Origin of the sequence: Streptomyces flaveolus (assembly GCF_014648815.1) — a bacterium.
In the GTDB taxonomy this organism is placed as follows: Bacteria; Actinomycetota; Actinomycetes; order Streptomycetales; family Streptomycetaceae; genus Streptomyces; species Streptomyces flaveolus.
The window spans coordinates 729,523-786,375 of record NZ_BMRV01000002.1; the positions used below are offsets into that span (position 1 = coordinate 729,523).

Below are 56,853 nucleotides of genomic sequence, written 5' to 3' on the forward strand. Positions count from 1 at the left end.
GCATGCTGCTGGAACTGGCCACCGCCTGCCGCCGGGCCGAGCGCGCCCGGCTGTCGTACCGCGACTGGGAGGGGCGGGCCACGATCCGGGACGTCGACCCGTACCGCCTGGTCCACACCGGACGCCGCTGGTACTTCGTGGCCCGCGACGTGGAGCGGGACCGGTGGCGGACCTTCCGGGCCGACCGCGTCCAGCGGCTCCAGCCCACCGGACGCCCGGTGGAGATCACCGACCCGCCCGACCCGGCGCTGCTCGTCTCCCGCTCCACCGCCACCGGCCCCTACCCGCTGTGGGCGACGATCCGCCTCCCGATCCCACTCGACCAGGCACTGCGGCTCATCCCGTCCACCGTCGGCACCCACCGCGCCGAGGGCCCCGACACCACGATCGTCGAGGTCGGCGGCCCCACCCCCGAGGGCCTGGCCACATACCTGCTCGGCCTGGGCACACCTCTGCACGTCCTGGCCCCGGACTCCGTACGGGACGCACTGGTACGGCACGCGCGGCAGCTCGTCGAGGACAACACGGACGTGGAGTCCTGACCGCTGTTCCCGGTCTGCCGACGGGACAGCTCTCAACAATGGTCCGAACCAACCCCTTGCCCCCACCCCTCCCGCGTCGCAAGCTCCCCTCATGGAGCTGGAGTTGCGGCATCTCAGGACGGTCCGGGCCATCGCCGACGCCGGCAGCCTCACCAGGGCGGCGACGGCGCTCGGGCTCGCGCAGCCCGCGTTGAGCGCACAGCTCAAGCGGATCGAACGCGCCCTGGGCGGTGCCCTGTTCGAGCGTGGCCGGCACGGCGTGCGGGCCACCGCGCTGGGGGAACTGGTGCTGGAGCGCAGCCGGATCGTGCTGCCCGCGGTCACCGAACTCCAGCAGGAGGCGGCCAGGTTCGCCCGCGCGGCCCCGCGCACCGCCGAGCGGCTCCGGCTGGGCGGCACCCACGGCCCCCTGCTGGGCGCCCTGGTGGACCGGCTGGCGGGCGTGGCACCGGACGCCCGGATGACGACCTGTACGTCCTGGTCGGAACGGGAGCTGGCCGAGCAGCTCGTCGAAGGGCGGCTGGACTTCGCCCTCGCCGGGACCTGCGGGTCGGCGGCCCCGCCCGGCGCGGAGGGCCTGGTCTGGCGGGAGGTCGCCGTCGACCCGGTGTTCGTCATGGTGCCCGACGGTCACCCGCTCGCCCACCGCCCCGAGCTGGACCTGACCGAGCTGGCCGGCGAGGAGTGGGCCTGCGTGCCCGGTGACGGCTGCTTCGGGGACTGCTTCACCGCGTCCTGCGCCCGCGCCGGGTTCACTCCGCACCGCATGTACGAGACGGACACCGCCTCCCTGGTGCACCTCGTGCAGGTGGGCCGGGCGGTGGGGCTGTGCCGGGCGACGTTCCCGACCACGCCCGGCCTCGTTACCCGGCCCCTCACCGGCACGCCCCTGGCCTGGCGGCACCTGCTCGGCTGGCACGCCGGGACCCAGCGGCAGGACACCGCCGCCACCGTCCTCGCGCAGGCCCGCATCGCCCACGCGGGCGTCGCCGCGGGCAGCGACAGCTACACCGCGTGGCTCTCGGCGCACGGCGACGCGGCGGCCGTGGGCTGAGCCCCGGGGCGCCCCCCGGGGTTCCATAACGCCGGGGAGAGGGCCGGCCGGTGTCTTATGCCCACCGGCCGGCCCTCCCTACGGTTTCGGCACCTCCCCACCGAGACCGAGGAGTTCCCCATGTCCTCCCTGTCCTCCGTGTCCCCGCGACACACCAGGGCAAGAGCCGCGGGCGCCGCCCTCGCGGCGACGGCCGCCCTGCTCGTGGCCGGGCTCAGCGGCTCCGCGAGCGCCGGGGCGGCCGAGGCCGCGCAGCCGCCGGCGCCCTCCGCGGCACAGACCCTCCGCACCGACGCCGCCCCGCCCGCCCTGCTCCGCGCCATGCAGCGCGACCTCGGCCTGGACCGGCAGCAGGCCGAACGGCGCCTGGTGAACGAGGCCGAGGCGGGCGCCGTGGCGGGCCGCCTGCGGACAGCGCTCGGCGGCGACTTCGCGGGCGCCTGGGTGCGGGGCGCCGAGTCCGGCACACTGACCGTGGCGACGACCGACGCGGGCGACGTCGGCGCGATCGAGGCACAGGGTGCCGAGGCGAAGGTCGTACGCCACTCGCTGGCCGACCTGGACGCGGCCAAGGCCCGCCTGGACCGGACGGCGACCGGCCGGAACACCGCCGACGCGCCCGTCTGGTACGTCGACACGCGCACCAACACCCTCGTCGTGGAGGCCGTACGCCCGGCCGCGGCCCGTGCGCTGCTGGCCGCGGCCGGGGTCGACAAGTCCCTCGCCCGCGTCGAGAGGCGCACCGAGCGTCCCCGCACCTTCTACGACCTGCGGGGCGGCGAGGCGTACTACATCAACAACAGCGGACGCTGCTCGATCGGCTTCCCGGTCACCAAGGGCACCCAGCAGGGCTTCGCCACCGCCGGTCACTGTGGCCGGGCCGGCGCCGGCACGAGCGGCGCCAACCGGGTCGCCCAGGGCACCTTCCAGGGCTCGGTCTTCCCCGGCCGCGACATGGCGTGGGTGGCGACCAACTCCAGCTGGACGGCGACCCCGTACGTCAACGGCGCCGGCGGGCAGAGCGTCCAGGTCGCCGGATCCACGCAGGCGACGGTCGGCTCCTCCGTGTGCCGCTCCGGTTCGACGACCGGCTGGCACTGCGGCACCGTCCAGCAGCTGAACACCAGCGTCAGCTACCAGGAGGGCACCGTCTCCGGCGTCACCCGCACCACGGTGTGCGCCGAGCCCGGTGACTCCGGCGGCTCGTACATCTCCGGCAGCCAGGCCCAGGGCGTCACCTCGGGCGGCTCGGGCAACTGCAGCAGCGGCGGCGAGACCTTCTTCCAGCCGATCAACCCGCTCCTGACGAACTACGGGCTCACCCTGAAGACGTCCGGTGACGGCGGCGGCCCCGAGGAGCCCCCGCCCGGCGGCGGCACCTGGGCGGCCGGCACGGTCTACCAGCCGGGCGACACGGTGACGTACGGCGGTGCCACGTACCGCTGCCTCCAGGGCCACCAGGCCCAGCCGGGCTGGGAGCCGTCGAACGTCCCGGCCCTGTGGCAGCGCATGTGATCCACTGACCGCCCCACGGGGGACACGGGGGCAGGGCCCGGGTGCGCAGCGGGAGAGCGCCCGGGCCCGTCCGTGTTCAGGTGCGCATGACGGTGCCGCACTCCGTCTGCCCCTGGTCGATCGGCCGGCTGCGGTCGTACGGGTCGACGGTCGGGCCGCCGCCCTGCTCACCGGTGTAGACGTCGTCGGGGAAGGTGGGTTCCAGATAGCCTCCCTCGTCCTCGCACGAGTCGTTGGCCCGGTCGACGTTGTACTCGAAGAGCCTCAGTTTGCCCGCCGTGGCCTGCCACTGCCCCGGGTCCGACAGCAGCATCGTGACCTGGCGGCGCACGATGGTCCGGGTCACGGGGCTGAAGTCCTGCCCGGCACGTACGAGGGGATAGACGAAGGTGTAGTCCGCGTGCACCTCCACCTGGCCGGGATCACCGGCGGTGAAGCTCATGTGGCCCCTGACCTTGACCGTGTCGCCCAGCACACGCACCTCGGCCGGGTCGAAGCGGCTGAAGAACATGGTGGGGTCGTCGTCCCGCGTGGGACCGGTCAGCGCCCGCTCCATCCGCGACCGCATCTCCGAGTCCAACGGGTCCAGTACGTCGAACGCGGCGGTGGGCCGCGCCCCGCGCAGCACGGCGGGATCGATGTTGCTCGCCACCAGGAAGTCCTTCGTGCGGCGCAGCGCCAGCTCCACGTCGGCCTTGCTCATCCCGCCGGTCGCCTTCGCCCGCGGCAGCTCGATGGCGTCCGCACCCTCCGCCCACCGCTCCGCCGGCGAGCCGAGGAACGGCCGCTCGTGAGTGGGCTCCTCGGGCAGGGCCGCGCCGCCGGGTGCGGTGCTGGGCAGTGCTGTCTCCGCGGGCAGCGGCGACCCGGCGGCTCCCGACGGCTCCTCGGGTATTCCGTCGAAGACCAGTGAGGGCTTCACGACGAGCACGGCGACCGCGACGGCCACCAGCACCCCGACGGCCGACTTGATCCGACGCCGGCGGCTGCGCCCGCCGTTCGTCTCCTGCCACGCCGGACCCGTCCGCCACCCCGGCGGCTGCGCCGGTGGCGCGGCCTTCTCCCGCCTCCACCGCCGGCCGCCGGAGGCCGCCGCCGCCTCGTCCTGCGCCCGCAGCCGCTCCGTCACCATCCGCGCCCGCGCGGACGGCTCCTTGGGCGCCGCGGCGCCCCCCGCGGCGGCCTCCCGCAGGAACGCGTCCAACTGTTCGTCGGAGAGGGACGGCGACGGTTCCCGGTCGTCGGGACGCTCGGGGGGCGGGACAGTGCTCACGGGCTCGCTCTCGTGGTCCGGTGCGAAACTCTCGCCGGTCAGTGATCGAACCAGTGTTCCCGATCTTCACAGGGCGCCCACAGACGTCGGCGCGAGCCGTGATCCAACCGGTATCGACGGACCACGCGAAAGGACCCGCGCGACCGAAGTCGTGCGGGTCCTCTCAGGCATCAAGCCCAGGTCAGGTCATGCGACCCACCAAGCAAGCGGAGCTTACTTGTTGATCTTGGTGACCTGGCCGGCGCCCACGGTCCGGCCACCCTCACGGATGGCGAACTTCAGGCCCTCTTCCATGGCGACGGGCTGGATGAGCTCCACCTTCATCTCGGTGTTGTCACCCGGCATGACCATCTCGGTGCCCTCGGGGAGGGTCACGACGCCGGTCACGTCCGTCGTACGGAAGTAGAACTGCGGACGGTAGTTGTTGAAGAACGGCGTGTGGCGGCCACCCTCGTCCTTGGACAGGATGTAGGCCTGCGCCTCGAACTCGGTGTGCGGGGTGACCGAGCCCGGCTTGATGATGACCTGGCCGCGCTCGACGTCCTCGCGCTTGATACCGCGAAGCAGCAGACCGACGTTCTCACCGGCCTGGCCCTCGTCGAGGAGCTTCCGGAACATCTCGATGCCGGTGACCGTGGTGGTGGTCTTCTCGGTCTTGATGCCGATGATGTCGACGGTCTCGTTGACCTTGAGGACACCACGCTCGATGCGGCCGGTGACGACCGTACCGCGACCGGTGATGGTGAAGACGTCCTCGATCGGCATCAGGAACGGCTTGTCGACGTCGCGCTCGGGCTCCGGGATCGACTCGTCGACGGCCTTCATCAGGTCGAGGACGGACTGGCCCCACTCCTTGTCGCCCTCAAGGGCCTTCAGAGCGGACACCTTGACGACCGGCAGGTCGTCGCCCGGGAACTCGTACTCGGAGAGGAGCTCACGCACCTCGAGCTCGACGAGCTCCAGGATCTCCTCGTCGTCCACCATGTCGGCCTTGTTCAGCGCGACGACGATGTACGGGACGCCGACCTGGCGGGCCAGGAGCACGTGCTCCTTGGTCTGCGGCATCGGGCCGTCGGTGGCGGCGACCACGAGGATGGCGCCGTCCATCTGCGCCGCACCCGTGATCATGTTCTTGATGTAGTCCGCGTGACCGGGGCAGTCGACGTGGGCGTAGTGACGCGTCTCGGTCTGGTACTCGACGTGCGCGATGGAGATGGTGATACCGCGCTGGCGCTCCTCGGGAGCCTTGTCGATCTGGTCGAAGGCCGAGGCCTCGTTCAGGTCCGGGTACGCGTCGTGCAGCACCTTGGTAATGGCGGCCGTGAGGGTCGTCTTACCGTGGTCGATGTGACCGATGGTGCCGATGTTGACGTGCGGCTTAGTCCGCTCGAACTTCGCCTTCGCCACGGGGGTCCTCCTGAGAGTGGTTCTGGTACGCCTTACTCATCGGCGCCAGGTGATCTTTGCTGGGAAACCCGGACCCGGGTCATTCCGCCGGGTTGGCGACGGAATGACCCTTGCAGGCTCCGGGGTCAAGCCTAAAGCGTGTGAACGGGGTCCGTTAAACGGAGTAGACCGTTACTCGCCCTTGGCCTTCGCGATGATCTCCTCGGCGACGTTCCGGGGAACCTCGGCGTAGGAGTCGAACTGCATCGAGTAGCTTGCGCGACCCGACGTCTTGCTGCGGAGGTCGCCGACGTAGCCGAACATCTCCGACAGGGGCACGAGGCCCTTCACGACGCGGGCACCCGCCCGCTCCTCCATGGCCTGAATCTGGCCACGGCGGGAGTTGATGTCGCCGATGACCTCACCCATGTAGTCCTCGGGCGTGGTGACCTCGACGGCCATCATCGGCTCCAGGAGCACGGGCGAAGCCTTGCGCGCGGCCTCCTTGAAGGCCTGCGAACCGGCGATCTTGAACGCGAGCTCGGAGGAGTCGACCTCGTGGTAGCCACCGTCGATGAGCGTGACGCGGACGCCCGTCATCTCGTAGCCGGCCAGGATGCCGAACTGCATGGCCTCCTGCGCACCGGCGTCCACCGAAGGGATGTACTCCTTCGGGATGCGGCCACCGGTCACCTTGTTCACGAACTCGTACGAGGCGTCGCCGCCCTCGATCGGCTCGATCGCGATCTGCACCTTGGCGAACTGACCGGTACCACCGGTCTGCTTCTTGTGGGTGTAGTCCACGCGCTCGACGGCCTTGCGGATCGTCTCACGGTAGGCGACCTGCGGCTTGCCGACGTTGGCCTCGACCTTGAACTCACGGCGCATACGGTCGACCAGCACCTCGAGGTGCAGCTCGCCCATACCACCGATGATGGTCTGGCCCGTCTCCTCGTTCGTGTGAACCTGGAAGGACGGGTCCTCCTCGGCCAGACGCTGGATCGCGACGCCCAGCTTCTCCTGGTCGCCCTTCGACTTGGGCTCGATGGCGACCTGGATGACCGGCGCCGGGAAGTCCATGGACTCCAGGATCACCGGGCTCTTGTCGTCGGACAGCGTCTCACCGGTGGTGGTCTGCTTCAGGCCCATGACGGCGACGATGTCGCCGGCGCCCACCGAGTCGATCTCCTCACGCTTGTTGGCGTGCATGCGGTAGATCTTGCCGATGCGCTCCTTCTTGCCCTTGACCGAGTTCAGCACCGCGGTGCCGGACTCCAGGCGGCCCGAGTAGACCCGGACGAAGGTGAGCTTGCCGAGGTGCGGGTCGCTCATGATCTTGAAGGCGAGCGCGGCGAGCGGCTCGTCCTCAGACGGCTTGCGCTTGACGACGACCTCGGGGTCCTTGACGTCGTGACCCTCGATGGCCTCGACGTCGAGCGGGGTCGGCAGGTAGCGCACGACCGCGTCGAGCAGGGGCTGAACGCCCTTGTTCTTGAACGCGGTGCCGCAGAACACCGGGGTGACCGTGGTGTCGCTGGACTTGCCGGAGGCGATGGTGATGCGACGGATCGCGGCGTACAGCTGCTCCTCGGTGGGCTCCTGGCCCTCCAGGAACAGCTCCATGATCTCTTCGTCGTTCTCGGCGACGGCCTCGACCAGCTTCCCGCGCCACTCCTCGGCGGCCTCGGTGTGCGTGTCGGGGATGTCGACGACGTCGTACATCTCGCCCTTGGCGGCCTCGGCGGACCACACGAGCGCCTTCATGCGGACCAGGTCCACGACGCCCTTGAAGTCGGCCTCGGCGCCGATCGGGAGCTGCATGACGAGCGGCTGGGCGCCCAGGCGGTCCGAGATCATGTCCACGCAGCGGTGGAACTCGGCGCCGGTACGGTCCAGCTTGTTGACGAAGCAGATGCGGGGCACGCCGTAACGGTCGGCCTGACGCCACACCGTCTCGGACTGCGGCTCGACACCGGCGACACCGTCGAACACGGTCACGGCACCGTCGAGCACACGCAGGGAACGCTCCACCTCGACGGTGAAGTCGACGTGCCCCGGGGTGTCGATGATGTTGATCGTGTAGTCGTTGTCCTCGAGCGGCCAGTGACAGGTGGTCGCAGCAGACGTGATCGTGATGCCACGCTCCTGCTCCTGCTCCATCCAGTCCATGGTGGCAGCGCCGTCGTGGACCTCACCGATCTTGTACGACACACCGGTGTAGAACAGAATCCGCTCGGTGGTGGTCGTCTTGCCCGCGTCGATGTGGGCCATGATCCCGATGTTGCGGACCTTGGCCAGGTCAAGTGAAGTGGTAGCCATAAGGCTTCAGTCTTCTCTCGGTCTCGATGTGGGTAGCGACTACCAGCGGTAGTGCGCGAAGGCCTTGTTGGACTCGGCCATCTTGTGCGTGTCCTCGCGCTTCTTCACAGCGGCACCGAGGCCGTTGGAGGCGTCGAGGAGCTCGTTGAGCAGACGCTCGGTCATGGTCTTCTCGCGACGGGCGCGGGAGTAACCGACGAGCCAGCGCAGCGCGAGGGTGTTGGCGCGACCGGGCTTGACCTCGATCGGCACCTGGTAGGTGGCGCCACCGACACGGCGGGACTTGACCTCGAGGGTCGGCTTGATGTTCTCGAGCGCGCGCTTCAGCGTGATGATCGGGTCGTTGCCCGTCTTCTCACGCAGACCCTCCATGGCGCCGTAGACGATGCGCTCGGCGGTGGAGCGCTTGCCGTTCAGCAGCACCTTGTTGATCAGGGAGGTCACCAGAGGAGAACCGTAGACCGGGTCGATGATGACCGGGCGCTTCGGGGCGGGGCCCTTACGAGGCATTCTTACTTCTCCTTCTTGGCGCCGTAGCGGCTGCGGGCCTGCTTGCGGTTCTTGACACCCTGGGTGTCGAGCGAGCCGCGGATGATCTTGTAGCGAACACCCGGCAGGTCCTTCACACGGCCGCCGCGCACGAGCACGATGGAGTGCTCCTGCAGGTTGTGTCCCTCACCCGGAATGTAAGCAGTGACCTCGATCCCGCTGGTCAGACGCACACGCGCGACCTTACGCAGGGCCGAGTTCGGCTTCTTCGGGGTGGTCGTGAACACACGCGTGCAGACGCCACGACGCTGGGGCGAACCCTCGAGCGCGGGCGTCTTGTTCTTCTCGACCTTGTCCTGCCGGCCCTTGCGGACCAGCTGCTGGATCGTAGGCACTACTTCTCCGGTTTCTGTGTGCCGAATGGTGAAGCTAACCTGGTACGTCGCCGACCCACGCGGTCGGGTGTGTCGAACCCGCGGACTCTCGCCGCGAGGACGGAAAGAGGCGCGGATTGCGGTGGCCGCTCACGGCCCCCGGTGCGGTTGAAGGCACGCACGAAGGCCAGGGCACACCCCAGGCACAAGGTCTGAGCGTACCTATCGCATTCGCTGCGGTCAAAACAAATGGGCGAGACCGACGCCGGCGCCCGGCTCGCACCGCTTTCGCCCGGTCCGCGCCCGCCGCTCGGCCGGGCGCGCGGGGGCCGCGCACCGACTCAGGCCCGCGGCTCCGGAATCCGCGCCCCGCCCCGGCCGGCGGGGGTGCCGGAGTCCGGAGTGCCGACGCGCGCGGCCCCGGGCTCGGGCTCCGCGGCCGCCGTGTCGTACCGGACGAAATACGTGGGCCTGTTCTGCACCGCCGTGTAGATCCGGCCGACGTACTCGCCGAGCAGGCCCACGCAGACCAGCTGGACGGCCCCGATGAACACGATCCCCGTGAAGAGGGAGGTCCAGCCGGGCACCGTGTGGCCCAGGGCGAAGGCGGTCAGCGTGTAGACCAGCAGACCCAGGCAGACCAGGAAGGCACCGGCGCCCAGCCAGGTGGCGATGCGCAGCGGGGCCGCGGAGAAGCCCGTGACGCTGTCCACCGCGAGGCGGATCATCCGGCCGAGCGGGTACTTCGTCCGGCCCGCGGTGCGCGGCGCGCGCTGGTAGGTGACCTGGCCGCTCGGGAAACCCAGCCAGGGCACCAGGAGGCGGTAGACCCGCTGCTGGTCCGGCAGGGCCTTCAGCGCGTCCACCGCGGCCCGGCTGAGCAGCCGGAAGTCACCCGCCTGCGCGGGCACCGACGGGCCGGCCAGGCGGCGCATGAGCCGGTAGTAGACGCCCGCGGTCCGGCGCTTGAAGCCGGTGTCGCTGCTGCGGTCCGCCCGGACTCCGTAGACGATGTCCAGGCCCTCGGCGCGGGCCAGCGCCAGCATGTCGGGGATCTTCTCCGGCGGGTCCTGGAGGTCGGCGTCCAGACTCACCACGTAGGCCCCGGCCGCCCGGTCCAGGCCGGCGGTGAGGGCCGCCTGGTGGCCGGAGTTGCGCCGCAGCGCGATCACGCGGAGTTCCGGCCAGCCGAGCTGGAAGGCGGCGAGCAGCTCCGCGGTGCGGTCGGCGCTGCCGTCGTCCACCGCGACGACCTCGTGGGCGACGTCCAGCTCCGTCAGCACCGGCCGCAGCCTGCTGACCAGCGCGGGCAGGGCCTCTTCCTCGTTGTACATGGGTATGACGACCGACAGCACGATCGGCTCGTCCCGTTCCTCGGGCACCGGCCCTCCCCTCACCCCTGACACAGAGCACAGATGTGCGACTCTTGTGCGATCTTATGGCAGCAATTGCTCGTTGAGGGCGGACCGAGGGGGATGACAGACATGGACACGGCTGCCGACGACACGGCGACCGACGCGTCCCTCGGCGCACGGGACGGGCTGTCCGCCGCGCACGAGACGGCCGGGCAGCGGACGGGGACCGGCCCCCTGGACCGGGCCCGGGCAGCCTGGGACGGCCGACGGCCCGCCTGGACCCGGCGCCTCACCCTGCCGGCCGGCGCGCGCCCGTACCTGCCCGCGCTGGCCCTGTACGGCGTCACCAAGCTCGTGGGCCTCACCGTCTTCGCCTCCCTGCTGGAGTACGCCGGGGACTATCACGACAAGAAACCGCGCTTCGGCGGCGGCGCCCACTGGTGGGACGTCCTGGCCACCTGGGACGGCTGGTGGTACCTCCAGGTCGCCGAGCACGGCTACCACCCCTCACTGGTACGCCTCGACTCCGACGGACTGTTCACCGTCCAGCAGAACTCGGTGGCGTTCTTCCCGCTCTACCCGGCCCTGATCCGCATGGTCTCGGAAGCCACCGGAATCGGCCTGTACGGCTCCGGCATCCTGGTCTCCGTCCTGGCCTCGTTCGTCGCCGCCGCCGGTATCTACGCCGTCGTCCGCCTGATCGCCGGGGCACGGGCGGGCACCATCGCCGCGGGCCTGTGGGCCGTGGCGCCCGGCGCGGGCGTCGAGTGGGCCGTGTACTCCGAATCCGTGTTCGTCGCCATCGCCGCCTGGACCTGCTACGCCGTGATGACCCGGCGCTGGGTCGCGGCCGGACTGCTGGCCTGTATCGCCGGCTTGAACCGGCCCACGTCCGCGGTGCTCATAGGCGCCGTGGGACTCGCCGCGCTGGTGACCCTGGCCCGCCCCGCGACCCGGCGCGAACACGGCGTGTGGGGCCCGCTGTACGCCATGATCGTCGCCCCGCTGGGCCTGCTGTTCTACGTCGCCTGGGTCGGCTACAGCACCGGCGAGCCCTCGGCGTACTTCATCCTCCAGCGCGAGGGCTGGGCGCACTTCTTCGACTACGGCGCCTACAGCCTGGACGTGCTGCGCAACCTGGCGGTGGGCCGCAACGACTACGTCTTCGCGTTCTCCACCCCCGACCTGCTCTCCCTCCAGCTGGTCCTGGCGCTGCCCTTCCTCATCGCCCTGATGCTGCGCAAGAAGCCCCCGCTGGTGCTCGTCGCCTACACCCTGGCGTCGATCATCACGGTCCTGGGCACGCAGCAGATGTTCGGCAACACGATGCGCTACCTGCTCCCCGTCTTCCCCCTCCTCCTCGCCCCGGCAGCGGCACTGAGCCGCCTGAAACTGCCGAGCCTGACGGTGTTCTTCACGACGGCGGCGCTCGCGTCGGGGTGGTACGCGCACTACGTCATCTTCGAACTGGGCGTGCCGTAGATCGTCCCGCCCCCGAAGGCATCACGACCGGCCACGACGGCTGATTGCCGCCCGTTGCCCTCATCGACAGTTCCCGTACGTTGACCATGGCGATTGCGGCATCGGCACAGGTGGACGCGGGGGCGGCGGAATGACCGGGGGACGTGCACATGCGTGGCAGGACGACGGCTTCGACGACGGCGTGCCCTTCCTCGCCCGGCTGGAGAAGGAAGACCGCGCGGCCCTCCTTCAAATCGGACGGCCCCTGCGCTATCGAGCACGCAGCGTCATCCTGCACCAGGACGAGCCTTCGTCCCACGTTCTTTTGTTACTGCACGGCTGGCCCAAGGTGACGGCCATAGCGGCCAACGGCTATGAAGCCCTGCTGGCGCTACGTGGCCCGGGAGACATCGTCGGCGAGGGCGCGGCGCTCAGCGGCCGTCATCGCTCGGCGACGGTCACGGCACTGGATCACGTCGAAGCCGTCGTCATCGACCAGGCCCGCTTCACCACTTTCCTCACCGCCAACCCCCGGGCAGCCCTGCGGCTGCTCAGTCTCACTACGGACCGCCAGCGCTCGACCGATCGCCGACGTCTGGAATGGGCGGCGCTCACCGTGCGCGAGCGCCTGGCGGTGCTTCTGCTCGAACTGGTCCGCACCCACGGGACCCGCACGGACGAGGGTGTCGAGCTGACCATCGGCCTCAGCCAGCAGGAATTCGCCGGATCGGTCGGCTCCTCACGCGAGGCAGTCGCCCGGCTCCTCAAAGAACTGCGGGACCGCCATGTGGTCGTGACACGACGCCGCCGCATCATCGTCCTGCGCCCGGAGGTGCTGCGTCGCATCATCGGCGAACAGCACGCCTGACTCCTCCGTACTGTGCACCCGGTCACAGTCCGTCCGTGTCATCGGGCCTCTGGCGCGAGTCGTGCGTCCGCCATCGTGCTGCTTAACCGAGCAAACACGAGGGGCAGAGCCATGACGGATCCTGTGTACCGCACCATCCTCCTCTTAGACATCGAGCAGTTCGGCTCCCGCGACGACGTGGAGCAGGCGTTCCTGCGGCGGCTCCTCTACGAGGTCGTGGACGCCACGCTCTTCGCCGCCGGCATCGACGAGTCGGCGCGACTGCGCGCGGACCGCGGCGACTCCGTCATGGAACTCATCGACGTCCAGGCCTCCGTACCAGCCCTGGTCAAAACCCTGCTGACCGAGACACCCGCGCTCCTGCACAGCAAGAATCGGCTGATCGCCAGCAGCGCCCGGATGCGTCTGCGCGTCGTCCTCTCGTCCGGCTACGTCGCCGTCGACGAGCTCGACGGCTGGGTCGGCTCAGACCTCAATCACGCCGTACGCCTGCTGGACTCCGACCCGCTGCGCGACGCCCTCAAGGAGCGAGACGACCACAGCGTCCTGTGTGTGTCCGACGGCATCTACCAGGGCGTCGTCCGTCACGGACCACTCGGTGTCCGCCCGGACGACTTCCACCGCATCACCGTGGACACGAAGGAAGGCCCCACGGTGGCTTGGCTGCACGGAGAGCCCGGGGTCGCACGGGACGCCGCCTCCGAGTCGGCGCCGGTTCCGGACACGCTTGCCCCGTCGCCCACTGCCACCCACGTCCATGGCGACCTGTACGGCCAGACCGGAGGCACCCTGCACGGCGGCCAGCGATTCGACTTCACCCGGCGTGAACGATAGGAGCGCCGATGAGCCAGACAGAGACTACGGCCGGCCCGGTCAAACCGGCCGACGAGGTCACACAGGACGGCGAGCAGAAGGACCAGGAAGAGTCGGGCGACGGACAGCAACAGCCGCGCCAGAAGGCCTGGGCCGCGCGCCGGGACCTGATCGCGCACGGCCCCGAATTCATCTCCACCCTGGTCGGGGGTGACCAGTTCGGCCAGTCGGGAGGCACCCACTACGGTGACAAGATCTTCCACATCGGAGGCCGGACCGAAGCGTCCCTCTCCGTCCCCGGGCAGATCCCCCGGGCGGAGGTGGAGACGCTGGCTGGTGTCTTCCGGGAGAGCGAGGACTTCGACGTCGCGCTCGCGCGCCTACGGGCCGACCGATTCGTCCTACTGTCGGGCGGACGGGAAACGGGCCGGCGGTCGGCCGCTCTGATGCTGCTGCACCGGCTGGGCACCGACCGGCTGCTCGAACTGGTCCCGCCCGCCTCGTTTCCGGCCCTGTCCGACCAGTTGGACACCCGGGCCGGTCATGTCCTGTGTGATCTGTCCGTCAGCCGAAGCCGCCCCCTGCGCCAACCGCATCTGCTCGCGCTGCGCGAGGAACTGGAGGGCCGGGACGCGTATCTGGTGATCACCGTCGAACCATCCGCCGCACTGGGCGACATCCCGTTCGTACGGTGGGAGCCGCCGACAGCGGAAGACATGCTGTACGCCCATGTCACCGCGGTCGTCGGGGAGAGCGCCTGGCCGGAACTGCACGGGCTCGCTCCGGTGAAGGAGTTTCTCGCCCAGCAGCACCGCCCGCGCCAGATCGAGGGATTCGCGCAGCGGCTCGTCGCACTGCACCGCAGAGAGGCCGACGAAGAACACCTGACCGCGTACGGCGAGGCCGCCGTACGGACCCAGATCATCCGCTGGCTCACCGGTCCCGAGCCCGACCTGCGGGAGCAGGCCTTCCTCATCTCACTCGCGGTCTTCGACCGGGCGCCGTACGCGGTGGCCGCGGAAGTCGGCGACGGGCTCTACACGCGACTGCACAGGATCGAGAAGCCCGGCGTCCCGCCGCACATCCCTGTCTTCGGCAGCTCGCGCGAGGAACGGCTCCGCCTCGCCCGCGCCGAGGGCTACATAGGTACGGAGGCCACCGAACAGGGGCCTGTCGTCGGCAAGTTCTTCGCCGCATTCCGGGACAAGCGGACGGCCGAGCTCCTGCTGGAGGAGGTGTGGAACCTCCACCCCTCCGCCCGTCCCGCCCTCGCCGAGTGGATCCGCAAGCTCGCCGAGGACCGGCGCCCCCTGGTCCGGACCCGCGCGGCCTCGGCCGCCGCCCGGCTGGCCCACTCCGACCTGTCGTCCGCCCTGGCCCATCTCATCGAGCCGTGGGCGGATGCCCGCGACCCCTACTCCTGGCTGGCCGCCGCCAACGCCCTCACTATGGCCCAGCTCCTGGGAGTGCCGACCGTCCTGCGCATCCTGCACGACTGGTGCACAGGCGAGGCGGAGAGCCGGCGCTGGACGGCCATCCGCGCCTTCGGCCTGCTGGGGCCCGTTCATCACGAGGAAGCCCTGGACGCGCTTCTGGACGCGGTCCACCGTCAGCCGCCCGCCCTCGACGTCCAGGACTCTGAGGAAGAGGAGCCGTCGGAGGGGACCAAACAGTTCGCCGATGCTCTGGAACTGTTACTCCTCGCCGTTCGGGAGCCCGTGCTGGCCGAGCTGGCCAAACAGCTCGACCCCCACCGCGCGGACCGCACGGCCCGCCCGTACGCACTGCTCGCCTTCTTCCAGGCCTGTACCCAGGCGAAGGAGGGCGACAGCGGACGCCCGCTCGTCCTCGACTGGTACGCCCAGGCCCTCGAAGCCGGGGACACGACGACCGCACGTCACCTTGCCCTGTTCTGGGAGGCCCTGCTGTCCGACCGGACGCACACCACGCGGGCCCTCGGCATTCTGCGGGGCTGGGTACGCGCAGCCGACACCGACCCACAGTCCGAAGAGGCCCTCGTCCCGCTGCTGAACGCGTTGGTCGGCACCTCTGCCAACCAACGACGTGTCACTCACCTGCTGCGCACGGCACGCGGCTTCGGGGGGACCCCCTCCCCGGCCGCTGACCGGCTGCTGAAACGCCTTTCCCGTGCCTGAGCCCCTTTATCGGAGGCAGCCCATGGAAATCCCCTTACAGCCCGAGGACCTCGACTGGTTCCGGCAACGGCCCCACTCCCCCGCTCGAGCCATCCAGGATCCCGTCCGCACCGTCTGGCAACTCCCCCGCTTCCGCCTCGGCCGGCACCGCTTCAGCGGGCGCGTCGACCACGCACTGGTCTGCGTTACGCGGAACGGGTCCTACGAGACCTTCTCACCACCCCACCGACCCGCGTCCGTACGGCGGTACATCGCCCTGTATGAGGTGGACACCGATCCGCAGGCGTTCCAGCTCACCGTGCCCCTTCCCAGCCTGGTCGACAGTTTCGAGTTCGAGGCCACCGCCGACATCGCCTGGCGCGTCGTGAACCCTGCGCAGTTCGTCCGGAGTCAGGAGCGGGATGTGCCGGGGCTCCTCACCCGAAAGGTGCTCCCCGTGCTCCGCGCCGCCAGCCGCGGCCACGGCATCGAAGCGAGCGCTGCAGCCGAACAGGCCGTGCAGCAGGCGGTGAACGGTGCCGCGTGGCTCGGTGAGGAGCAGGGCCTGCGCATGTCCTGCTCTGTCCGGCTGCGCCGCGACGAGACCGAACGCGACCACCAGGCCCGGCTGCGTACCGCCCGGCACGAGGCCGCGGCGGCACAGCCGGAGCACGAGGCGTCCGCGCTCCGTCAGGCGTACGAGGCGGAGCGGATTGGGGAGAGGATCAAGTTCTACGAGCAGCATGTGGTCCGGGGAGACTTCGCCGCACTCGCTCTGCACCTGGCGACGCACCCCGAAGACACTCAAGTGGTACTCGGTCACCTCCGTGACGGACAAGCCGAGCTGGTCCAGACCCAGCTTCATCTGATCGACCAGGCTCTGGACAGCAAGCGGCTGGAGGACCATCACCTGGACGAGCCCCATCAACTGATCGCCGAGCGCATGACCGCCATCCTGCGGGCCACCTCCGCCTCCGGACAGTCCCCGCAGCCGCGTCTGGCACCGCATCGCGCGCCCTCGGCAACGGAGGCGGCACCCTCCCGCACCATTCCGGAGTCCGGCACATGAGTACGCCCGCCCCGGAGCCGGACGCCGCACTTCTGCGGGCTGGCGCGCATCTGCTCGCCGACCTGCGCGCCGAGATCACCCGCGCCGACGCCAAGGCCGCCGTCCTGGTGGCGGCGCTGGGTCTGTCGGCCGGTGTGCCCACCGCGCTGCTGGCCAACGCCCGCTGGAGTCCCGCCCGGATCCCGGCGCCGGCCGCGCTGCTGTGGTGGACCGGCTCGGCACTTCTGCTCGCCGCCCTCCTGGCCGCCCTCCTCGCGGTCCTGCCCCGTTACCGCACCAGCCGCTGGGCACCTGGACGGCCACTCACCTATTTCGGCGACGTGCGAAGGGCCGCCCGGTCCGGACACCTCGCCGCGGCCCTGGCCGACACCGGTCGCGACCCCGCCCACGGCCTGCTGGTCGCCCTCGCCGAGACGAGCGGCATCGCCGCCCGCAAGCACTTCTGGATCCGCGTGGGGCTGATCGCGTTCAGCTCCGCAGCGGTCCTGCTGTCCGGATCTCTGTTCCTCGCATGAGCCGCTCGCCTCCCGTACCGCCGATCCCCCGGAAGGAACCGTCATGCCCTCGATCCCCGAGCCCGAGAAACAGGTGGAGGCGGAACCACCCCCGGCCGCCGACGAACTCCCTCTCCGCACCGGCCGGGTCCTCATCACCGCACGTCAGCGTGGTGCGGACATCACCGCTCTCGGCTGTCTGGCGCTGCACCTCCCCCAGGCCTGCGCAAGCCTCGCCGTCGTCTTCGGGGCCTCCTACTGCCTGGCGGTGCTCAGCGGGCCTCCGTGGTGGGTTCTCTGGGGTGGCTGGGTGCTCAGCGGCGCCCTCGTCTTCCATCAGCCCTGCGAGAGGCTGCTCGCCCGCCGACTGTTCGGGCTGCGCCATCCGACCGTAGAGGAGGACCGGAAGCTTCGATTCGTCTGGCGTGAGATCACCGCCCGCGCCGGGGTGGATGCGAGTACCTACCAGCTCTGGGTCGAGGACAGCGACGACGTCAACGCCATGGCCGCGGCGGGCCACATCGTGGGGGTCACCAGCCACTCGCTCCGGCGCCTGCCGTCCGCCCAACTCGCCGGCGTACTCGCTCACGAACTGGGCCACCACACCCGCGGTCATGCCTGGGCCTCGCTGCTCGCCGTCTGGTACGCGCTGCCGGGCCGGCTCACGTGGCGTCTGCTGCTCGCGCTGGTCTCCCGGATCGACCGGCTCCCCGTGGGCGCCTCCGCGCTGGTGACCGGACTGATCGGCGCCACCGCGTTCGCCCTCGCGACGGCCACCTACGGCCTGGTCCTCCTGCCCTTGGCCACGCCGTATCTGGCGGCCGCCGTCGCCCGGCGCGCCGAGCTTCGGGCCGACGAGCACGCTGCGGGGCTCGGTTTCGCAGCCGAGCTGATGACGGTGCTGCACGACGAGCACGAGCGGGAACGGGCGGAACGGGCCGGTGCCGAGGCTCAGGGACTGCCGGTCGAGGACGAAGGGCTCGTCGCGCGATTGCTGCACTCGCACCCCGACGTGCACACCCGCCTGCACCACCTGCGGGCCCGCGAAGCGAGTCGGCGCTGACACGCCGAAGGGCGGCCACCCCTCGCGGGGTGACCGCCCTTCGGTCGGTCAAGCGAGCACTCGCTTACTGGTTGTACGGACCGTAGTCGTAGTCCTCCAGCGGAACGGCCTGGCCGGAGCCCGTGCCGAACGGCGAGTAGTCGATGTCGTCGTAGCCGACGGCCGAGTACATCGCGGCCTTGGCCTCCTCGGTCGGCTCGACCCGGATGTTGCGGTAGCGGGACAGGCCCGTACCGGCCGGGATGAGCTTACCGATGATGACGTTCTCCTTGAGGCCGATGAGGCTGTCGGACTTGGCGTTGATCGCCGCGTCCGTCAGGACTCGGGTCGTCTCCTGGAAGGAGGCGGCCGACAGCCAGGATTCCGTCGCCAGCGAGGCCTTGGTGATACCCATCAGCTGCGGACGGCCGGAGGCCGGGTGACCGCCCTCCTGGACCACACGACGGTTCTCGGTCTCGAACTTCGACCGCTCGACCAGCTCGCCGGGCAGCAGCTCGGCGTCGCCGGACTCGATGATCGTCACGCGGCGCAGCATCTGCCGGATGATGATCTCGATGTGCTTGTCGTGGATCGACACGCCCTGCGAGTTGTAGACCTTCTGGACCTCGCCGACCAGGTGGACCTGGACGGCACGCTGACCCAGGATGCGCAGCACGTCGTGCGGGTTGGTGGCACCCACGGTGAGCTTCTGGCCCACCTCGACGTGGTCGCCCTCGCCCACGAGCAGACGGGCACGCTTCGAGATCGGGTAGGCCGTCTCGTCACTGCCGTCGTCCGGGGTGACGACGATCTTCTTGGTCTTCTCGGTCTCCTCGATCCGCACGCGGCCGGAGGCCTCGGAGATCGGGGCGACACCCTTCGGGGTACGGGCCTCGAAGAGCTCGACCACACGGGGCAGACCCTGGGTGATGTCGTCACCGGCCACACCACCGGTGTGGAAGGTACGCATCGTCAGCTGGGTACCGGGCTCACCGATGGACTGGGCGGCGATGATGCCGACCGCCTCACCGATGTCGACCAGCTTGCCGGTGGCCAGGGAGCGGCCGTAGCACATGGCGCAGGTGCCGACCTGGGACTCGCAGGTCAGGATCGAGCGGGTCTTGACCTCCTCGACACCGTGGTGCACCAGCTGGTCGATGAGCACGTCACCGAGGTCGACGTTGGCCGGCGCGATCACCTTGCCGTCGATGACGACGTCCTCGGCGAGCATGCGGGCGTACACGCTGGTCTCGACGTCGTCGGCCTTGCGCAGCACACCGTCCTCGCCGCGCTCGGCGATCCGCAGCTTCAGACCGCGCTCCGTGCCGCAGTCCTCCTCGCGGATGATGACGTCCTGGGAGACGTCGACCAGACGACGCGTGAGGTAACCCGAGTCGGCGGTACGCAGAGCGGTGTCCGCCAGACCCTTACGGGCACCGTGCGTGGAGATGAAGTACTCCAGCACGGACAGGCCCTCACGGAACGACGCCTTGATCGGACGCGGGATCGTCTCGTTCTTCGCGTTCGACACCAGACCACGCATACCGGCGATCTGACGCATCTGCATCATGTTGCCTCGTGCACCCGAGTTCACCATCATGAAGATCGGGTTGGTCTTCGGGAAGTTGTCGTTCATCGCCTCGGCGACCTCGTTGGTCGCCTTGGTCCAGATCGCGATGAGCTCCTGCGTGCGCTCGTCCTTGGTGATCAGACCGCGCTCGTACTGCTTCTGGACCTTCTCGTCCTGCGCCTCGTAGCCCTTGACGATCTCCTTCTTCGCCTCGGGAACGACGACGTCGGAGATGGCCACGGTGACGCCGGAACGGGTCGCCCAGAAGAAGCCGGCCGCCTTCAGGTTGTCGAGCGTCGCCGCCACGATGACCTTCGGGTAGCGCTCGGCGAGGTCGTTGACGATCTCGGAGAGCTGCTTCTTGCCGACCTCGTAGTCGACGAACGGGTAGTCCTCGGGCAGCAGCTCGTTGAAGAGCGCGCGGCCCAGCGTGGTCTTCAGGGTGAAGGTGTCACCCTGCTGCCACTCCGGCTCACCCTCCTCGCGCGCCGGGGGCTCCCAGCCGCGGGGCGGGATGGTGCCCACCGGGAAGCGGATGTCGACCTTCGACTGGAGCGACAGGTCGCCCGCGTCGAACGCCATGATCGCCTCGGCGGCGGAACCGAAGGCACGGCCCTCGCCCTTGAGGTCGCGGCCCTCGCCGTCGGTGGTGAGGAAGAACAGACCGAGGACCATGTCCTGGGTCGGCATCGTCACCGGACGGCCGTCGGCCGGCTTGAGGATGTTGTTCGAGGACAGCATCAGGATGCGGGCCTCGGCCTGCGCCTCCGCGGAGAGCGGCAGGTGCACGGCCATCTGGTCACCGTCGAAGTCCGCGTTGAACGCGGTGCAGACGAGCGGGTGGATCTGGATGGCCTTGCCCTCGACCAGCTGCGGCTCGAAGGCCTGGATGCCGAGGCGGTGCAGCGTGGGCGCACGGTTCAGCAGAACCGGGTGCTCCGCGATGACCTCTTCCAGCACGTCGTACACGACCGTGCGGCCGCGCTCGACCATGCGCTTGGCGCTCTTGATGTTCTGCGCGTGGTTCAGGTCGACCAGGCGCTTCATCACGAACGGCTTGAAGAGCTCCAGCGCCATGGCCTTGGGCAGACCGCACTGGTGCAGCTTCAGCTGCGGGCCGACGACGATGACGGAACGCGCCGAGTAGTCGACTCGCTTACCGAGCAGGTTCTGCCGGAATCGACCCTGCTTGCCCTTCAGCATGTCGCTGAGGGACTTCAGCGGGCGGTTACCGGGGCCGGTGACCGGGCGACCACGACGACCGTTGTCGAAGAGGGCGTCCACGGCCTCCTGGAGCATGCGCTTCTCGTTGTTCACGATGATCTCGGGCGCGCCGAGGTCGAGAAGCCGCTTCAGGCGGTTGTTGCGGTTGATGACACGGCGGTACAGGTCGTTCAGGTCGGAGGTCGCGAAGCGGCCACCGTCCAGCTGCACCATCGGACGCAGGTCCGGCGGGATGACCGGCACGCAGTCCAGCACCATGCCCTTGGGGCTGTTGCTGGTCTGCAGGAACGCGGAGACGACCTTGAGGCGCTTGAGCGCGCGGGTCTTCTTCTGGCCCTTGCCGGTGCGGATGATCTCGCGGAGCTTCTCAGCCTCTTCGTCGAGGTCGAAGGACTCCAGGCGCTTCTGCAGCGCGGCGGCGCCCATCGAGCCGTCGAAGTAGGTGCCGAAGCGGTCGCGCAGCTCGCGGTAGAGCAGCTCGTCGCCCTCGAGGTCCTGGACCTTGAGGTTCTTGAACCGGTTCCACACCTCGTCGAGGCGGTCGATCTCGCGCTGCGCACGGTCGCGCAGCTGCTTCATCTCACGCTCGGCACCCTCGCGCACCTTGCGGCGCACGTCGGCCTTGGCGCCCTCGGCCTCCAGCTCGGCCAGGTCGGTCTCGAGCTTCTTGGCGCGGGCCTCGAGGTCGGCGTCGCGGCGGTTCTCGATCTGCTGACGCTCGACGGAGACGTGGGCCTCCAGCGAGGGCAGGTCGCGGGTGCGGCGCTCCTCGTCCACGAACGTGATCATGTACGCGGCGAAGTAGATGACCTTCTCGAGGTCCTTCGGCGCCAGGTCCAGCAGGTAGCCCAGGCGCGACGGGACGCCCTTGAAGTACCAGATGTGGGTGACGGGGGCGGCGAGCTCGATGTGGCCCATCCGCTCACGGCGCACCTTGGCGCGCGTGACCTCCACGCCACAGCGCTCACAGATGATGCCCTTGAAGCGGACGCGCTTGTACTTGCCGCAGTAGCACTCCCAGTCCCGGGTCGGACCGAAGATCTTCTCGCAGAAGAGTCCGTCCTTCTCGGGCTTGAGGGTGCGGTAGTTGATGGTCTCGGGCTTCTTGACCTCGCCGTGGCTCCACTGACGGATGTCGTCAGCGGTGGCCAGACCGATCCGGAGCTCGTCGAAGAAGTTGACGTCGAGCACTATGCGTCAATCCCTCTCAGGGTTGTAAGTCTTGGGGTCTGAAACGGGGGTCCTGGGGCCGGCGGGCCTTGATCGCTCAAGGCCCGCCGGACTCCCGTCAGACCTCTTCGACGCTGCTCGGCTCGCGCCGGGACAGGTCGATGCCGAGCTCCTCCGCAGCGCGGAAGACGTCCTCGTCGGTGTCGCGCATCTCGATGGACATGCCGTCCGAGGACAGCACCTCCACGTTGAGGCACAGGGACTGCATCTCCTTGATGAGCACCTTGAAGGACTCGGGGATGCCGGGCTCAGGGATGTTCTCGCCCTTGACGATGGCCTCGTAGACCTTCACGCGGCCGGTGACGTCGTCGGACTTGATGGTCAGCAGCTCCTGGAGGGCGTACGCGGCGCCGTAAGCCTCCAGCGCCCACACCTCCATCTCACCGAAGCGCTGGCCACCGAACTGGGCCTTACCACCCAGCGGCTGCTGGGTGATCATCGAGTACGGACCGGTCGAACGGGCGTGCAGCTTGTCGTCGACCAGGTGGTGCAGCTTGAGGATGTACATGTAGCCGACCGAGATCGGGTCCGGGAACGGCTCACCGCTACGGCCGTCGAACAGCCGCGCCTTGCCGGACGGGAGCACCATGCGCTCGCCGTCGCGGTTCGGGATGGTGTGCTGCAGCAGACCCGCGAGCTCGTCCTCGCGCGCACCGTCGAACACCGGGGTGGCGACGTTGGTACCGGGCTCGACCTTGTCGGCGCCGATGGCCTGGAGGCGCTGGGCCCACTCGTCCGCGAGGCCGGAGACGTCCCAGCCGCGGCTGGCGAGCCAGCCGAGGTGGATCTCCAGGACCTGTCCCGGGTTCATTCGGGACGGCACACCCAGCGGGTTGAGGATGATGTCGACCGGGGTGCCGTCCTCCAGGAACGGCATGTCCTCGATCGGCAGGATCTTCGAGATGACGCCCTTGTTGCCGTGACGGCCGGCGAGCTTGTCACCGTCGGTGATCTTGCGCTTCTGCGCGACGTAGACGCGCACCAGCTGGTTGACACCGGGGGGAAGCTCGTCGCCCTCCTCGCGGTCGAAGACGCGGACGCCGATGACCTTGCCGATCTCGCCGTGCGGGACCTTCAGCGAGGTGTCACGGACCTCACGGGCCTTCTCACCGAAGATCGCGCGGAGCAGGCGCTCCTCCGGGGTCAGCTCGGTCTCACCCTTGGGCGTGACCTTGCCGACGAGGATGTCACCGGCGACGACCTCGGCACCGATGCGGATGATGCCGCGCTCGTCGAGGTCGGCGAGGACCTCCTCGGAGACGTTCGGGATGTCCCGGGTGATCTCCTCGGGGCCGAGCTTGGTGTCACGGGCGTCGACCTCGTGCTCCTCGATGTGGATCGAGGAGAGGACGTCGTCCTGCACGAGGCGCTGCGACAGGATGATCGCGTCCTCGTAGTTGTGACCCTCCCACGGCATGAAGGCGACCAGCAGGTTCTTGCCGAGCGCCATCTCGCCGTTCTCGGTGGCCGGACCGTCGGCCAGGACCTGGCCCTCGATGATCCGGTCGCCCTCGCTGACGATGACCTTCTGGTTGACCGAGGTTCCCTGGTTGGACCGGGAGAACTTGGCCAGGCGGTACGTGATGTACGTGCCGTCGTCGTTGGTGGTGGTGATGTAGTCCGCGGAGACCTCCTGGACCACACCCGCCTTCTCGGCCTTGACCACGTCGCCGGCGTCGACCGCGGAGCGGTACTCCATGCCGGTGCCGACGAGCGGCGACTCGCTCTTGATGAGCGGGACGGCCTGACGCATCATGTTCGCGCCCATGAGGGCACGGTTGGCGTCGTCGTGCTCGAGGAAGGGGATCATGGCGGTCGCGACCGACACCATCTGGCGCGGCGAGACGTCCATGTAGTCGACGTCGTCCCCGGGGACGTAGTCGACCTCTCCGCCACGGCGGCGGACCAGCACGCGGTTCTCGGCGAAGCGGAACTCGTCGGTCAGCGGCGCGTTGGCCTGCGCGATGACGAAGCGGTCCTCCTCGTCGGCGGTCAGGTAGTCCACCTCGTCGGTGACCTGGCCCTCGACGACCTTGCGGTACGGCGTCTCGATGAAGCCGAACGGGTTGATCCGGCCGTACGAGGCGAGCGAGCCGATCAGACCGATGTTCGGGCCTTCCGGCGTCTCGATCGGGCACATGCGGCCGTAGTGCGACGGGTGAACGTCACGGACCTCGAAGCCGGCCCGCTCACGGGAGAGACCACCCGGGCCGAGCGCGTTGAGACGACGCTTGTGCGTCAGACCCGACAGCGGGTTGTTCTGGTCCATGAACTGGGACAGCTGGCTGGTGCCGAAGAACTCCTTGATGGAGGCGACGACCGGCCGGATGTTGATCAGGGTCTGCGGCGTGATCGCCTCGACGTCCTGGGTGGTCATGCGCTCGCGCACGACCCGCTCCATACGGGCGAGACCCGTACGGACCTGGTTCTGGATCAGCTCGCCGACGTTGCGGATGCGGCGGTTGCCGAAGTGGTCGATGTCGTCGGTCTCGACGATGATCGACCGGCCCGACTCGCCGACCGTCTCGGTCTCACCGGCGTGCAGCTTCACCAGGTACTTGATGGTGGCGATGATGTCGTCGGTGGTGAGCACGCCGGCGTCCAGCGGCTCGTCCGCGCCGAGCTTCTTGTTCACCTTGTAGCGGCCGACCTTGGCGAGGTCGTAGCGCTTCGGGTTGAAGTAGAGGTTCTCGAGCAGCGTCTGCGCGGCCTCACGGGTCGGCGGCTCGCCCGGACGCAGCTTGCGGTAGATGTCGAGCAGCGCGTCGTCCTGGCCCTGGGTGTGGTCCTTCTCCAGGGTGGCGCGCATGGACTCGTACTCGCCGAACTCCTCGAGGATCTGCTCGGTGGTCCAGCCGAGAGCCTTGAGGAGGACGGTCACGGACTGCTTGCGCTTGCGGTCGATGCGCACACCGACCATGTCGCGCTTGTCGATCTCCATCTCCAGCCAGGCACCCCGGGACGGGATGATCTTGGCGGAGAAGATGTCCTTGTCGGACGTCTTGTCGATGGAGGAGTCGAAGTAGACACCCGGCGAACGGACCAGCTGGGACACCACGACACGCTCGGTGCCGTTGATGACGAAGGTGCCCTTGTTCGTCATGAGCGGGAAGTCGCCCATGAAGACGGTCTGGGACTTGATCTCGCCGGTCTCGTTGTTGGTGAACTCGGCGGTGACGAAGAGCGGGGCCGCGTACGTGAAGTCACGGTCCTTGCACTCGTCGATGCTGTTCTTCGGAGGCTCGAAACGGTGGTCGCGGAACGTCAGCGACATCGACCCGGAGAAGTCCTCGATCGGCGAGATCTCCTCGAAGATCTCTTCCAGACCGGACTTGGTGGGGACGTCGTGACCGGACTCCAGAGCCGACTCGACGCGAGCCTTCCACGCGTCGTTGCCGAGCAGCCAGTCGAAGCTCTCGGTCTGCAGCGCGAGAAGGTTCGGAACCTCGAGGGGCTCCTGGATCTTTGCAAAGGAGATGCGCAGCGGGGCGGTGCTGGCAGCGTTGTTCGTATTCGCGGTCGAGGCATTGCGCGAGGCGGCCAAGAGGGGGTCCTTCCGAGGGCTCGGACTCACTACGCGCGTACCGGCCCCTCTTCCTCACACGGAGACAAAGGGTGCCTGATGTGGCTCGGGAGCCAGGTCAGGCATGCTCTGGTCGTCAGTGCTCGGGCGAGGGCAGACCCCTGGTGACGGGCAGGGGGCAGCTAACAGGCAGCGCAAAGGGACAGTGTAGCCACTTGGCACACTGATGTCCAATGCCAGTTTCCTGAACCGTGTCCGCTCCTCGTAGTTCTCACCACCTGCGGCAAGGCCTCGCCCTCAACGCACCGTGATACTGCCCTCTTCGCCGTGGATCCATGCCTCGGATTCGGATCCTTGTGACGACGCGTCCTGAGAATTGCGCGCTGCGTGCGGTTCGTCAAGGCCCCCCTTGTCCAAACCGGCTGCCGTCCAGGGACTCTCAGGGTCCCGGAGACGGCACGACGAAGATCACCATACTCTTCGCCGTCACCCGTGCAAGGCAGCCGCCGCCCGACCCCCGGAACGCCGAAGAGCGACCACCCGGATGGATGATCGCTCCTCAGCGCTTGAGCGTTACAGGCCCTGACGGACCTGTGAGGTGTTACTTGACCTCGACCGAGGCGCCGGCGCCCTTGAGGGACTCGGCGGCCTTCTCGGCCTGCTCCTTGTTGACCTTCTCGAGGACCGGCTTCGGGGTGCCGTCGACGAGGTCCTTGGCCTCCTTCAGACCCAGGGAGGTCAGCTCACGCACGACCTTGATGACCTGGATCTTCTTGTCGCCGGCGCCGGTGAGGATGACGTCGAACTCGTCCTTCTCCTCCTCGGCCGGGGCGGCGGCGGCCGGGCCGGCCGGGCCCGCGACGGCCACGGCGGCGGCGGCGGTGACGTCGAACTTCTCCTCGAAGGCCTTCACGAACTCGGAGAGCTCGATGAGGGTCATCTCCTCGAACTGGGCGAGCAGGTCTTCCTGGCTGAGCTTCGCCATGATGGCGGTCCTTCCACTAATTCGGCAGGTGCCGGATGTACGGGGTGAGGCGGGCGTACGTCGGGCCCGCATCGGCCCTCGCCTCAGGCGGCGAGAGCCGGAAAGCGAGCCGAATTACTCGGCACCGCCCTGCTCGTCCTGCTTGGCACGGAGCGCGTCCACGGTGCGGACGAGCTTCGAGGGAAGCGCCTGGAAGAGCTGAGCAGTCTGGGACTGCTTGCCCTTGAAGGCACCCGCCAGCTTGGAGAGCAGAACCTCGCGGGACTCGAGGTCCGCAAGCTTCTTGATCTCGTCGGCGGACATCGCCTTGCCGTCAAGGACACCGCCCTTGATGACGAGATTCGGGTTGTCCTTGGCGAAGTCGCGCAGACCCTTCGCCGACTCCACCGGGTCACCGGTGACGAAGGCGACGGCCGTCGGACCAGCGAAGAGCTGGTCGTCGAGCGTGATCCCGGCCTCGTTGGCCGCAATCTTGGTCAGCGTGTTCTTCACCACGGCGTACTGGGCGTTCTCACCGAGCGACCGGCGCAGCGTCTTGAGCTGCGCCACGGTGAGACCGCGGTACTCGGTCAGCACGGCGGCGTTGGAGCTGCGGAACTTGTCCGTCAGCTCGGCAACCGCGGCAGCCTTTTCGGGCGTCGCCATAGAGCCTCGGCCTCCTTCCGGGTGATTCGGACCGCGCGGACCCGAAGGAGGTCTGGGGAAAACGAAACGCCCCGGCGCAGGCGCACGGGGCGTGACTCGACCGGTCATACGCGCTCGGGGCGCGGACTCCGGGAGTTCATCCACTGTCACCTGCGCGGGTCGTCCGCAGTTCAGCGGATCCTTCGGCCACCGTGCCCTCTCACGAGCACACGGCAACGACCAGCGGTCTTTGGCTTCGGTAGGAGCGTACGGGAACGGGGCAGTCTCAAGCAAATCCGCCCGTACGGCGACCCGGCCGGCCTCAGCCCGCCTGGCCTTCCTGCATCATCTCGGCCAGGTCCACGGTCTCCCCGGCCGGCGGGGCGGTGACCTTCACGGGCTCGTTGAAGCCGAGGAAGGTGACGGTCATGTCCAGCGGGCCCTTGTCCGCGTCGCCGCGCATACGGAACTGCTTGGCCTGGTCGTCGCCGTCGATCCACATGTCCATCGTGAGCTTGTCGACGCCCATCTTCTCGTACTGCTCCAGGCTCTTGCGGCGCTGGTCCTGGGTGGCCTTGTCCTCGTCCGCGAGGGACTTCTCCAGGGCGTCGAGGGTGACGGTGCCCTTGTAGTGCGTGGTCTCCACACCATCGACGGTCTCGGTGCCGACCTTCTCCACGTCCTTGGCGCCGGTGAGGAAGGTGGACTCGGCCGCCGGGTTCTTGTCGGCCTGGGAGGCGCTGCCGAGTTCGCCCAGCTCCTTGTCGGCACCCATCGCGGCGAGGTCGAACTTGATCCAGCTCTTGCCGTCCATCTCCTTGGCCGCCTCGGCGCCGCCGTTGAGGAAGAGGGCCTTGTCGACGAGCCGGATCTCGGCGGTCGCGTCGACGCCCTGGTCGGGCGCCTTCATCTTCATGGCCATCGCGACCGTCGGCTTGAGCTGCATCTCGGCCTCGGCCTCGACCCGGCCCTCCTCGGGTGCGCGGCCCTTCATGCGGTAGTGGAGGGAGCTGATGTCCTCCGTGTTCTTCGCCGCCTTGGCCACGGCCGCCGCCGGCGTCATCTCGGGGGACTTGTCCGCCCCCTCGTCCTTCGAACAGCCCACCGCGCCCGCGGCGAGCAGCAGAGCGGCCAGCCCGGCGCCCACGGGCACGCGCACAGAAGTCTTCTTCATGGATTCCCCCCACGGGACACAGGAAATGAACGGCCGTCACACAGCCAGGACGCGAGCGTATCCGAGACGGTTCGCGCGATCTTGTGATTTCCGGGGTCAGGAGCCGTCGGCCGGTGTCTTCAGCAGCTCCTTGAAGTCCGCCGTGTCGGCGGCCGGGGGCAGCTCCACGGGCACGGGGACGCCGTAGTCGCTGTAGTAGGCGGTCTGGGACAGCTCACCCGTCTCCGTGCGTCCCCGCTCGGTCTTCTTCACCAGCAGGTCCTGTGCGTCGACCCAGATGTCGACGGTCCGTCCGGTGTCGCCCGCCACCGTGCCGGACCAGTGCGTGGTGTGCCGCCCGCGCGTCGTCTCCTTGCCGACCTCGTGCACGTCGTCCGAGGTGAGCAGCAGTTTCACCGCCTCGTCCGGGGCGGTGTCGCGCATCCGGTCCGCGAAGCCGGCGCCGGCGTCGAGGTCCTCCAGGTCGGCGTACTCGTACTTGACCCAGTGCCTGCCGCCCGCCCGGGCGGCGAAGGCGTCGCCCATCTTCGCGTAGTAGGCGTCGGGCAGGTAGCGGGCCTCCATGGAGGTGGTGCCGAGCCGGCGCATCGCGTCGGCGGTCGTCCCGCCGGTGTAGGTGAGCGTCAGGGTGCCGGTGAGGCCGTCGCCCCAGCGGAGGGCGCCCTCGGCCTTCAGGGACAGCTCGTCGCCCACGACGGTCGTGGAGTGGACCCACGCCGAGCCGGCCCGGCTCGTGGCGCGCTCCACGGCGCGCAGCGGCTCCGCCCACGGGACGGGGTCGTCCTCGGTGGGGCCGGCGGGGATGCAGGCGGTCAGACACGCCAGCACGGCTGTCACCGCGATCGAGAGGGCCGTACGGTGTGCCGTCGTGCTCGTCATGTCCCCACCCCTGTGCGCGTCACCTGCCCGCACGCTAGCCCAGGCTCCCGGCGTCCGTACCGGGAAACCCGGGTCCGGAAACGGGGACGGGCCCCGCACCTCGGAAGGTGCGGGGCCCGTGAACCGGTTGGGCGAGCCGTTGGCTCAGACCGCGGCCGGGTCCTCCTCGACGAGGAGGTTGCGGGTGCGGTTGGAGTCGACCGGAATGCCGGGGCCCATCGTGGTGCTGATGGCGGCCTTCTTGATGTAGCGACCCTTGGCGGCGGACGGCTTCAGACGGAGGATCTCCTCCAGCGCCGCGCCGTAGTTCTCCACCAGCTTGGTGTCGTCGAACGACGTCTTGCCGATGATGAAGTGCAGGTTCGAGTGCTTGTCGACGCGGAACTCGATCTTGCCGCCCTTGATGTCGTTGACAGCCTTGGCGACGTCCGGGGTCACGGTGCCGGTCTTGGGGTTCGGCATGAGACCACGGGGACCGAGCACGCGGCCGAGGCGGCCGACCTTGCCCATGAGGTCCGGGGTGGCGACGACGGCGTCGAAGTCCAGACGGCCCTTCGACACCTCGTCGATCAGTTCGTCGGCGCCGACGATGTCGGCGCCCGCGGCACGCGCGGCCTCGGCACGGTCGCCGGTCGCGAAGACCAGGACCCGGGCGGTCTTACCGGTGCCGTGCGGGAGGTTCACGGTGCCACGGACCATCTGGTCGGCCTTGCGCGGGTCGACACCCAGGCGGAAGGCGACCTCGACGGTGCCGTCGAACTTGGTCGTGGAGGTCTCCTTGGCGAGACGGACGGCCTCGAGCGGGGCGTAGAGCTTCTCCCGGTCGATCTTGGCGTCCGCAGCGCGGAGAGACTTGCTGCGCTTGCTCACTACTGCTCCTGTTGGCTTCTTAGGAGTCGTGGTCCGGGCCGAGCAGGCCCTGCCACACTGTCCTGACCATGCGGCTTCCGCCGCGTGGCTTGCTTACGGGGGTGGAGGTCAGCCCTCGACCGTGACGCCCATGGAACGCGCGGTGCCGGCGATGATCTTCTCGGCGGCGTCCAGGTCGTTGGCGTTGAGGTCGGGCATCTTCGTGGTGGCGATCTCACGGACCTGGTCACGCGTGATCTTCGCGACCTTGGTCTTGTGCGGCTCGCCGGAGCCCTTCTCCACGCCCGCGGCCTTGAGGATCATCTTCGCGGCCGGCGGCGTCTTGGTGATGAAGGTGAAGGAGCGGTCCTCGTAGACCGTGATCTCCACCGGGATGACCCACCCGCGCTGCGACTCGGTCGCGGCGTTGTAGGCCTTGCAGAACTCCATGATGTTGACGCCGTGCTGACCCAGCGCGGGGCCGACCGGCGGAGCCGGGTTGGCCGCACCGGCCTGGATCTGGAGCTTGATGAGCCCCGTGACCTTCTTCTTCTTGGGAGGCATAGCTCTCCGGGTCCTTTCGATTCGGGTCCTGCCCGCATCCGGGGAACCACCCGGACACAGGCATACCGCACAACGATAACGGGTATGGATGCGCGGCCAAAAACCGAGCAGGTCAGACGACGCGCGAGCGTTCGTCTGACCTGCTCGGAAGCGGTACGTCCGAAGAAGTGCTAGTTCTTCTGGATCTGGTCGAAGCTGAGCTCGACCGGGGTCTCGCGGCCGAAGATCTCGACGAGGCCCTTGACCTTCTTCGAGTCGGCGTTGATCTCGTTGATCGTGGCCTGCAGCGTGGCGAACGGGCCGTCCGTGACGGTGACCGAGTCGCCGACCTCGAAGTCCAGCACCTGGACCTCGACCTTGCGCTGCGGAGCCGGCTTGCCCTCGGCCTCGGCGGCCTCGCGGGCGGCCTTCTCCTCGGCCTCGGGGGCGAGCATCTTGACGATCTCGTCCAGCGTCAGCGGGTACGGGTCATAGGCGTTGCCCACGAAGCCGGTGACGCCGGGGGTGTTGCGGACGACGCCCCAGGACTCGTTGGTCAGGTCCATGCGGACCAGGACGTAGCCCGGCAGCTTGTTCTGGCGGATCGTCTTGCGGTCGCCGTTCTTGATCTGGACGACCTCTTCCTGCGGCACCTCGGCCTGGAAGATGTAGTCCTCGACGTTGAGCGAGACGGCGCGCTGCTCGAGGTTGGTCTTCACGCGGTTCTCGTAACCGGCGTAGGTGTGGATCACGTACCACTCGCCGGGCAGGACGCGCAGCTCCTGGCGGAGCTTCTCGATCGGGTCGAGCTCGGGCTCGGGCTCCGCGGTCTCCGCGTCCTCGGCCTCAGCGTCGACCTCGGCCTCGTCGACCTCGGCCTCAGCGGTCTCGTCCGCGTCCTGGACCTCTGCGGCCTCGTCCTCGTCCTCGACGACGGCTTCGGCAGCCTCGACCTCGGTGGAGGTCTCGGTGTCCTCGTTGTCCGCGCCCTCGACAATGCCGAGCTCGTCCTCGACGGACTCGACAGCCTCCCCGCGAGGCTCAACGGCGTCGTTCACGTTCGGGTCAGACACGGTGGCTGCTTCTTCCTGGATACATAGGGGTGGAACACGCGAAAGGGGCGCCGGGTACCTCGGCGCCCTTCGCTCTCGACTCAGCCGAAGACGTACTTGGCGGCGTGGCTGAAGCCATAGTCAATCAGAGTCACCAGGCCGATCATGATGACCACGAAGATGATCACGACCGTGGTGTACGTCGTCAGCTGGTTGCGACTGGGCCAGACGACCTTGCGGAGCTCCGCGACGATCTGGCGGTAGAAGAGCGCGAGACGCTTCAGCGGGCCCTTCTTGGCCCGCTTGCCGCCCTTGCGGGGCTTCTTCTTGGAGTCCGGCGCCTCGTCCTGGGCATCAGGCATGTCGATGGAGCCCACGGCGTCCGTCACTCGTCCTCACCTGATTCCGGGTCGTGGCCGTGCCGCGCCCGGTCTGAGCCGCACGGCGTTGCATTGCTGTACGTACATGCGCACACATCCTGGCGAAGGTGTGTGTAGCAGGGCCGGAGGGACTTGAACCCCCAACCGCTGGTTTTGGAGACCAGTGCTCTACCAATTGAGCTACGACCCTTTGTGTGTCCCCAACGTACCGCATCCGCCCGGATGCCTGTGGGCACCGAGTGTGTGCGGGCCGCTGAAGGCCAACGAGGTGAGAGTGTACGTGCTCGCGGGCCGGGCGTCGAACAGAAAGGGCCCGTGGGGCGCCCCGCCGGCGATCGTTGGCCGAAGATCGCCCAGGCCGTGCGGTGGATCCGGACTGTTGTTCAGGCTTTTGCCCGGTCCTGTTCAGTCCGTGAAACCCGTGTGCCGGGGAGGTTTCCGGTCTGGAACGATGGGCCCCATGAGCGCTGCAACCCCTCCCACCGAGCGCCGGGTCTCCGCCCGAGTCGGCGCGATCTCCGAGTCCGCCACCCTCGCCGTGGACGCCAAGGCCAAGGCCCTCAAGGCCGCCGGGCGACCGGTGATCGGCTTCGGCGCCGGTGAACCCGACTTCCCGACGCCCGACTACATCGTCGAGGCCGCGATCGAGGCCTGCAAGAACCCGAAGTTCCACCGCTACACGCCGGCCGGCGGACTGCCCGAGCTGAAGGCCGCCATCGCCGCGAAGACGCTGCGCGACTCGGGCTACGAGGTCGACCCGTCGCAGATCCTGGTCACCAACGGCGGCAAGCAGGCCATCTACGAGGCGTTCGCCGCGATCCTCGACCCGGGCGACGAGGTCATCGTCCCGGCGCCGTACTGGACGACGTACCCGGAGTCGATCCGGCTGGCCGGCGGTGTGCCGGTCGAGGTCGTCGCCGACGAGACGACCGGCTACCGGGTGAGCGTCGAGCAGCTGGAGGCCGCGCGCACGGAGAAGACCAAGGTCGTCCTCTTCGTCTCGCCGTCGAACCCGACGGGCGCCGTGTACAGCGAGGCCGAGACCGAGGCGATCGGCCAGTGGGCCGTCCAGCACGGCCTGTGGGTGCTGACCGACGAGATCTATGAGCACCTCGTCTACGGCGACGCCTTCTCCGTCTCCATGCCGGCCCTGCTGCCCGAGCTGCGCGACAAGTGCATCGTCGTCAACGGTGTCGCGAAGACGTACGCGATGACCGGCTGGCGGGTCGGCTGGGTCATCGGCCCGAAGGACGTCGTCAAGGCCGCGACGAACCTCCAGTCGCACGCCACCTCCAACGTGTCCAACGTCGCCCAGGCGGCGGCGCTGGCCGCGGTCTCCGGTGACCTGGAGGCGGTGGCGAAGATGCGGGAGGCCTTCGACCGGCGCCGCCAGACCATCGTGCGGATGCTCAACGACATCGACGGCGTGCTGTGCCCGGAGCCGAAGGGCGCGTTCTACGCCTATCCGTCGGTGAAGGCGCTTCTCGGCAAGGAGATCCGCGGCAAGCGTCCGCAGGACTCCGTCGAGCTGGCCGCGCTGATCCTGGAGGAGGCCGAGGTCGCGGTGGTGCCCGGCGAGGCCTTCGGCACGCCCGGTTACCTGCGGCTGTCGTACGCGCTCGGCGACGAGGACCTCGTCGAGGGCGTGAGCCGGATCCAGAAGCTGCTGGCGGAGGCCAGGGACTGACGGTCGCTCTTCCGGCAGGGGCCACACCTCGACGTCGAGGTGTGGCCCCTGTTGTTTGTTTGTGCGAGCAAGACCACGTACGGGGAAAGTGCTGTCGGGCCGGGCGTGTCGTGCGGCAGGATCACGGAATGGAGCGTGTACGTGATCTGTCCGACCTGCCGAAGGCCCATCTGCACCTGCACTTCACCGGGTCCATGCGGCCCGGCACCCTGCTGGAGCTCGCCGACAAGCACGGTGTGCGGCTGCCCGAGTCCCTGACCGACGCGCTCAGCGCCGGGGAGTCACCGAAGCTGCGGGCGACGGACGAGCGGGGCTGGTTCCGGTTCCAGCGGCTGTACGACGCGGCACGGTCGTGCCTGCAGACGCCGGAGGACATCCAGCGGCTGGTGCGGGAGGCCGCGGAGGAGGACCTGCGGGACGGCTCGGGGTGGCTGGAGATCCAGGTGGACCCGACGTCGTACGCGCCGCGGCTGGGCGGGCTGATCCCGGCGCTGGAGATCATCCTGGACGCGGTGGAGACGACCGTGCGGGACACCGGGATCGGGATGCGGCTGCTGGTCGCCGCGAACCGGATGAAGCATCCCCTGGACGCGCGCACGCTGGCCCGGCTGGCGGTGCGGTACGCGGACCGGGGCGTGGTCGGCTTCGGGCTGTCGAACGACGAACGGCGCGGCATGGCCCGGGACTTCGACCGGGCGTTCGCGATCGCGCGCGAGGGCGGGCTGCTGTCGGCGCCGCACGGCGGGGAGCTGACCGGGCCGGCGTCGGTGCGGGACTGCCTGGACGACCTGGAGGCGGACCGGATCGGGCACGGCGTGCGGGCGGCGGAGGATCCGCGGCTGCTGAAGCGGCTCGCGGACCGGCAGGTGACCTGCGAGGTGTGCCCGGCGTCGAACGTGGCCCTGGGCGTGTACGAGAAGCCGGAGGACGTGCCGCTGCGGACCCTGTTCGAGGCGGGGGTGCCGATGGCGCTGGGCGCGGACGACCCCCTGCTGTTCGGCTCGCGGCTGGCGGCGCAGTACGAGATCGCCCGGCATTCCCACGGTTTCACGGACGCGGAGCTGGCGGAGCTGGCCCGGCAGTCCGTACGGGGCTCGGCGGCGCCGCAGGACGTGCAGGACGCATTGCTGGCAGGGATCGACGCCTGGCTCAGCTCCCCGGCCGCCTGAAGTGGGCGTACGGCGGATACGGCTTGAAGGCGATCACGATCTCGGGGTGCCGCCACATGCGGGGATCGGGGGCCAGTTCACCGTCCAGGTGGGCGACGAACGCCGCGCGCCCCTGGGGGACGCCCTTCTTCCGCGGTCCCCGGCCGGCCGCCTCCGCAAGAGCGGTCGCGGCGGAGGCGAAGGCGTTCCGCTCGCCGATGAGGAAGTAGGTGCGCGCGTGCGTGGTGTGCCGCAGCGTGTCGCGGGCGTGCGGGCGGTCGAGCCAGGTCCGGGCGTCGCGGGCCGTGCGCGCCTCGTCGGTCCGGACGGTGAGCGGTGCGCCCTGTCCCAGCCTGCGGCGCAGCTCGGGCCATTTGGTGGGGCGCAGGCCCGCCTCCGGGTGTGCCAGCACCAGGTCGACCAGCTCGCCCTGTCCTTCGTCGGGCGGTACGCCGTCGCGCAGCGGGACGTGCACGATCGTGTGGCGTGAGCAGGCGGCGAAGGAGAACAGTCCGGCGAGCCGGTTGAGTCCGTCGTGGTCGCCCATGAGCACGCCGTAGGCGTTCTCCGGGTCGCGGAGCGAGGTGTGGCGCAGGGGTGTGCGCGGCTGGACGACACGGTGGCTGTGCGGGCCGGTGCGGGGGCGGAACTCGGTGAGTCTCAGCCGCATGGAGGACGCCTCATGGTCCGAGCGTGCCGGTCGGGAGGGCCCGTCGGCAACGGAGATTCCGCCCAGCGGCGTGGCGACGAGCCGGCGCGCGAACTCGTCCGCCGGGGCCGGGCGGCGCCGTAGGGCGCCTCCAGGACAAGCCGGTCACCGGCGCCGGTACCGGACGGTCGTGGGCGGCTTCCCCGACAGGGGCCGTTTCATCGGCCGGGCCGACGTGGCCTACGCGACAGGGCGTGGGAGCGGCCTACTGACCCTCTACGCGCCACGGGCCGGCGCACTCGCCACCGCGGGCAGCCGTGCCGCTGGGGCGGGGCGAGGAGGCCGAGGGCCGGGCGGCCGGGCGCCGCAGCCGGGGGCCGCTGCCCATGCCGTCGTAGCTGCGGGCAGTCGTGCCGCTGGGGCGGCGCGGGTGGGCGCAGCGGCACCCCGGCAGCGCCGGGCCACCCGACGCACCCCCGCGCCCCGACGTCGCCCGCTAGAGGCTGACGCCCACCGTCACCGGCTCGTTGACGAGCGTGACGCCGAACGCCTCGTGCACGCCGGCCACGACCTCGCGGGCCAGGGCGAGCAGATCCTCCGTCGTCGCCTCGCCGCGATTGGTGAGGGCGAGCGTGTGCTTGGTGGAGATGCGCGCGGGCCCGTTGCCGTACCCCTTGGTGAAGCCCGCCTTGTCGATCAGCCAGGCCGCGGACGTCTTCACACGTCCCTCCCCCGCCGGGAAGGCGGGCGGCTCGACGCCACCCCCGAGCCGCTCGTCCACACGCGCACGGAAGGCCGCGAACTCCTCGTCGGTCAGGATCGGGTTGGTGAAGAACGACCCGGCCGACCAGGTGTCGTGGTCCTCGGGATCCAGGACCATGCCCTTCCCGGCGCGCAGCTTCAACACGGTCGAGCGGGCGTCGGCCAGCGGCACCCGGCCGCCGGGTTCGACACCGAGGGCTCGGGCCGTCTCGGCGTAGCGCAGGGGGGCCGAGAGCCCCCCGGCGTCCTCCAGCGCGAAGCGGACGCGCAGGACGACGTACCGGTCGGGTTCCGCCTTGAAGCGGCTGTGGCGGTACGCGAAGGCGCAGTCGGCGTTGGCGAGGGCGACCGTCTCACGGTTCCTGCGGTCGTACGCGATCACCTCGGTGATCGTCGCGGAGACCTCCTGGCCGTACGCCCCCACGTTCTGGATGGGGGTGGCGCCCGCCGAGCCGGGGATGCCGGCCAGGCACTCGATACCGGCGAGCCCGGCCTCGACGGTGCGGGCGACGGCATCGGTCCACACCTCGCCGGCCGCGAGCTCCAGCGTCGTGCCGTCGAGCGAGAGGCCGCGCGTGGCGATGTGCAGGGCGGTGCCGTCGAAGCCCTTGTCGCCGATGACCAGGTTGGAGCCGCCGCCGATGAGCAGCAGCGGGGTGCCGGTGTCGTCGGCCTCGCGGACGGCGGCGATCACCTCGGCGTCGGTGGTGGCCGTGATCAGCCGGGTCGCGGGTCCGCCCAGCCGGAAGGTGGTCAGCGGGGCGAGGGGGGCGTCGTGGAGTTCCTGCACGGGCTCAAGACTACGAGACGGCACCGACGGCTCGGCGCAACGGGAAGCGCCCCGACCGGTCGGCCGGGGCGCTTCTCAGGGTTCACCGGGAACGGGTCCCGGTGGACTAGCCGGTCAGTGCGACGCCAGCTCCCCCGTCGCGGCGAGCGACTTCTCCGCGGTGGGGGCCGGCTCGGACGCGGGACCGTCCGTGAGCACCTGGTCGTCGCGGCGGCGGGCCGGGATCAGCAGGGCCGCGACGCCGCCGAGGGCCACCACTGCGGCGCCCACCGCGACTGCGGGCCGCAGTCCGTCGACGAAGGACTGCCCGGACTCGTAACCGCCCTGCGCCGCGAAGATCGAGGCCATGACCGCGATGCCGAGCGCGCCGCCCACCTCGCGCAGGGCGTTGTTGGCCCCGGAGGCGATGCCCTGCTCCTTCGGGAGGACGCTGGACATCACCAGGGCGGAGGCGGGGGCGAAGAACAGGGCCATGCCGATTCCACTGATGATCAGACCGGGCAGCTGGGCGGCGTAGCTGGCGTCGGCCGTGATCACGGAGGCGAGGTAGCCGAGGCCGGCCGCCTGGAGGAAGAGTCCGGTGGCGACGACCGGGCGTCCTCCGATCCGGTCCGAGAGGATGCCGGCGATCGGCGCGACCAGCATGGGCATGCCGGTCCAGGGCAGCATGCGCAGGCCGGCCTCGGTGGGCGAGTAGCCGAGCACGCCCTGCATGTACTGGCTGAGCAGGAAGATCGAGCCGAACATCCCCAGGAACATCAGCAGGCTCGCCGCGTTGATGCCGGCGAAGGCCCGGGAGCGGAACAGCCGCATCGGGAGCATCGGGTTATTGGCGCGGGTGCTGTAGAGGACGAAGCCGGCCAGCAGCGCGGCCCCGGCGAGCAGGGCGGTCAGCACCACGGCGCCGGTCCAGCCGTCCACCGGACCGCGGACCAGACCGTAGACGACGCCGAAGAGTCCGCCGCTGGCGAGCAGCGTGCCGGGGAGGTCGAGCGGTGCGCCGGTGCCGCGCGACTCGGCGAGGCGGAGACGGGCGAGCGGCAGCAGGGCCAGGCCCAGAGGGACGTTCAGCCAGAAGATCCACTGCCACGAGATGTGCTCGGTGAGGCTGCCGCCGACCAGCGGTCCGGAGGCCACGGCGAGCCCGTTGACGGCTCCCCAGATGCCGTACGCCATCCCGCGCCGTTCGGCGGGCACGGCGGCCGTCAGCAGGGTCAGTGTCAGCGGCATCATGATCGCCGCGCCGACGCCCTGGACCGCTCGGGCGGCGATGAGGGAGTCGATTCCGGGCGCCATGGCCGCGGCGGCGGAGGCACCGGTGAAGACGGCGAGCCCGATCACGAAGAGCCTGCGGCGGCCGAAGCGGTCACCGAGGGCCGCGCCGAACATCAGCAGCACCGCGAAGGTGAGCGTGTAGGCGCTGACGGTCCATTCCAGGTCGTGCAGCGCCCCGCCCAGGTCCTCGCGGATGGAGGGCAGAGCGGTGGTGACGACGAGATTGTCCAGGGCCGCCATGAAACCGGCGACGCTGGTGATGACGAGGGCCCAGGCTGCTGACCCGCGGCGCGCGTTCTGCTGTGACATCTCTCCCCCAGAGGGTGTGCACTGCTTGCGATGGTTCGATTAGTGATTACTGACTAACTTTCGAGGACGTGCGGAAGGACCCGTCGCGGGACCGCCGCAAAGCCCCTACACGGTCTCCTGCGCCTGCCGGCCCTGCGCACTGGTGCGGTGCGGCTTGGTGTGGAAGCCGCCCCAGACCCGGTGCTCCGGCGGGAAGCCCATGCCGGCCAGGGTGTTGATGAGCATGCCGTACGCCATGAAGTTCGCCGTCTCCTCGATGTCGCCGCCGAGGGGCAGGTGAACGGCGTCCCAGAGCTCCATCCAGCCGTTGCGGACCATCTCGCCGAACTCGTGGTCGCCCTCCGCCTCGGCCGCCGCGACCGTGACGTACACCTGCAACTGCATCTGGAGCCGCTCGGGCTGCTCGCTGATCAGGCGGGTGTAGGCCTCGGCCATGGACGCGAGGGCCTCTTCGCCGTGCAGCCCCTCGGACGCCGACTCGAAGACCCGGCGCATGTCCTGGAGGCAGCGTTCGGCCACCGCCAGGAAGATCGCCTTCTTGCTCGGGAAGAGCCGGAAGAGGTACGGCTGGGAGACGCCCACCCGCTTGGCGATGGCTTCCGTGGACGTGCCGTAGTAGCCGCCCCGCGCGAACTCGCTCATCGCCGCCCGGATGACGCTCTCACGCCGCTCTTCCGCGCTCATTCTGACCATGCCTGTAAGTTAGTACTCAATCACTAACTACGTCAAGCCCCGTTCGGTGCCCGTCAACGGCAGGGGGCGCCCTCCAGGGAGGACGCCCCCTCACCGGACACACGGCGGGCCGTCAGGCGAGTCGTACGACCGCGCGGGACATGCCGAGGACCTTCTGGCCGGCGCTGGTGGCCGTGAGGTCGACGCGGACGGTGTTGTCGTCGAGCTTGGCCGCGACCTTGCCGCTGACCTCGATCACGGCACCCTGGTCGTCGTTCGGGACGACGACGGGCCGGGTGAAGCGGACGCCGTACTCGACGACCGAGCCCGGGTCGCCGGTCCAGTCGGTCACCACGCGGATCGCCTCCGCCATGGTGAACATGCCGTGTGCGATCACGTCCGGCAGACCGACCTCCTTGGCGAACTTCTCGTTCCAGTGGATCGGGTTGAAGTCACCGGAGGCACCCGCGTAGCGCACGAGCGTGGCGCGGGTCACTGGGAAGCTCTGCGCGGGCAGCTCGGTGCCGACCTCGACCTCGCTGTACGCGACCTTCGCCGTCGCGGGATGCGTCTGGGGCTGCGTCATGGGGATGCTCACGCCTCCTCGGCCGCGCGGGCCACGAGCTTGGTCCAGGCGGTCACGACGTGCTCGCCGGCCTCGTCGTGGACCTCGCCGCGGATGTCCAGTATGTCGTTGCCGGCCATCGACTTGATCGCCTCGATGGTGGAGGTGACCGTGAGCCGGTCACCGGCCCGCACCGGGCGGACGTAGGCGAACTTCTGGTCTCCGTGCACCACCCGGCTGTAGTCCAGGCCGAGCTGCGGGTCCTCTATGACCTGGCCCGCGGCCTTGAACGTGATGGAGAACACGAAGGTCGGCGGAGCGATCACATCCGGATGGCCGAGCGCCTTCGCCGCCTCCGCGTCCGTGTACGCCGGACTGGCGTCCCCCACCGCCTCCGCGAACTCGCGGATCTTCTCCCGGCCCACCTCGTAGGGCGCGGTGGGCGTATAGGTCCGCCCCACGAACGACTGGTCGAGCGCCATGGGCTCGCAACCTCCTGCTGCTGTCTGCGACTACTGCTGCTGTCTCTGCGGCTACCGCCGGACACAACGACGCGAGGCCGTCCCCAAACTACGGGGACGGCCTCGCGTACGAGCCTGATTTATCGCGTTTCGCGGTGCGCGGTGTGCGCGTTGCAACGCGGGCAGTGCTTCTTCATCTCCAGTCGGTCCGGGTTGTTACGCCGGTTCTTCTTGGTGATGTAGTTCCGCTCCTTGCACTCCACGCAGGCCAGCGTGATCTTCGGGCGGACGTCGGTGGCAGCCACGTGAGTGCTCCTTGACGAACGGATTGATGGTATTAACGCAGGAAAGAGTAGCCGATTGAAGGACCGACCCCGCAATCGGCTACCAGAAGTAGCGGTGACCGGACTTGAACCGGTGACACAGCGATTATGAGCCGCTTGCTCTACCGACTGAGCTACACCGCTGTGATGCGATCGGGCCCCGCCTTGCGGCGGGAACCTCTCACACCAGAGCCCCAAAACGGAATCGAACCGTTGACCTTCTCCTTACCATGGAGACGCTCTGCCGACTGAGCTATTGGGGCGAGCGATGAAGACATTACACGGTCGCCCGCCGTTCGCCCAAATCCGTTTCGCCGACCCTGCCCCGTCCCGTCCCCGGGGCACCCTGAAGCCCCACGCGCACCGTCCCGAAGGGGCCGCGGGCGCGGATCCGGCCGCCGCGTGCACCGCCCCGCGCGGCGCGGCCCGCACCGGTACGACTATTGCGCTCCTCCGCGCCACGGGCAGATCACCGTCCTAGGCTCGACCGCACTCTGCGTGATCTTGCGTTCCCCACTGCGCAGTCCCGAGCCCAGAGGAGTGCGATGCCCGACAGCCAGCCGCAGCCACCCCACTCGCCCTTCCCCTCGGGCCCGGCCGGCCACGGTTCACTGCTGCTGTCGGGGGCACGGCTCACCGACGGCCGGACCGTGGACGTACGGCTGCACGGCGGGCGCATCGAGGCGGTCGGCACGGCCGGCAGCCTGACGGCGACCCGCCCGTCCGGGCCCGGCGCCCGGGTGGACCTCACCGGGTACCTGCTCCTGCCCGCCCCCGCCGAACCCCACGCCCACGGCGACACGGCACTCACGGCCGACGTCCCCGGCCCGGTCTCCCACGAGCCCGAGGACGTCCAGCGCCGGGTCACGGAGGCCGCTCTGCTCCAGCTGGGGCACGGGGCGACCGCGCTGCGGGCCCATGTGCGGGTGGGCGACGTTCCGGGGCTGGGCGGCCTGATCGCCGTATTGCGGGCGCGGCGCACGCTGCGCGGGCTGGCCGAGCTGACGACGGTGGCCATGCCGAGGGTGCTGACCGGGGTGGCCGGGGCCGACGGGCTGGCGATGCTGCGGGACGCGGTCAAGATGGGCGCGGACGTGGTGGGCGGGTGCCCGGACCTGGACCCCGATCCGGCGGGGTACGTGGAGGCGGTCCTGGAGGTCGCCGCCGAGCACGGCTGCCCCGTCGACCTGCACACGGACGCCGCCGACCCGGCGCGGCTGGCCCGGCTGGCGGCGATGGCCGGCGGGCTGCGTCCCGGAGTGACCGTCGGGCCCTGCGACGGCCTGGGCCGGCTGCCCGCCGACGTGGCCTCCCGGGCCGCGGACCAGCTGGCGGCGGCCGGGGTCGCCGTGCTGTGCCTGCCGCAGGGGCCCTGCGCCCACGGCGGTGACGGGGGCGCCGATCGCCGCGAAGGCACCGCTCCGGTACGGCTGCTGCGGGCCGCGGGGGTTCGGGTCGCCGCCGGGAGCGGGGCGCTGCGGGACGTGTCCAACCCGGTCGGGCGCGGCGACCCGCTGGAGGCGGCGTACCTGCTGGCCTCACGCCACGGGCTGCGGCCCGAGGACGCCTACGACGCGGTGAGCGGCGTGGCACGGGCCACGCTGGGGCTGCCCGAGGTGCGGGTGGAGGCGGGCTTCCCGGCTGAACTCCTCGCGGTGCGCGGGGACCGGCTCGCGGGCGCGCTGTCGCTGGCCTACGGCCGGATCGTGGTGCACCGGGGCCGGGTGGTGGCCCGGACGAGCGCGGTGCGGGAGTACGGCGACTCGACGACCTCGACGGAGCTGGGGCTACCGCGGCAGGGGCGCGGGGAGCGGCCCGATGGGTGGGGGCCGGCCTGAGGGGTGGGGACGGGCCGGCTGAGCAGCGGGGGTCTTCGAGGAGGGGGCCACGGGAGCCGGGGGACGTCGGTGTGAGGTCCGTGGGGCGCGCCGGGAGCGGCCGAAGCCGTGCGGCGCGGGCGGCCGTCGGGGCGTACGGTCGAAGACATGCGCATTGTCATCGCTGGTGGTCATGGTCAGATCGCGCTGCGGCTGGAGCGCTTGCTCGCCGCGCGCGGCGACGAGGTGGCGGGCATCATCCGCAAGGCCGAGCAGTCCGAGGATCTGCGCGCGGCCGGTGCCGAACCGGTCGTGCTGGACCTGGAGTCGGCCTCGGTCGAGGAGGTCGCGGAGCGGCTTCGGGGCGCGGACGCGGCGGTCTTCGCGGCGGGCGCGGGACCGGGCAGCGGGGCGGCCCGCAAGGACACGGTGGACAAGGCGGCGGCGGTCCTCTTCGCGGACGCCGCCGTCCGGGCGGGCGTGCGGCGCTACGTGATCGTGTCGTCCATGGGCGCCGACCCGGCGCACACGGGGGACGAGATCTTCGACGCGTACCTGCGCGCCAAGGGCGAGGCCGACGCGTACGTGCGCGCTCAGGACGCCCTGGACTGGACGATCCTGCGCCCCGGCCAACTGACGGACGACGCCGGCACCGGCCTCGTGCGCCTGGAGGCACACACCGGCCGCGGCCCCGTCCCGCGGGACGACGTGGCCGCCGTACTGGCGGAACTCGTCGACACCCCGGCGACGGCCGGTCTGACCCTCGAGCTGATCAGCGGCTCGGCGCCGGTGTCGGTCGCGGTGAAGTCGGTGGCCGGGAACTGAACTGAGGGCCCCTCAGAACAGAGGCAGTTGCCCGGGGAACTCGGGGACGGCATAACCGTCCAGCGTGGGCTGGGCGGCGTCCGCCTCGGCGAACCGCCGGGAGCCGGGGCAGGACACGAGTTCCCCGGCGGCCCGCGCCCCGGGCGGATCGTGCCGTGCGAAACGCCCGGCGACGACGGCGATCTCCCGACGGCACTCGGGGCAGGTCCTGCGACGCGACGACATGGTCCCAGCGTAGGACGCGCGGGCCCGGGGCCGTTGGGACGACCGGGGGGCGTCCCGACCGGTGGACTGTGCCTGGTCCTTTCGTGCTCAGCCGCACCGGGTCGGACAATTCCTGCGAGTGGTCGCGCAGTTGCTGCCTCGCGACTGCCGCCTGTTCTCGTCCGGCGCCTTGCTGGGCCCGTTGCGTCGGCACGGCACGTCGTGCGGCGCCGCACGACACTCGCCCCGCCGCCGGCTACGGGCATGGCTGCTTCCGGGTGATCCCGCCCGGAAGCCCAGCGCGGCGGCGGTGGCGCCCCGGCGGCCGGGGGTGATGCTGCCGGTTGGGTGCGCCGGTCCCGGCGGCGCAGAGCGCGCGCAGAGGAGTCCCGTGTCGACCGAAGAGAACAAGAGGTTGGTCCGCCGCTTCTACGCGGAGATCGACAAGGGCAACATCGACGCCATGGACGATCTCGTGGCCGAGGACTACCGGGACCACTCACCGCCACCGTTTCCGGGGCTCGGCTCCGGTCGTGAGGGGCTCAAGCAGGCGTTCCGCGTCTTCTGGGAGGCCACTCCCGGAGTCCACGAGATCGAGGACCAGATCGCGGAGGGCGACAAGGTGGTGACCCGGCTGACGGCCCGCGGCGTCCACGAGAGGGACCTCCCCGGCATCCCCGCCACCGGCAACCAGCTCACGATGACGGCGACGGTCGTGCACCGCATCGAGAACGGCAGGCTCGCCGAGAAGTGGTCGGACAAGGACCTCCTCGGCTTCCTCCAGCAGCTCGATGTCCTCCCGACACCCGGCGGCACACCGGAATAGCCCGCAACGGCTCGCGTCCACGCGAACGCCGAAAGGGTCTGTGATCAGCATTGCTGCTGTTCACAGACCCTTTCGGTCTTGTGGCGGCGCCAGGATTCGAACCTGGGAAGGCTGAGCCACACCGCCAAGGTTTGCTGCCCTTCGAACCGTCTTGCGGCGGCGCTCCGTGGCAACGACGTAAACAATACCCGATAGGGAGGGGTGCTTCGCCACCCGATTGATCTCCACCCCGAGCGCGGGGGGTGGCTAGGCTTGTCCGGATGCGGCCGAGAACCCCTGCCGGGCTCGGCGGCCGCCCACGTATGCCGGTACGGACCCGATACGCGGCCCGACACGCACCCAGATACAAGGAGCCACAGGACATGGCCGACTCCAGTTTCGACATCGTCTCGAAGGTCGAGCGGCAGGAGGTCGACAACGCCCTCAACCAGGCCGCCAAGGAGATCTCCCAGCGCTACGACTTCAAGGGCGTGGGCGCCTCGATCTCGTGGTCCGGGGACAAGATCCTCATGGAGGCCAACTCCGAGGACCGGGTGAGCGCTGTCCTCGACGTCTTCCAGTCCAAGCTGATCAAGCGGGGCATCTCGCTGAAGGCTCTGGACGCGGGTGAGCCCCAGCTCTCCGGCAAGGAGTACAAGATCTTCGCGTCGATCGAGGAGGGCATCTCCCAGGACAACGCGAAGAAGGTGGCGAAGATCATCCGCGACGAGGGCCCCAAGGGCGTGAAGGCCCAGGTCCAGGGCGACGAGCTGCGGGTCAGCTCCAAGAGCCGCGACGACCTGCAGACCGTGATCGCGCTGCTCAAGGGCAAGGACTTCGACTTCGCGCTGCAGTTCGTCAACTACCGGTGACCTGCCGGACGCCGGCGGCGTTCCGCTGAGCCGGTCGCGCACGACAGCCGGGTACGACGAAGGGTGGGCGCCGCGCCCCTGGTGCCCACCCTTTCGCTGCCCTCCCGGGCCGGGCGGGTTCAGTCGCGCGAGTTGCCGAACAGAATGCGGTAGGCGATCAGGAGGACCAGCGAGCCGCCGATCGCCGCCGCCCAGGTGGCGCCGTCGTAGAAGTCCTTGCTGATCGGGTGGTCCAGCCAGCGGGCCGATATCCAGCCGCCGATGAACGCGCCCGCGATGCCGATGACGGTCGTGCCGATGAAGCCGCCCGGGTCGCGGCCCGGCAGCAGGAACTTGGCGATGGCTCCGGCCAACAGTCCCAGGATGATCCAGCCGATGACGGTCATGCCGTGACCCTGCCCCTTCTCGCTGTGCCCGCGCTGTCCGAGCGCTGTGGGCTCGTACCTCCGCGTGTGTTCATGTCTTCTTGGTGAGGAGGACGTTCCGGCCGCTCCCGGTGGTTGCGTGGATCAGTAGGGTGCGGCCCATGACACCTGCGGGTTCGGAACTGCGGCGCACCTTGGGCCTGGGGGACGCGGTGGTCGTGGGGCTCGGTTCCATGGTCGGTGCCGGGATCTTCGCCGCCCTGGCGCCCGCGGCGCACGCCGCCGGGTCGGGGCTGCTGCCCGCCCTCGCCGTGGCCGCCGTGGTGGCCTACTGCAACGCCACGTCGTCGGCACGGCTGGCCGCCCGGTACCCGGCCTCGGGCGGCACGTACGTGTACGGACGCGAGCGGCTCGGGGAGTTCTGGGGGTATCTGGCCGGCTGGTCGTTCGTCGTCGGCAAGACGGCCTCCTGCGCCGCCATGGCACTCACCGTGGGCGCGTACGTCTGGCCGGGGCAGGCGCACGCGGTGGCGGTCGCGGCCGTGGTGGCGCTGACCGCGGTGAACTACGGCGGCATGCAGAAGTCCGCCTGGCTGACGCGGGTGATCGTGGCGGTGGTCCTGGCGGTCCTCGCTTCCGTGGTGGTGGTGTGCCTGGGGTCGGGACGGTCCGGCGCCGGGCGCCTGGACATCGGACTGTCGGGTGGTGCCGGCGGAGTACTGCAGGCGGCCGGGCTGCTGTTCTTCGCCTTCGCGGGGTACGCCCGGATCGCCACCCTCGGCGAGGAGGTACGGGATCCGGCGCGCACCATTCCCCGCGCGATTCCGCTGGCTCTGGGCATCACGCTGGCCGTGTACGGGTGTGTCGCGTTGGCCGTCCTTTCCGTGCTGGGTCCGGCGGACCTCGGTGGGACGACCGCGCCGCTGGCCGACGCGGTCCGGGCGGCGGGCGTGCCGGAACTGGCGCCGGTCGTGCGGGCGGGTGCGGCCGTCGCCGCGCTGGGCTCGCTGCTCGCCCTGATCCTGGGCGTTTCGCGGACGACCCTGGCCATGGCCCGGGACCGTCACCTGCCCGGGGCGCTGGCCGCGGTGCACCCGCGGTACCAGGTACCGCACCGGGCCGAGCTGGCCGTGGGCGCGGCGGTCGCCGTCCTCGCCGCCACGGTGGACGTGCGGGGCGCGATCGGGTTCTCCTCCTTCGGCGTACTGGCGTACTACGCGGTGGCCAACGCGTCGGCCTGGACGCTGGACCCGGTGCCGACGGCGGCGCGGATCGTGCCGGCGCTGGGGCTGGTCGGGTGCGCGGTGCTGGCGTTCTCCCTGCCGGTGGTTTCGGTGATCGTGGGCGTGGGGGTGCTGGCCGTGGGTGTGGTGGCGTACGCGGTGCGGGGGCGGCCGGCTCCGCGGTGAGCCGTCGTCGCGGACCCGCGTGGACCGGTTCGCCGTAGGCCCGGGAATGTGGGCCCACGGGGCCGTGTCCCGCCCTTGGTTCGCGTCGGCGTCGTCCTGTCGGCGGGGGGCTCGGGGAGGGAATTCCGGCCCTGCGGGTGGGTGTTGCGGGCCTTGGCCCTCGCTCGGGCCGGCAACTGCTCGTTCGCGGTCATGGGTTCATGATGCGAGCCGCAGCCGGCCTTCGCTCGGGCCTGTGGACAACCTGGCACTTGTGGAGAAACGGCGGCCCATCCCGGCCCTGTCCGGGTCTACCAGCCGTTCCTCTGGGTGCCGGCGGTGGCCGTGAACGGCTGGTCCGTGCGCACGATCTCGCGTCCCAGCGGGAGCAGCGAGACCGGGATCAGCTTGAAGTTGGCGACGCCGAGCGGGATCCCGATGATCGTGACGCACAGGGCGATGCCGGTGACGATGTGGCCGATGGCCAGCCACCAGCCGGCGAGGACCAGCCACAGCACGTTGCCGATGCAGGAGGCCGCTCCCGCGTCGCGGCGCTCGACCGCCGTGTATCCGAAGGGCCACAGGGCGTAGACGCCGATGCGGAACGCCGCGATGCCGAACGGGATGCCGATGATGGTGATGCAGAGCAGCACGCCTGCGGCCAGGTAGCCGAGAAACAGCCAGAAGCCGCTGAGGACGAGCCATATGACGTTGAGGATGGTCTTCATTGCTGACGACCTGCCATCTTCTCGAGCCGGGCGATTCGCTCCGCCATCGGCGGGTGGGTGGAGAACATCTTCGACAGCCCCTGTCCCGGGCGGAACGGGTTGGCGATCATCATGTGGCTGGCCGTCTCGATCCGGGGCTCCGGCGGCAGCGGCAGTTGTTTGGTACCGGCGTCGAGCTTGCGCAGCGCTCCCGCGAGGGCCAGCGGATCGCCGGTGAGCTGGGCCCCTGAGGCGTCGGCCTCGTACTCCCTGGAACGGCTGATCGCCAGTTGGATGAGGCTGGCGGCCAGCGGGCCGAGGAGCATGATGAGCAGCATGCCCAGGAGGCCGGGGCCGTCGTCGTCGTTCGACCGCCCGATCGGGATCAGCCAGGCGAAGTTGACCAGGAACATGATCACGGAGGCAAGGGCGCCGGCGACCGACGAGATCAGGATGTCGCGGTTGTAGACGTGACTGAGCTCGTGGCCGATGACACCGCGCAGCTCGCGCTCGTCGAGCAGGCGCAGGATGCCCTCCGTGCAGCACACGGCGGCGTTGCGCGGATTGCGGCCGGTCGCGAAGGCGTTCGGGGCCTCCGTCGGGGAGATGTACAGGCGGGGCATGGGCTGGCGGGCCTGGGTGGAGAGGTCCCGGACCATGCGGTACAGCGCCGGGGCCTCGAACTCGCTCACCGGGCGGGCGCGCATGGCGCGCAGGGCCAGTTGGTCGCTGTTCCAGTAGGCGTACGCGTTCGTGCCCAGGGCGACGAGGACGGCGACGACGAGGCCCGCTCGGCCGAAGAAGCTGCCGATGAGGATGATGAGCGCGGACAGTCCCCCGAGGAGTACTGCGGTCCTGAGCCCGTTGTGCCGGCGGTGCACGGTACGCCCTCCAAGTCGTGCGGCAGGGGAACCCTTCGCTTGCTTGTCTCGCTCGCTGTGGTTGCTTCCTGGTCTCCGATGCCCCTGGGGTCGTGATGTCACGTCCAGTGGACCCTTCCGTACTGGTCAACGCCAGGCGACGGCCGCCAGTTCCCCGGCGGACACGGCTGCGCGCGTGGTCCGTACGGGTGACGGCCCGGTATGCGGCACGCGCGCGTGGGGGCCGAGTGCCCCACGCGCGCGTGCCGATACTCGGCTGCCGCTCAGAAGAGCCCGGTACCGGCGAAGCGAAGGATCAGCTGGGGCGCTCCGGACAGGGCGACGGCGAGGACGGCGGTGGCGGTGATCGCGGCCGTGAGCGGGGCGGGGAGGCCGTGTCGCACGGCCTCCCCCTCGGGCGCGCGGAACAGCAGGGCCGTCCACTGGAGGTAGTAGAACAGCGCGATGACGACGTTGGCGGCCATGACGACGGCCAGCCAGCCGAGGCCCGCGTCGACGGCCGCGGAGAAGACGGTGACCTTGGCGAAGAGCCCGATGATGCCGGGCGGCAGTCCGGCGAGGCAGAGCAGGAAGAACGCCAGGAGCAGGGCGGTCAGCGGATTGGCCGCGTACAGGCCGCGGTAGTCGGCGACGCGGTTGAGGGCCCTGGTACGGCCCACCAGTGCGGCCACCGCGAAAGCGCCGAGGTTCACGGCGGCGTACATGAGGGCGTAGGCGACGGTGGACCCGATCGACCGTTCGGGGTCGTCGGAGTACCCGGCGGCGGCGATCGGCACCAGGAGGTAGCCGGCCTGGCCGACGGACGACCAGGCGAGCAGGCGTACCGCGCTGTACGCGCGCGTGGCCTGCTGGCGCAGGGCTCCGACGTTGCCGACGGTCATGGTGAGCGCGGCCAGTACCGCGAGGGCCGGGCCCCAGGCGTCGGCGTAGGACGGGAGGGCGACGACCGTGACGAGGATCAGGCCGGAGAAGCCGACCGCCTTGCCGACGACGGACAGGTAGGCGGCGATCGGGAGCGGCGCGCCCACGTAGGTGTCGGGCACCCAGAAGTGGAAGGGCACGGCGGCCGTCTTGAAGGCGAAGCCGACGAGGGTGAGGACGACGCCGGTCTGGGTGAGCGTGGTGAGCTGCCCGTCGACGTGCTGGACGCGGTCGGCCACCTGGGTGAGGTACAGGGTGCCGGTGGAGGCGTACAGGAAGCTGATGCCCATGAGGCTGACCGCGGTCGCGGTGACCGAGGACAGGAAGAACTTCAGCGCGGCCTCGGAGGAGCGCCGGTCGCCGTGCCGGAGGCCGACCAGGGCGAAGGCGGGCAGAGAAGCGACCTCCAGGGCGACGACGAGGGTCGCGAGGTCGCGGGAGGCGGGCAGGAGGGCGGCGCCGGCCGCCGAGGAGAGCAGCAGGAACCAGAACTCGCCCTCGGGCAGTCCCCGGTCGGCGTCCTTCACGGCGGTGACCGAGAGCAGGGCGGCCAGGAGTGCGCCGCCGAGGACCAGGAACTGGAGGGCGAGGGTGAAGGTGTCCGCGGTGTAGCTGCACACGTCCGCGTCGCCGGTGAGGCAGAACGTGGAGCGGTCGTCGCCCACGAGGGGCAGCAGCAGGAGCGCGGAGGCGGCGAGTCCGGCGACCGCGACCCAGCCGAGCAGCGCCTTGCGGGCGTCCGCGACGAACAGGTCGGCGACGAGGACGACCAGCCCGACGACCGCCGCCATGGTGGGCGGCGCGATGGCGAGCCAGTCCACGGACTGGACGAGGTTCTGCGCCAGGGGCTCGGCCAGTGGCTGGGCCAGGGAGCTCATCGGGTGCCTCCTGAGAGGAGCTGCTGCACGGCCGGGTCGGTCAGCCCGAGCAGGGTCTTGGGCCACAGCCCGGCGACGACGGTGAGGGCGACGAGCGGAGTCCAGGCGGCGAACTCGTACGTGCGTACGTCGGTGAGCTTCGGGGATTCCCGCGGGACGGCGCCCATGCAGACGCGGCGCACCACGATCAGCATGTACGCGGCGGTCAGCAGGGTGCCGAACGCGGCGATCGCCATGAAGGTGAGGAAGGCGGGGCGGCTGAGGTCGGCGTGGGGATCGAAGGCGCCGAACAGGGCCAGCATCTCGCCCCAGAATCCGGCCAGGCCCGGCAGGCCGAGCGAGGCGACCGCGGCGAAGGCGAGCAGGCCGCCGAGGCGGGGCGCCTTGCCGTACAGGGCGGCGCCGGACTCCTCGGCGAGGGTGTCGAGGTCGGTGGTGCCGGTGCGGTCCTTCAGGGCGCCGACCACGAAGAAGAGCAGGCCGGTGATGAGGCCGTGGGCGATGTTGGCGAACAGGGCGCCGTTGACGCCGGTCGGGGTCATGGTCGCGATGCCGAGCAGCACGAAGCCCATGTGGCCGACGGAGGAGTAGGCGATGAGGCGCTTGAGGTCGCCCTTCGCACCCCGCTTGGCGAGGGCCAGGCAGGCCAGGGAGCCGTAGATGATCCCTACGACGGCGAAGGCGGCGAGATAGGGCGCGAAGGTGCGGAAACCGTCCGGGGCGACCGGGAGGAGGATGCGGACGAACCCGTACGTGCCCATCTTGAGCAGGACGCCGGCCAGCAGCACCGAGCCGACGGTCGGGGCGGCGGTGTGGGCGTCGGGCAGCCAGCTGTGCAGCGGCCACATCGGCGTCTTCACCGCGAGCCCGACACCGATCGCAAGAACGGCGATGACCTGCACGGATGTGGTCAGCGACCGGCCGTTGTCAGTGGCGAGTGCCACCATGTCGAATGTGCCCGCCCTGATTCCGATCAGGAGCAGGCCGAGCAGCATGACGACCGAGCCGAGCAGCGTGTAGAGGATGAACTTCCAGGCGGCCTGGGCCCGCCCTTCGCCGCCCCAGCGGGCGATGAGGAAGTACATCGGGACGAGGACCATCTCGAAGGCGAGGAAGAACAGGATCAGGTCGAGGACGGCGAAGGTGGCGAGGGTGCCGGACTCGAGGACGAGCACCAGTGCGACGAAGGCCTTCGGGCTCGGGCCCGCGGGCAGCTTGAAGTACGAGTAGAGCGCGCACAGGAAGGTCAGCAGCGCGGTCAGGACCAGCAGGGGGAGAGAGATGCCGTCGATGCCGAGGTGGATGCGCACGTCGAGTGCGGGGATCCAGCTGATGTCCGTGCTGGCCTGCATCTTCGACGGACGGCCGTGGTCGAAGCCGAGCACGAGGACGATCGCGGCGAGGAGGACGGCGCCGGTCACGGTGACGCCGTGCCTCAGGACCGCCTGCTCGGGCGACTTGCCCTTCAGTCCGGGCGGGGCCGGCAGGAGAGCCGCGGCGGCGCCCAGGAGCGGGCCGACGACGACGAACGCCAGAAGGAACTGCATCACGGACTCGTTGATATCGATCACGCCTGCTCACGCTCCCGTGGCGACGAGGACGGCGGCGACCGCGAGGACGACGGTGCCGGCGAGCAGCGCGCTCACATAGGTCTGCACATTGCCGGTCTGGGCGCGGCGGACGGCGGCCCCGAGCCAGCGGGGCAGGGTGCCCGCCCCGCGTACGTAGGTGTCGACGACCTCGCGGTCGAGGAACCGGACGAGGCTCGCGCCGGCCTGGACCGGGCGGACGAAGAGGGCCGTGTACACGGCGTCCAGGTGAAAGCCGACGGCCGCGTGGCGGTGCAGCGGACCGAGCAGCAGCCGTCCGGGGTCGGACGGGTCGGGTGCGGAGGCCACGTTGCCGTAGGCGGGCGTGTGGCTGGCGATGGCCTCGGCCTCGACCTGGCCGGCGTCGGCATCGGGGTGGGCGGCGACCGCGCCCAGCGGGACGGGGGCGGCGAGCGCCGTGGTGTGCCGCCAGGCCGCGTAGGTGACGATGCCGCCGACCAGGGCCACACCGGTGCCGAGCACGGAGGTGGTGAGGGTCGGGGTCAGGTCGGTGCCGTCGAACCAGTCGGGCAGCAGGCGGAAGGCGAGTCCGCCTAGGGCGAGGGAGGGGATGGCGAGCACCCAGAGCACGGCGTTCATGACCAACGGCTGCCTGCCGTGGTCGGGGGCCTCGGTGCCCCGGCCGCGGAAGGCCAGCAGCCACAGGCGGGTCGCGTAGGCGGCGGTGAGCAGGGCGGTGATCAGGCCGGCGACCAGGACGGTCCAGCCCGCGGCGCCGGGTGCGTGCTCGGTGTGGCCGGTGGCGACGTGCTCGGCGACGACGAGGACGGACTCCTTGGAGAAGAAGCCGCTGAACGGGGGGATCGCGGCGAGCGCGAGCAGCGCCACGGTCATCGTCCAGTAGGCGTCCGGGACGCGGGCGCGCAGGTCGCGCATGCGGGACATGGCGGCCAGCGAGTTGGTGCCGGCGGCGTGGATGATCACGCCGGCGGCGAGGAAGAGCAGTGCCTTGAAGGCGCCGTGCGTGAGGAGGTGGAAGACGGCGGCACCACGGTCGCCGGCGGCGAGTGCGCCGGTCATGTAGCCGAGCTGGCCGATGGTCGAGTAGGCGAGGACGCGCTTGATGTCGTCCTGGGCGAGCGCGGCGAGCGCCGAGCCGACCATCGTGACGGCGGCCATGACGGCGAGGACGACCATCGCGGCCTGTGAGGCCTGGAAGAGCGGAAGGAGCCGGGCGATGAAGTAGACACCGGCGGCGACCATCGTCGCGGCGTGGATGAGAGCGGAGACGGGTGTCGGGCCCGCCATCGCGTCGGGGAGCCAGGTGTGCAGCGGGAACTGCGCCGACTTGCCCGCCACACCGGCCAGGAGCAGCAGGGCGATCAGGGTCGGATGGTCGATCGAGCCGCTCGCCACCGCGCCGAGGATCTTGCTGATGCGGAAGGAGCCGGTCTCGGTGGCCAGCGCGAGCAGGCCGATGAGGAAGGGGACGTCACCGAGCTTGGTCACCAGGAAGGCCTTGAGGGAGGCGGCGCGCGCCTCCGGGGTCTCCCAGTAGTGGCCGACCAGGAAGTACGAGCAGATGCCCATGACCTCCCAGCCGACCAGCAGCACCATCAGGTCGCCGGAGTAGACGACGAGGAACATGGCGGAGGTGAACAGGGAGACGAGCGCGGCGTACGAGGGGTAGCGCGGGTCGTCGCGCAGATAGCCCGTCGAGTAGAGCTGTACGCAGGTGGCGACGCAGCCGACCAGGACGGCCACGAGGGCGGCGAAGCCGTCGATGTCGAGGGCGAGCTCGATGGGGACCGAGCCGGTGGGCGTCAGTTCCGTGGCGGCGTCCACGGCCTGGCCACCGCCCTGGCGCGCGGCGACCAGTACGGCGAGGACGAGGGCCGCCAGGGTGGGCAGGACGGCGAGCGGGCGGACGAAGCCGGGTGCGGTGCGGCCGAGGAGCAGGCCGGCGGCCGCGCCCAGGAAGGGCAGGAGGGGGACGAGTACGGCGAGGGTGGTCGTGGTCACGCGGTGGCCTCAGCCTTCTCGGCCGTCCCGGTCGCGGGGGCATCGGTGTCGGGGCCGTCGGGCTCGTGGCCCTCGGCGGTGTCGCGGAGCCGGTCGATGTCCGCGGTGCCGCGGTTGCGGTGGACGGCGAGCACGATCGCCAGGCCGATGCCGATCTCGGCGGCGGCGATGGCGATGGTGAACAGGGTCAGGGCCTGACCGGAGTGCAGGGTCTCCTCGGCGGCCTTGCTGAGCCAGACGTCGAAGGCGACCAGGTTGAGGTTGACGGCGTTGAGCATCAGCTCGACCGACATCAGGACCAGGATCGCGTTGCGGCGGGCGAGGACTCCGTACAGACCCGTGCAGAACAGGAGGGCGGACAGGACGGCGGGATAGGCGAGGTGCATCAGCGGACACCGCCCTCGTCGGCACCGTTCGGGGTGGTGGTCGGGGTGGCCGCGTCGGCCGCTCGGTCCGCCTTGGCCTTGCGGGACAGGACGATCGCGCCGACCAGGGCGGCGAGGAGGAGGACGGAGAGGGCCTCGAAGGGGAGGACCCAGTTCTGGAAGAGGCTCGCTCCCGTCACGGCGGTGGAGCCGGCGGCCGGGCCGTCCAGGTCGATCCACGTGGTCCGGAAGGCGTCGACGACGACCCACACCAGGGCCGCCGCGGCGGCGACGGCCACGGTGAGGGCGGCCCAGCGGTTGCCGGAGTCGGCGTCCGGGGAACGGCCGATCGGGGCTCGGGTGAGCATCAGACCGAACAGGATGAGGACGACGACGGAACCGACGTAGATGAGGACCTGCACCCAGGCGATGAACTCGGCGGTGAGCAGGAGGTACTCGACGGCGAGGCCGCCGAGTGCCACCACCAGCCACAGGGCGGCGTGGACGAGCTGCCGGGTCGTGACGGTGACGACGGCGGCGCCGAAGGTGACGAGGCCGACGAGGAGGAAGGCGATCTCGACGCCGGTCGGGGACAGGAAGCCGTGGGAACCGGCGGCCGTGGTCGCGGTCGTCGGGTCCGTCGCCGCGAGGCGGACGGCGGTCGCTGCGAGGGTCATTCCCGGCCCTCCTGGCCCGGTCGCGGCTGGTCCGGCTCCGGCCGGCCCGGACCCGGCTGCCCGGGCCCCGGCCGGTCCGGCCTCGGCTGGTCCGTCTGCTGCTTGGAGTCGCCCATCGGGCGGGTGGGCTGCTCGGCGGCGCGGGCCTGCTCGTCGGCGTGCGCTTCGGTCGGCCCGGTCGCCTCGGCCGCGCCCTGCTGGGCGGCCTCCTGCTGGGCGGCCTCCTGCTGGGCGGCCAGTTTGTCGGCGGTCTTGCGGGCGGCGGCGAGTTCCTTCGGTTCCTCCGCGCCGGGGTCGAGGGCGGGCGGGGCCGGGACCGTCCACATCCACTCGCGGAGCTTGTCGCGCTCGTGGGTGAGGTCGCGGATGTCCGTCTCGGAGTACTCGAACTCCGGGGACCAGAACAGCGCGTCGAAAGGACAGACCTCGATGCAGATACCGCAGTACATGCACAGGGAGAAGTCGATGGCGAAGCGGTCGAGGACGTTGCGGCTGCGTTCGCGGCCGCCGGGCGTGGCCGCCGGCACCGTCTCCTTGTGGGAGTCGATGTAGATGCACCAGTCGGGGCACTCGCGGGCGCACAGCATGCAGACCGTGCAGTTCTCCTCGAACAGGCCGATCACGCCGCGGGTGCGGGGCGGGAGGTCGGGCTGGGTGTCCGGGTACTGCTGGGTGACGGTCTTCCTCGTCATCGTGCGGAGGGTGACGGCCAGGCCCTTGGCCAGGCCGGAGCCGGGGACGGGGGACATGGTTACTGGATCACCACCTTGACGATGCCGGTGAGGGCGATCTGGGCGAGGGAGAGGGGGACGAGGAGGGTCCAGGAGAGTTTCTGGAGCTGGTCCTCGCGCAGCCGCGGGTAGGTCACGCGCAGCCAGATCACGACGAAGGCGAGGACGGCGGTCTTCAGCAGGGTCCAGACCCAGCCGAGGCCGTCGGCGCCCCAGGGCCCGTGCCAGCCGCCCAGGAACAGGACGGTGGTCAGACCGCACAGCACGACGATTCCGGCGTACTCGGCGAGGAGGAACAGAGCGAAGCGCAGGCCGGTGTACTCGGTGTAGGCGCCGAAGATGATCTCCGAGTCGGCGACCGGCATGTCGAACGGGGGGCGCTGCAGTTCGGCCAGCCCGGCGACGAAGAAGACGAGGGCGCCGACGATCTGCCAGGGCAGCCACCACCACTCGAAGGCGTCGAGGATGCCGACGAGTGAGACGGTGCCGGCCGCCATCGCCACCGAGGCGGCGGTGAGCAGCATCGGGAGTTCGTACGCGAGGAGCTGGGCGGCGGTGCGCAGGCCGCCGAGGAGGGAGAACTTGTTGGCGGAGGCCCAGCCGGCCATGAGCGAGCCGAGGACGCCCACGCCCATGACGGCGAGCACGAAGAAGATCCCCGCGTCGACGACCTGTCCCACCGCTCCCTCGCCGGGCCCGATGGGGATGGCGAGGAGGACGAGGAGGTACGGGAGCAGGGCCACGGCGGGGGCGAGCTGGAAGACGCGGCGGTCCGCGTCCCCGGGGACGACGTCCTCCTTCTGCGCGAACTTCACACCGTCCGCGACGAGCTGTGCCCAGCCGTGGAAGCCACCGGCGTACATCGGGCCGAGGCGGCCCTGCATGTGGGCCATCACCTTGTGCTCGGTCTGGCCGACGATCAGGGGGAAGGTGAGGAAGACGACGAAGACGATCAGGAGGCGCAGGGTGACGTCGAGAGCGT

The 56,853-nt window shown here is 70.1% G+C and carries 51 protein-coding genes and 3 tRNA genes (2 of these 54 cut by a window edge); 17 read left to right on the top strand and 37 right to left on the bottom strand.

Annotation, left to right across the window (positions count from 1 at the left end; all coding sequences use genetic code 11):
* The 3 genes from IEZ05_RS07280 to IEZ05_RS07290 form a co-directional block, all read left to right on the top strand.
* Window positions 1-542: the 3' portion of a helix-turn-helix transcriptional regulator gene (locus IEZ05_RS07280; protein WP_189229233.1), read on the top strand. The gene continues 421 nt to the left of window position 1, outside the view; the window shows 542 of its 963 coding nt (coding positions 422-963); its start codon lies off the left edge, out of view; the stop codon is at window positions 540-542.
* Between the two features lie 91 nt (window positions 543-633).
* The gene (locus IEZ05_RS07285; RefSeq protein WP_189229156.1) at window positions 634-1,596 is read left to right on the top strand and encodes a LysR family transcriptional regulator; all 963 of its coding nucleotides are present in this window, start codon (window positions 634-636) and stop codon (window positions 1,594-1,596) included.
* Between the two features lie 120 nt (window positions 1,597-1,716).
* Window positions 1,717-3,111 (top strand): alpha-lytic protease prodomain-containing protein, encoded by a 1,395-nt coding sequence (locus IEZ05_RS07290; RefSeq protein ID WP_189229157.1) that lies wholly within the window; start codon window positions 1,717-1,719, stop codon window positions 3,109-3,111.
* Between the two features lie 76 nt (window positions 3,112-3,187).
* Here the strand turns inward: IEZ05_RS07290 and IEZ05_RS07295 are convergent, their stop codons facing one another.
* From IEZ05_RS07295 to IEZ05_RS07320, 6 genes are all read right to left on the bottom strand, one after another.
* On the bottom strand, window positions 3,188-4,384 hold the full coding sequence (locus IEZ05_RS07295) for a hypothetical protein (protein ID WP_189229158.1): 1,197 nt from the start codon (window positions 4,382-4,384) through the stop codon (window positions 3,188-3,190).
* Between the two features lie 213 nt (window positions 4,385-4,597).
* Window positions 4,598-5,791, bottom strand: a complete 1,194-nt coding sequence (gene tuf / locus IEZ05_RS07300) for an elongation factor Tu (protein ID WP_030572546.1) — start codon at window positions 5,789-5,791, stop codon at window positions 4,598-4,600.
* Window positions 5,792-5,962: 171 nt separating this feature from the next.
* Window positions 5,963-8,089, bottom strand: a complete 2,127-nt coding sequence (gene fusA / locus IEZ05_RS07305) for an elongation factor G (protein ID WP_189229159.1) — start codon at window positions 8,087-8,089, stop codon at window positions 5,963-5,965.
* Window positions 8,090-8,128: 39 nt separating this feature from the next.
* The gene (rpsG, locus tag IEZ05_RS07310; protein WP_003992340.1) at window positions 8,129-8,599 is read right to left on the bottom strand and encodes a 30S ribosomal protein S7; all 471 of its coding nucleotides are present in this window, start codon (window positions 8,597-8,599) and stop codon (window positions 8,129-8,131) included.
* A gap of 2 nt (window positions 8,600-8,601) precedes the next feature.
* Entirely contained in the window at window positions 8,602-8,973 is a 372-nt protein-coding gene (rpsL, locus tag IEZ05_RS07315) for a 30S ribosomal protein S12 (protein WP_003948652.1), read from the bottom strand.
* Window positions 8,974-9,293: 320 nt separating this feature from the next.
* Window positions 9,294-10,286 (bottom strand): glycosyltransferase family 2 protein, encoded by a 993-nt coding sequence (locus tag IEZ05_RS07320; RefSeq protein WP_189229234.1) that lies wholly within the window; start codon window positions 10,284-10,286, stop codon window positions 9,294-9,296.
* A gap of 150 nt (window positions 10,287-10,436) precedes the next feature.
* On the opposite strand from IEZ05_RS07320, the gene IEZ05_RS07325 reads away from it, so the two are divergent.
* The 7 genes from IEZ05_RS07325 to IEZ05_RS07355 all read left to right on the top strand — a co-directional run bounded on the left by IEZ05_RS07325 (window position 10,437) and on the right by IEZ05_RS07355 (window position 18,210).
* Window positions 10,437-11,789 (top strand): glycosyltransferase family 39 protein, encoded by a 1,353-nt coding sequence (locus IEZ05_RS07325; RefSeq protein WP_189229160.1) that lies wholly within the window; start codon window positions 10,437-10,439, stop codon window positions 11,787-11,789.
* Between the two features lie 130 nt (window positions 11,790-11,919).
* The gene (locus IEZ05_RS07330) at window positions 11,920-12,636 is read left to right on the top strand and encodes a Crp/Fnr family transcriptional regulator (RefSeq protein ID WP_189229161.1); all 717 of its coding nucleotides are present in this window, start codon (window positions 11,920-11,922) and stop codon (window positions 12,634-12,636) included.
* 111 nt (window positions 12,637-12,747) lie between these two features.
* Entirely contained in the window at window positions 12,748-13,470 is a 723-nt protein-coding gene (locus IEZ05_RS07335) for a hypothetical protein (RefSeq protein WP_189229162.1), read from the top strand.
* A gap of 8 nt (window positions 13,471-13,478) precedes the next feature.
* Entirely contained in the window at window positions 13,479-15,605 is a 2,127-nt protein-coding gene (locus IEZ05_RS07340) for a hypothetical protein (RefSeq protein ID WP_189229163.1), read from the top strand.
* A 265-nt stretch (window positions 15,606-15,870) separates the two neighbouring features.
* On the top strand, window positions 15,871-16,653 hold the full coding sequence (locus IEZ05_RS07345; RefSeq protein ID WP_308426891.1) for a hypothetical protein: 783 nt from the start codon (window positions 15,871-15,873) through the stop codon (window positions 16,651-16,653).
* Window positions 16,650-17,168 (top strand): Pycsar system effector family protein, encoded by a 519-nt coding sequence (locus IEZ05_RS07350; protein ID WP_189229164.1) that lies wholly within the window; start codon window positions 16,650-16,652, stop codon window positions 17,166-17,168. The genes IEZ05_RS07345 and IEZ05_RS07350 overlap by 4 nt, the downstream gene beginning before the upstream one ends.
* A 43-nt stretch (window positions 17,169-17,211) precedes the next feature.
* Complete coding sequence (locus IEZ05_RS07355; protein WP_189229165.1) at window positions 17,212-18,210, top strand: M48 family metalloprotease; 999 nt, start codon at window positions 17,212-17,214, stop codon at window positions 18,208-18,210.
* Window positions 18,211-18,274: 64 nt separating this feature from the next.
* Here the strand turns inward: IEZ05_RS07355 and IEZ05_RS07360 are convergent, their stop codons facing one another.
* The 11 genes from IEZ05_RS07360 to IEZ05_RS07410 form a co-directional block, all read right to left on the bottom strand.
* The gene (locus tag IEZ05_RS07360; RefSeq protein WP_189229166.1) at window positions 18,275-22,174 is read right to left on the bottom strand and encodes a DNA-directed RNA polymerase subunit beta'; all 3,900 of its coding nucleotides are present in this window, start codon (window positions 22,172-22,174) and stop codon (window positions 18,275-18,277) included.
* Window positions 22,175-22,271: 97 nt separating this feature from the next.
* Window positions 22,272-25,757: a DNA-directed RNA polymerase subunit beta gene (gene rpoB / locus IEZ05_RS07365; RefSeq protein WP_189229167.1), complete on the bottom strand. Its 3,486-nt coding sequence runs from the start codon at window positions 25,755-25,757 to the stop codon at window positions 22,272-22,274.
* A gap of 580 nt (window positions 25,758-26,337) precedes the next feature.
* Window positions 26,338-26,721 (bottom strand): 50S ribosomal protein L7/L12, encoded by a 384-nt coding sequence (gene rplL / locus IEZ05_RS07370; RefSeq protein WP_189229168.1) that lies wholly within the window; start codon window positions 26,719-26,721, stop codon window positions 26,338-26,340.
* Between the two features lie 114 nt (window positions 26,722-26,835).
* Window positions 26,836-27,366, bottom strand: a complete 531-nt coding sequence (gene rplJ / locus IEZ05_RS07375) for a 50S ribosomal protein L10 (RefSeq protein WP_003974311.1) — start codon at window positions 27,364-27,366, stop codon at window positions 26,836-26,838.
* Window positions 27,367-27,667: 301 nt separating this feature from the next.
* Entirely contained in the window at window positions 27,668-28,519 is an 852-nt protein-coding gene (locus tag IEZ05_RS07380) for a LolA-like protein (protein ID WP_189229169.1), read from the bottom strand.
* Window positions 28,520-28,615: 96 nt separating this feature from the next.
* Window positions 28,616-29,398, bottom strand: coding sequence for a hypothetical protein (locus tag IEZ05_RS07385; protein WP_189229170.1), 783 nt, complete (start codon window positions 29,396-29,398; stop codon window positions 28,616-28,618).
* Window positions 29,399-29,542: 144 nt separating this feature from the next.
* Entirely contained in the window at window positions 29,543-30,268 is a 726-nt protein-coding gene (gene rplA / locus IEZ05_RS07390; protein ID WP_062664059.1) for a 50S ribosomal protein L1, read from the bottom strand.
* Between the two features lie 108 nt (window positions 30,269-30,376).
* Window positions 30,377-30,811, bottom strand: a complete 435-nt coding sequence (gene rplK, locus IEZ05_RS07395) for a 50S ribosomal protein L11 (RefSeq protein ID WP_006130605.1) — start codon at window positions 30,809-30,811, stop codon at window positions 30,377-30,379.
* 170 nt (window positions 30,812-30,981) lie between these two features.
* Entirely contained in the window at window positions 30,982-31,863 is an 882-nt protein-coding gene (gene nusG, locus IEZ05_RS07400) for a transcription termination/antitermination protein NusG (RefSeq protein ID WP_189229171.1), read from the bottom strand.
* An 80-nt stretch (window positions 31,864-31,943) separates the two neighbouring features.
* Window positions 31,944-32,231 (bottom strand): preprotein translocase subunit SecE, encoded by a 288-nt coding sequence (secE, locus tag IEZ05_RS07405; protein ID WP_189229172.1) that lies wholly within the window; start codon window positions 32,229-32,231, stop codon window positions 31,944-31,946.
* A 108-nt stretch (window positions 32,232-32,339) separates the two neighbouring features.
* Window positions 32,340-32,412 (bottom strand) — tRNA-Trp (locus tag IEZ05_RS07410).
* A gap of 270 nt (window positions 32,413-32,682) precedes the next feature.
* Between IEZ05_RS07410 and IEZ05_RS07415 the strand changes: the two genes are divergently transcribed.
* Window positions 32,683-33,909 (top strand): pyridoxal phosphate-dependent aminotransferase, encoded by a 1,227-nt coding sequence (locus tag IEZ05_RS07415; protein WP_189229173.1) that lies wholly within the window; start codon window positions 32,683-32,685, stop codon window positions 33,907-33,909.
* 128 nt (window positions 33,910-34,037) lie between these two features.
* Window positions 34,038-35,078, top strand: coding sequence for an adenosine deaminase (locus tag IEZ05_RS07420; protein ID WP_189229174.1), 1,041 nt, complete (start codon window positions 34,038-34,040; stop codon window positions 35,076-35,078).
* Here the strand turns inward: IEZ05_RS07420 and IEZ05_RS07425 are convergent.
* The 9 genes from IEZ05_RS07425 to IEZ05_RS07465 all read right to left on the bottom strand — a co-directional run bounded on the left by IEZ05_RS07425 (window position 35,059) and on the right by IEZ05_RS07465 (window position 41,126).
* Window positions 35,059-35,727 carry a hypothetical protein gene (locus IEZ05_RS07425; RefSeq protein ID WP_189229175.1) on the bottom strand — a complete coding sequence of 223 codons (669 nt, stop codon included), beginning with the start codon at window positions 35,725-35,727 and terminating at the stop codon, window positions 35,059-35,061. The genes IEZ05_RS07420 and IEZ05_RS07425 overlap by 20 nt on opposite strands.
* A gap of 475 nt (window positions 35,728-36,202) precedes the next feature.
* Window positions 36,203-37,258, bottom strand: a complete 1,056-nt coding sequence (locus IEZ05_RS07430) for a UDP-N-acetylmuramate dehydrogenase (RefSeq protein ID WP_189229176.1) — start codon at window positions 37,256-37,258, stop codon at window positions 36,203-36,205.
* Window positions 37,259-37,372: 114 nt separating this feature from the next.
* Entirely contained in the window at window positions 37,373-38,842 is a 1,470-nt protein-coding gene (locus IEZ05_RS07435; protein WP_189229177.1) for an MFS transporter, read from the bottom strand.
* A 105-nt stretch (window positions 38,843-38,947) separates the two neighbouring features.
* The gene (locus IEZ05_RS07440) at window positions 38,948-39,535 is read right to left on the bottom strand and encodes a TetR/AcrR family transcriptional regulator (protein ID WP_189229178.1); all 588 of its coding nucleotides are present in this window, start codon (window positions 39,533-39,535) and stop codon (window positions 38,948-38,950) included.
* A 112-nt stretch (window positions 39,536-39,647) separates the two neighbouring features.
* A complete protein-coding gene (locus IEZ05_RS07445; RefSeq protein ID WP_189229235.1) occupies window positions 39,648-40,100 on the bottom strand; it encodes a MaoC family dehydratase in 453 nt (150 codons plus the stop codon).
* 8 nt (window positions 40,101-40,108) lie between these two features.
* Window positions 40,109-40,561: a MaoC family dehydratase N-terminal domain-containing protein gene (locus tag IEZ05_RS07450; RefSeq protein WP_189229179.1), complete on the bottom strand. Its 453-nt coding sequence runs from the start codon at window positions 40,559-40,561 to the stop codon at window positions 40,109-40,111.
* A 119-nt stretch (window positions 40,562-40,680) separates the two neighbouring features.
* The gene (gene rpmG, locus IEZ05_RS07455; RefSeq protein ID WP_003948671.1) at window positions 40,681-40,845 is read right to left on the bottom strand and encodes a 50S ribosomal protein L33; all 165 of its coding nucleotides are present in this window, start codon (window positions 40,843-40,845) and stop codon (window positions 40,681-40,683) included.
* A gap of 89 nt (window positions 40,846-40,934) precedes the next feature.
* Window positions 40,935-41,007, bottom strand: a tRNA-Met gene (locus IEZ05_RS07460).
* Window positions 41,008-41,053: 46 nt separating this feature from the next.
* Window positions 41,054-41,126 (bottom strand) — tRNA-Thr (locus tag IEZ05_RS07465).
* A 282-nt stretch (window positions 41,127-41,408) separates the two neighbouring features.
* Here IEZ05_RS07465 and IEZ05_RS07470 point away from each other — a divergent pair.
* Both IEZ05_RS07470 and IEZ05_RS07475 read left to right on the top strand, forming a co-directional pair.
* On the top strand, window positions 41,409-42,701 hold the full coding sequence (locus IEZ05_RS07470) for an amidohydrolase family protein (RefSeq protein ID WP_189229180.1): 1,293 nt from the start codon (window positions 41,409-41,411) through the stop codon (window positions 42,699-42,701).
* A 147-nt stretch (window positions 42,702-42,848) separates the two neighbouring features.
* Window positions 42,849-43,505, top strand: a complete 657-nt coding sequence (locus IEZ05_RS07475; protein WP_189229181.1) for an NAD(P)H-binding protein — start codon at window positions 42,849-42,851, stop codon at window positions 43,503-43,505.
* Window positions 43,506-43,517: 12 nt separating this feature from the next.
* Here IEZ05_RS07475 and IEZ05_RS07480 read toward each other — a convergent pair whose 3' ends face one another.
* The gene (locus tag IEZ05_RS07480) at window positions 43,518-43,730 is read right to left on the bottom strand and encodes a hypothetical protein (RefSeq protein ID WP_189229182.1); all 213 of its coding nucleotides are present in this window, start codon (window positions 43,728-43,730) and stop codon (window positions 43,518-43,520) included.
* 370 nt (window positions 43,731-44,100) lie between these two features.
* Here IEZ05_RS07480 and IEZ05_RS07485 point away from each other — a divergent pair, with 370 nt between their 5' ends.
* Together IEZ05_RS07485 and IEZ05_RS07490 are read left to right on the top strand one after the other, a co-directional pair.
* Window positions 44,101-44,535: an ester cyclase gene (locus tag IEZ05_RS07485; RefSeq protein WP_189229183.1), complete on the top strand. Its 435-nt coding sequence runs from the start codon at window positions 44,101-44,103 to the stop codon at window positions 44,533-44,535.
* Window positions 44,536-44,897: 362 nt separating this feature from the next.
* Complete coding sequence (locus IEZ05_RS07490; RefSeq protein WP_189229184.1) at window positions 44,898-45,386, top strand: YajQ family cyclic di-GMP-binding protein; 489 nt, start codon at window positions 44,898-44,900, stop codon at window positions 45,384-45,386.
* A gap of 119 nt (window positions 45,387-45,505) precedes the next feature.
* Here IEZ05_RS07490 and IEZ05_RS07495 read toward each other — a convergent pair whose 3' ends face one another.
* Window positions 45,506-45,772 (bottom strand): GlsB/YeaQ/YmgE family stress response membrane protein, encoded by a 267-nt coding sequence (locus IEZ05_RS07495; RefSeq protein WP_189229185.1) that lies wholly within the window; start codon window positions 45,770-45,772, stop codon window positions 45,506-45,508.
* A 140-nt stretch (window positions 45,773-45,912) separates the two neighbouring features.
* On the opposite strand from IEZ05_RS07495, the gene IEZ05_RS07500 reads away from it, so the two are divergent.
* Window positions 45,913-47,160 (top strand): APC family permease, encoded by a 1,248-nt coding sequence (locus IEZ05_RS07500; RefSeq protein WP_189229186.1) that lies wholly within the window; start codon window positions 45,913-45,915, stop codon window positions 47,158-47,160.
* A 290-nt stretch (window positions 47,161-47,450) separates the two neighbouring features.
* Here IEZ05_RS07500 and IEZ05_RS07505 read toward each other — a convergent pair whose 3' ends face one another.
* From IEZ05_RS07505 to IEZ05_RS07545, 9 genes are all read right to left on the bottom strand, one after another.
* Window positions 47,451-47,867 carry a YccF domain-containing protein gene (locus IEZ05_RS07505; RefSeq protein WP_189229187.1) on the bottom strand — a complete coding sequence of 139 codons (417 nt, stop codon included), beginning with the start codon at window positions 47,865-47,867 and terminating at the stop codon, window positions 47,451-47,453.
* Window positions 47,864-48,727: a zinc metalloprotease HtpX gene (gene htpX, locus IEZ05_RS07510; RefSeq protein ID WP_189229188.1), complete on the bottom strand. Its 864-nt coding sequence runs from the start codon at window positions 48,725-48,727 to the stop codon at window positions 47,864-47,866. Before htpX ends, IEZ05_RS07505 begins: the two co-directional genes overlap by 4 nt.
* A 263-nt stretch (window positions 48,728-48,990) precedes the next feature.
* On the bottom strand, window positions 48,991-50,526 hold the full coding sequence (locus IEZ05_RS07515; protein ID WP_189229189.1) for an NADH-quinone oxidoreductase subunit N: 1,536 nt from the start codon (window positions 50,524-50,526) through the stop codon (window positions 48,991-48,993).
* The gene (locus tag IEZ05_RS07520) at window positions 50,523-52,097 is read right to left on the bottom strand and encodes a complex I subunit 4 family protein (RefSeq protein WP_189229190.1); all 1,575 of its coding nucleotides are present in this window, start codon (window positions 52,095-52,097) and stop codon (window positions 50,523-50,525) included. Before IEZ05_RS07520 ends, IEZ05_RS07515 begins: the two co-directional genes overlap by 4 nt.
* 6 nt (window positions 52,098-52,103) lie before the next feature.
* On the bottom strand, window positions 52,104-54,098 hold the full coding sequence (locus IEZ05_RS07525) for an NADH-quinone oxidoreductase subunit 5 family protein (RefSeq protein WP_189229191.1): 1,995 nt from the start codon (window positions 54,096-54,098) through the stop codon (window positions 52,104-52,106).
* The gene (nuoK, locus tag IEZ05_RS07530; protein WP_189229192.1) at window positions 54,095-54,484 is read right to left on the bottom strand and encodes an NADH-quinone oxidoreductase subunit NuoK; all 390 of its coding nucleotides are present in this window, start codon (window positions 54,482-54,484) and stop codon (window positions 54,095-54,097) included. The genes IEZ05_RS07525 and nuoK overlap by 4 nt, the downstream gene beginning before the upstream one ends.
* Window positions 54,484-55,140, bottom strand: coding sequence for an NADH-quinone oxidoreductase subunit J family protein (locus IEZ05_RS07535; RefSeq protein ID WP_189229193.1), 657 nt, complete (start codon window positions 55,138-55,140; stop codon window positions 54,484-54,486). Before IEZ05_RS07535 ends, nuoK begins: the two co-directional genes overlap by 1 nt.
* Window positions 55,137-55,889, bottom strand: coding sequence for a NuoI/complex I 23 kDa subunit family protein (locus tag IEZ05_RS07540; RefSeq protein ID WP_189229194.1), 753 nt, complete (start codon window positions 55,887-55,889; stop codon window positions 55,137-55,139). The genes IEZ05_RS07535 and IEZ05_RS07540 overlap by 4 nt, the downstream gene beginning before the upstream one ends.
* A 2-nt stretch (window positions 55,890-55,891) precedes the next feature.
* Window positions 55,892-56,853, bottom strand: partial view of a complex I subunit 1/NuoH family protein gene (locus IEZ05_RS07545; protein WP_189229195.1) — the 3' portion only. Its footprint extends 7 nt past the window's final position; 962 of the gene's 969 nt are visible here — the last part of the coding sequence; its start codon lies beyond the right edge, outside the window — the gene reads right to left on this strand; its stop codon occupies window positions 55,892-55,894.

Bases quoted from the DNA above. Each gene is read 5' to 3' on its own strand.
- IEZ05_RS07285 (WP_189229156.1), top strand. From the start codon at position 634: ATGGAGCTGGAGTTGCGGCATCTCAGGACGGTCCGGGCCATCGCCGAC.
- IEZ05_RS07290 (WP_189229157.1), top strand. From the start codon at position 1,717: ATGTCCTCCCTGTCCTCCGTGTCCCCGCGACACACCAGGGCAAGAGCC.
- fusA (WP_189229159.1), bottom strand. From the start codon at position 8,089: ATGGCTACCACTTCACTTGACCTGGCCAAGGTCCGCAACATCGGGATC.
- rpsG (WP_003992340.1), bottom strand. From the start codon at position 8,599: ATGCCTCGTAAGGGCCCCGCCCCGAAGCGCCCGGTCATCATCGACCCG.
- IEZ05_RS07320 (WP_189229234.1), bottom strand. From the start codon at position 10,286: ATGTACAACGAGGAAGAGGCCCTGCCCGCGCTGGTCAGCAGGCTGCGG.
- IEZ05_RS07325 (WP_189229160.1), top strand. From the start codon at position 10,437: ATGGACACGGCTGCCGACGACACGGCGACCGACGCGTCCCTCGGCGCA.
- IEZ05_RS07330 (WP_189229161.1), top strand. From the start codon at position 11,920: ATGACCGGGGGACGTGCACATGCGTGGCAGGACGACGGCTTCGACGAC.
- IEZ05_RS07335 (WP_189229162.1), top strand. From the start codon at position 12,748: ATGACGGATCCTGTGTACCGCACCATCCTCCTCTTAGACATCGAGCAG.
- IEZ05_RS07340 (WP_189229163.1), top strand. From the start codon at position 13,479: ATGAGCCAGACAGAGACTACGGCCGGCCCGGTCAAACCGGCCGACGAG.
- IEZ05_RS07350 (WP_189229164.1), top strand. From the start codon at position 16,650: ATGAGTACGCCCGCCCCGGAGCCGGACGCCGCACTTCTGCGGGCTGGC.
- IEZ05_RS07355 (WP_189229165.1), top strand. From the start codon at position 17,212: ATGCCCTCGATCCCCGAGCCCGAGAAACAGGTGGAGGCGGAACCACCC.
- rplL (WP_189229168.1), bottom strand. From the start codon at position 26,721: ATGGCGAAGCTCAGCCAGGAAGACCTGCTCGCCCAGTTCGAGGAGATG.
- rplJ (WP_003974311.1), bottom strand. From the start codon at position 27,366: ATGGCGACGCCCGAAAAGGCTGCCGCGGTTGCCGAGCTGACGGACAAG.
- IEZ05_RS07380 (WP_189229169.1), bottom strand. From the start codon at position 28,519: ATGAAGAAGACTTCTGTGCGCGTGCCCGTGGGCGCCGGGCTGGCCGCT.
- IEZ05_RS07385 (WP_189229170.1), bottom strand. From the start codon at position 29,398: ATGACGAGCACGACGGCACACCGTACGGCCCTCTCGATCGCGGTGACA.
- rplK (WP_006130605.1), bottom strand. From the start codon at position 30,811: ATGCCTCCCAAGAAGAAGAAGGTCACGGGGCTCATCAAGCTCCAGATC.
- IEZ05_RS07415 (WP_189229173.1), top strand. From the start codon at position 32,683: ATGAGCGCTGCAACCCCTCCCACCGAGCGCCGGGTCTCCGCCCGAGTC.
- IEZ05_RS07420 (WP_189229174.1), top strand. From the start codon at position 34,038: ATGGAGCGTGTACGTGATCTGTCCGACCTGCCGAAGGCCCATCTGCAC.
- IEZ05_RS07425 (WP_189229175.1), bottom strand. From the start codon at position 35,727: ATGCGGCTGAGACTCACCGAGTTCCGCCCCCGCACCGGCCCGCACAGC.
- IEZ05_RS07435 (WP_189229177.1), bottom strand. From the start codon at position 38,842: ATGTCACAGCAGAACGCGCGCCGCGGGTCAGCAGCCTGGGCCCTCGTC.
- IEZ05_RS07440 (WP_189229178.1), bottom strand. From the start codon at position 39,535: ATGGTCAGAATGAGCGCGGAAGAGCGGCGTGAGAGCGTCATCCGGGCG.
- IEZ05_RS07445 (WP_189229235.1), bottom strand. From the start codon at position 40,100: ATGACGCAGCCCCAGACGCATCCCGCGACGGCGAAGGTCGCGTACAGC.
- IEZ05_RS07450 (WP_189229179.1), bottom strand. From the start codon at position 40,561: ATGGCGCTCGACCAGTCGTTCGTGGGGCGGACCTATACGCCCACCGCG.
- IEZ05_RS07470 (WP_189229180.1), top strand. From the start codon at position 41,409: ATGCCCGACAGCCAGCCGCAGCCACCCCACTCGCCCTTCCCCTCGGGC.
- IEZ05_RS07475 (WP_189229181.1), top strand. From the start codon at position 42,849: ATGCGCATTGTCATCGCTGGTGGTCATGGTCAGATCGCGCTGCGGCTG.
- IEZ05_RS07480 (WP_189229182.1), bottom strand. From the start codon at position 43,730: ATGTCGTCGCGTCGCAGGACCTGCCCCGAGTGCCGTCGGGAGATCGCC.
- IEZ05_RS07490 (WP_189229184.1), top strand. From the start codon at position 44,898: ATGGCCGACTCCAGTTTCGACATCGTCTCGAAGGTCGAGCGGCAGGAG.
- IEZ05_RS07495 (WP_189229185.1), bottom strand. From the start codon at position 45,772: ATGACCGTCATCGGCTGGATCATCCTGGGACTGTTGGCCGGAGCCATC.
- IEZ05_RS07500 (WP_189229186.1), top strand. From the start codon at position 45,913: ATGACACCTGCGGGTTCGGAACTGCGGCGCACCTTGGGCCTGGGGGAC.
- IEZ05_RS07505 (WP_189229187.1), bottom strand. From the start codon at position 47,867: ATGAAGACCATCCTCAACGTCATATGGCTCGTCCTCAGCGGCTTCTGG.
- IEZ05_RS07515 (WP_189229189.1), bottom strand. From the start codon at position 50,526: ATGAGCTCCCTGGCCCAGCCACTGGCCGAGCCCCTGGCGCAGAACCTC.
- nuoK (WP_189229192.1), bottom strand. From the start codon at position 54,484: ATGCACCTCGCCTATCCCGCCGTCCTGTCCGCCCTCCTGTTCTGCACG.
- IEZ05_RS07535 (WP_189229193.1), bottom strand. From the start codon at position 55,140: ATGACCCTCGCAGCGACCGCCGTCCGCCTCGCGGCGACGGACCCGACG.
- IEZ05_RS07540 (WP_189229194.1), bottom strand. From the start codon at position 55,889: ATGTCCCCCGTCCCCGGCTCCGGCCTGGCCAAGGGCCTGGCCGTCACC.